The sequence below is a fragment of the Streptomyces sp. NPDC092952 genome, from assembly GCF_044754785.1.
Taxonomy (GTDB): domain Bacteria; phylum Actinomycetota; class Actinomycetes; order Streptomycetales; family Streptomycetaceae; genus Streptomyces.
Genome location: NZ_JBIVPT010000008.1, coordinates 280,306 through 332,230, shown reverse-complemented (window position 1 = coordinate 332,230; position 51,925 = coordinate 280,306). Strand labels below are relative to the sequence as shown.

General features: G+C 72.3%; 43 protein-coding genes and 1 pseudogene (1 of these 44 cut by a window edge). 29 read left to right on the top strand and 15 right to left on the bottom strand.

Annotated features, from left to right (window positions below; genetic code table 11):
- The 3 genes from ilvC to ACIQGQ_RS21865 all read left to right on the top strand — a co-directional run.
- Positions 1–622 (top strand): ketol-acid reductoisomerase (gene ilvC / locus ACIQGQ_RS21875; protein ID WP_402398299.1); only part of this gene is annotated, 622 nt, incomplete at its 5' end.
- A gap of 272 nt (positions 623–894) precedes the next feature.
- Positions 895–2,487, top strand: a complete 1,593-nt coding sequence (gene serA, locus ACIQGQ_RS21870) for a phosphoglycerate dehydrogenase (RefSeq protein WP_402398298.1) — start codon at positions 895–897, stop codon at positions 2,485–2,487.
- 78 nt (positions 2,488–2,565) lie between these two features.
- Entirely contained in the window at positions 2,566–3,195 is a 630-nt protein-coding gene (locus ACIQGQ_RS21865; RefSeq protein WP_402398297.1) for a TetR/AcrR family transcriptional regulator, read from the top strand.
- A gap of 6 nt (positions 3,196–3,201) precedes the next feature.
- Here ACIQGQ_RS21865 and ACIQGQ_RS21860 read toward each other — a convergent pair whose 3' ends face one another.
- Positions 3,202–4,368: a nuclear transport factor 2 family protein gene (locus tag ACIQGQ_RS21860; protein ID WP_402398296.1), complete on the bottom strand. Its 1,167-nt coding sequence runs from the start codon at positions 4,366–4,368 to the stop codon at positions 3,202–3,204.
- 93 nt (positions 4,369–4,461) lie between these two features.
- On the opposite strand from ACIQGQ_RS21860, the gene ACIQGQ_RS21855 reads away from it, so the two are divergent.
- The gene (locus ACIQGQ_RS21855; RefSeq protein WP_402398295.1) at positions 4,462–5,379 is read left to right on the top strand and encodes a LysR family transcriptional regulator; all 918 of its coding nucleotides are present in this window, start codon (positions 4,462–4,464) and stop codon (positions 5,377–5,379) included.
- Here ACIQGQ_RS21855 and ACIQGQ_RS21850 read toward each other — a convergent pair.
- Positions 5,354–6,496: a PucR family transcriptional regulator gene (locus tag ACIQGQ_RS21850; protein ID WP_402398294.1), complete on the bottom strand. Its 1,143-nt coding sequence runs from the start codon at positions 6,494–6,496 to the stop codon at positions 5,354–5,356. The genes ACIQGQ_RS21855 and ACIQGQ_RS21850 overlap by 26 nt on opposite strands.
- 179 nt (positions 6,497–6,675) lie before the next feature.
- On the opposite strand from ACIQGQ_RS21850, the gene ACIQGQ_RS21845 reads away from it, so the two are divergent.
- A complete protein-coding gene (locus ACIQGQ_RS21845) occupies positions 6,676–7,602 on the top strand; it encodes a proline dehydrogenase family protein (protein WP_402398293.1) in 927 nt (308 codons plus the stop codon).
- A gap of 47 nt (positions 7,603–7,649) precedes the next feature.
- The gene (gene pruA, locus ACIQGQ_RS21840; protein ID WP_402398292.1) at positions 7,650–9,281 is read left to right on the top strand and encodes an L-glutamate gamma-semialdehyde dehydrogenase; all 1,632 of its coding nucleotides are present in this window, start codon (positions 7,650–7,652) and stop codon (positions 9,279–9,281) included.
- 110 nt (positions 9,282–9,391) lie between these two features.
- On the opposite strand, the gene ACIQGQ_RS21835 is transcribed toward pruA, so the two are convergent.
- Positions 9,392–10,120: a nitroreductase family protein gene (locus tag ACIQGQ_RS21835; RefSeq protein ID WP_402398291.1), complete on the bottom strand. Its 729-nt coding sequence runs from the start codon at positions 10,118–10,120 to the stop codon at positions 9,392–9,394.
- A gap of 486 nt (positions 10,121–10,606) precedes the next feature.
- Here ACIQGQ_RS21835 and ACIQGQ_RS21830 point away from each other — a divergent pair, with 486 nt between their 5' ends.
- Positions 10,607–10,735 (top strand): hypothetical protein, encoded by a 129-nt coding sequence (locus tag ACIQGQ_RS21830; RefSeq protein WP_352276183.1) that lies wholly within the window; start codon positions 10,607–10,609, stop codon positions 10,733–10,735.
- Positions 10,736–10,747: 12 nt separating this feature from the next.
- Here ACIQGQ_RS21830 and ACIQGQ_RS21825 read toward each other — a convergent pair whose 3' ends face one another.
- Positions 10,748–12,304 carry a purple acid phosphatase family protein gene (locus ACIQGQ_RS21825; protein ID WP_402398290.1) on the bottom strand — a complete coding sequence of 519 codons (1,557 nt, stop codon included), beginning with the start codon at positions 12,302–12,304 and terminating at the stop codon, positions 10,748–10,750.
- 129 nt (positions 12,305–12,433) lie between these two features.
- On the opposite strand from ACIQGQ_RS21825, the gene ACIQGQ_RS21820 reads away from it, so the two are divergent.
- The 8 genes from ACIQGQ_RS21820 to cimA all read left to right on the top strand — a co-directional run bounded on the left by ACIQGQ_RS21820 (position 12,434) and on the right by cimA (position 22,331).
- Positions 12,434–13,474, top strand: a complete 1,041-nt coding sequence (locus ACIQGQ_RS21820) for a 3-isopropylmalate dehydrogenase (RefSeq protein WP_402398289.1) — start codon at positions 12,434–12,436, stop codon at positions 13,472–13,474.
- 242 nt (positions 13,475–13,716) lie between these two features.
- Complete coding sequence (locus ACIQGQ_RS21815; RefSeq protein WP_402398288.1) at positions 13,717–14,805, top strand: branched-chain amino acid aminotransferase; 1,089 nt, start codon at positions 13,717–13,719, stop codon at positions 14,803–14,805.
- A 185-nt stretch (positions 14,806–14,990) separates the two neighbouring features.
- Entirely contained in the window at positions 14,991–15,671 is a 681-nt protein-coding gene (gene ureA, locus ACIQGQ_RS21810) for an urease subunit gamma (protein WP_352276190.1), read from the top strand.
- Positions 15,668–17,356 carry an urease subunit alpha gene (locus tag ACIQGQ_RS21805; RefSeq protein WP_402398287.1) on the top strand — a complete coding sequence of 563 codons (1,689 nt, stop codon included), beginning with the start codon at positions 15,668–15,670 and terminating at the stop codon, positions 17,354–17,356. The genes ureA and ACIQGQ_RS21805 overlap by 4 nt, the downstream gene beginning before the upstream one ends.
- A gap of 31 nt (positions 17,357–17,387) precedes the next feature.
- The gene (locus ACIQGQ_RS21800; protein ID WP_402398286.1) at positions 17,388–18,401 is read left to right on the top strand and encodes an agmatine/peptidylarginine deiminase; all 1,014 of its coding nucleotides are present in this window, start codon (positions 17,388–17,390) and stop codon (positions 18,399–18,401) included.
- Between the two features lie 4 nt (positions 18,402–18,405).
- Positions 18,406–19,011, top strand: coding sequence for a TetR/AcrR family transcriptional regulator (locus ACIQGQ_RS21795; protein WP_402398285.1), 606 nt, complete (start codon positions 18,406–18,408; stop codon positions 19,009–19,011).
- A 109-nt stretch (positions 19,012–19,120) separates the two neighbouring features.
- Positions 19,121–20,443: an MFS transporter gene (locus ACIQGQ_RS21790; protein WP_402398284.1), complete on the top strand. Its 1,323-nt coding sequence runs from the start codon at positions 19,121–19,123 to the stop codon at positions 20,441–20,443.
- A 280-nt stretch (positions 20,444–20,723) separates the two neighbouring features.
- A complete protein-coding gene (gene cimA, locus ACIQGQ_RS21785; RefSeq protein WP_366300304.1) occupies positions 20,724–22,331 on the top strand; it encodes a citramalate synthase in 1,608 nt (535 codons plus the stop codon).
- 52 nt (positions 22,332–22,383) lie between these two features.
- Here cimA and ACIQGQ_RS21780 read toward each other — a convergent pair whose 3' ends face one another.
- Positions 22,384–23,298, bottom strand: coding sequence for a GNAT family N-acetyltransferase (locus ACIQGQ_RS21780; protein ID WP_402398282.1), 915 nt, complete (start codon positions 23,296–23,298; stop codon positions 22,384–22,386).
- 229 nt (positions 23,299–23,527) lie between these two features.
- Here ACIQGQ_RS21780 and ACIQGQ_RS21775 point away from each other — a divergent pair, with 229 nt between their 5' ends.
- The 9 genes from ACIQGQ_RS21775 to ACIQGQ_RS21735 all read left to right on the top strand — a co-directional run bounded on the left by ACIQGQ_RS21775 (position 23,528) and on the right by ACIQGQ_RS21735 (position 35,877).
- Positions 23,528–24,502 carry a LacI family DNA-binding transcriptional regulator gene (locus tag ACIQGQ_RS21775; protein ID WP_402398280.1) on the top strand — a complete coding sequence of 325 codons (975 nt, stop codon included), beginning with the start codon at positions 23,528–23,530 and terminating at the stop codon, positions 24,500–24,502.
- A 103-nt stretch (positions 24,503–24,605) separates the two neighbouring features.
- The gene (locus ACIQGQ_RS21770; protein ID WP_402398278.1) at positions 24,606–26,279 is read left to right on the top strand and encodes an ABC transporter substrate-binding protein; all 1,674 of its coding nucleotides are present in this window, start codon (positions 24,606–24,608) and stop codon (positions 26,277–26,279) included.
- Between the two features lie 23 nt (positions 26,280–26,302).
- The gene (locus tag ACIQGQ_RS21765) at positions 26,303–27,385 is read left to right on the top strand and encodes an ABC transporter ATP-binding protein (protein ID WP_402398276.1); all 1,083 of its coding nucleotides are present in this window, start codon (positions 26,303–26,305) and stop codon (positions 27,383–27,385) included.
- Complete coding sequence (locus ACIQGQ_RS21760) at positions 27,382–28,362, top strand: ABC transporter permease (RefSeq protein WP_402398274.1); 981 nt, start codon at positions 27,382–27,384, stop codon at positions 28,360–28,362. The genes ACIQGQ_RS21765 and ACIQGQ_RS21760 overlap by 4 nt, the downstream gene beginning before the upstream one ends.
- Positions 28,363–28,367: 5 nt before the next feature.
- On the top strand, positions 28,368–29,333 hold the full coding sequence (locus ACIQGQ_RS21755) for an ABC transporter permease (protein WP_402398272.1): 966 nt from the start codon (positions 28,368–28,370) through the stop codon (positions 29,331–29,333).
- Positions 29,330–30,346: an ABC transporter ATP-binding protein gene (locus ACIQGQ_RS21750; RefSeq protein ID WP_402398270.1), complete on the top strand. Its 1,017-nt coding sequence runs from the start codon at positions 29,330–29,332 to the stop codon at positions 30,344–30,346. The genes ACIQGQ_RS21755 and ACIQGQ_RS21750 overlap by 4 nt, the downstream gene beginning before the upstream one ends.
- Positions 30,347–30,441: 95 nt before the next feature.
- Positions 30,442–31,896 (top strand): GH1 family beta-glucosidase, encoded by a 1,455-nt coding sequence (locus ACIQGQ_RS21745; protein ID WP_402398268.1) that lies wholly within the window; start codon positions 30,442–30,444, stop codon positions 31,894–31,896.
- Positions 31,897–32,121: 225 nt separating this feature from the next.
- Positions 32,122–34,764, top strand: coding sequence for a SpoIIE family protein phosphatase (locus tag ACIQGQ_RS21740; protein WP_402398312.1), 2,643 nt, complete (start codon positions 32,122–32,124; stop codon positions 34,762–34,764).
- Between the two features lie 96 nt (positions 34,765–34,860).
- A complete protein-coding gene (locus ACIQGQ_RS21735; RefSeq protein ID WP_402398266.1) occupies positions 34,861–35,877 on the top strand; it encodes an NAD(P)/FAD-dependent oxidoreductase in 1,017 nt (338 codons plus the stop codon).
- Positions 35,878–35,943: 66 nt separating this feature from the next.
- Here ACIQGQ_RS21735 and ACIQGQ_RS21730 read toward each other — a convergent pair whose 3' ends face one another.
- Positions 35,944–36,558, bottom strand: coding sequence for a YceI family protein (locus ACIQGQ_RS21730; RefSeq protein ID WP_402398264.1), 615 nt, complete (start codon positions 36,556–36,558; stop codon positions 35,944–35,946).
- Positions 36,559–36,842: 284 nt separating this feature from the next.
- Here ACIQGQ_RS21730 and ACIQGQ_RS21725 point away from each other — a divergent pair, with 284 nt between their 5' ends.
- A complete protein-coding gene (locus ACIQGQ_RS21725) occupies positions 36,843–37,367 on the top strand; it encodes a hypothetical protein (protein WP_402398262.1) in 525 nt (174 codons plus the stop codon).
- A gap of 245 nt (positions 37,368–37,612) precedes the next feature.
- Here the strand turns inward: ACIQGQ_RS21725 and ACIQGQ_RS21720 are convergent, their stop codons facing one another.
- Together ACIQGQ_RS21720 and ACIQGQ_RS21715 are read right to left on the bottom strand one after the other, a co-directional pair.
- The gene (locus ACIQGQ_RS21720) at positions 37,613–40,465 is read right to left on the bottom strand and encodes an AfsR/SARP family transcriptional regulator (RefSeq protein ID WP_402398260.1); all 2,853 of its coding nucleotides are present in this window, start codon (positions 40,463–40,465) and stop codon (positions 37,613–37,615) included.
- A 225-nt stretch (positions 40,466–40,690) separates the two neighbouring features.
- Positions 40,691–41,068, bottom strand: coding sequence for a peptidoglycan-binding protein (locus ACIQGQ_RS21715; protein ID WP_402398258.1), 378 nt, complete (start codon positions 41,066–41,068; stop codon positions 40,691–40,693).
- 202 nt (positions 41,069–41,270) lie between these two features.
- Between ACIQGQ_RS21715 and ACIQGQ_RS21710 the strand changes: the two genes are divergently transcribed.
- Genes ACIQGQ_RS21710 through ACIQGQ_RS21700 form a run of 3 tightly spaced genes read left to right on the top strand, consistent with a single transcriptional unit; the run spans position 41,271 to position 43,278 of the window.
- A complete protein-coding gene (locus ACIQGQ_RS21710) occupies positions 41,271–42,044 on the top strand; it encodes a methyltransferase domain-containing protein (RefSeq protein ID WP_402398256.1) in 774 nt (257 codons plus the stop codon).
- Complete coding sequence (locus tag ACIQGQ_RS21705; RefSeq protein ID WP_402398254.1) at positions 42,044–42,724, top strand: hypothetical protein; 681 nt, start codon at positions 42,044–42,046, stop codon at positions 42,722–42,724. Before ACIQGQ_RS21710 ends, ACIQGQ_RS21705 begins: the two co-directional genes overlap by 1 nt.
- Before the next feature lie 47 nt (positions 42,725–42,771).
- Positions 42,772–43,278, top strand: a complete 507-nt coding sequence (locus ACIQGQ_RS21700) for a GNAT family N-acetyltransferase (RefSeq protein WP_402398311.1) — start codon at positions 42,772–42,774, stop codon at positions 43,276–43,278.
- A 47-nt stretch (positions 43,279–43,325) separates the two neighbouring features.
- Here ACIQGQ_RS21700 and ACIQGQ_RS21695 read toward each other — a convergent pair whose 3' ends face one another.
- The 4 genes and pseudogenes from ACIQGQ_RS21695 to ACIQGQ_RS21680 form a co-directional block, all read right to left on the bottom strand.
- The gene (locus ACIQGQ_RS21695; RefSeq protein ID WP_402398252.1) at positions 43,326–43,988 is read right to left on the bottom strand and encodes a DUF4232 domain-containing protein; all 663 of its coding nucleotides are present in this window, start codon (positions 43,986–43,988) and stop codon (positions 43,326–43,328) included.
- Positions 43,989–44,284: 296 nt separating this feature from the next.
- Positions 44,285–44,893 (bottom strand): GDSL-type esterase/lipase family protein, encoded by a 609-nt coding sequence (locus ACIQGQ_RS21690; protein ID WP_402398250.1) that lies wholly within the window; start codon positions 44,891–44,893, stop codon positions 44,285–44,287.
- Positions 44,894–46,422: 1,529 nt separating this feature from the next.
- A pseudogene (locus tag ACIQGQ_RS21685) lies at positions 46,423–47,041 on the bottom strand (DUF4157 domain-containing protein); the annotation flags it as partial.
- A gap of 162 nt (positions 47,042–47,203) precedes the next feature.
- Entirely contained in the window at positions 47,204–48,433 is a 1,230-nt protein-coding gene (locus ACIQGQ_RS21680; RefSeq protein WP_402398248.1) for a glycoside hydrolase family 64 protein, read from the bottom strand.
- 206 nt (positions 48,434–48,639) lie between these two features.
- On the opposite strand from ACIQGQ_RS21680, the gene ACIQGQ_RS21675 reads away from it, so the two are divergent.
- Positions 48,640–49,989, top strand: coding sequence for a protein kinase (locus ACIQGQ_RS21675; protein WP_402398246.1), 1,350 nt, complete (start codon positions 48,640–48,642; stop codon positions 49,987–49,989).
- A gap of 28 nt (positions 49,990–50,017) precedes the next feature.
- Here ACIQGQ_RS21675 and ACIQGQ_RS21670 read toward each other — a convergent pair whose 3' ends face one another.
- The 3 genes from ACIQGQ_RS21670 to ACIQGQ_RS21660 form a co-directional block, all read right to left on the bottom strand.
- A complete protein-coding gene (locus ACIQGQ_RS21670; protein WP_402398310.1) occupies positions 50,018–50,785 on the bottom strand; it encodes a hypothetical protein in 768 nt (255 codons plus the stop codon).
- A gap of 225 nt (positions 50,786–51,010) precedes the next feature.
- The gene (locus ACIQGQ_RS21665; protein WP_402398244.1) at positions 51,011–51,274 is read right to left on the bottom strand and encodes a DUF397 domain-containing protein; all 264 of its coding nucleotides are present in this window, start codon (positions 51,272–51,274) and stop codon (positions 51,011–51,013) included.
- Positions 51,271–51,925, bottom strand: partial view of a Scr1 family TA system antitoxin-like transcriptional regulator gene (locus ACIQGQ_RS21660; protein WP_402398242.1) — the 3' portion only. Its footprint extends 173 nt past the window's final position; only the last 655 of its 828 coding nucleotides appear in the window; the start codon falls outside the window, past its right edge; its stop codon occupies positions 51,271–51,273. Before ACIQGQ_RS21660 ends, ACIQGQ_RS21665 begins: the two co-directional genes overlap by 4 nt.

Here is a 51,925-nt window from a genome sequence, read left to right as displayed (position 1 = left end):
GGTCGCGCCGAAGGGCCCGGGGCACCTGGTGCGCCGTCAGTACGAGGAGGGGCGCGGGGTTCCGTGCATCGTGGCGGTCGAGCAGGACCCCACGGGCAACGGGCTGGCGCTGGCGCTGTCGTACGCGAAGGCGATCGGCGGCACGCGGGCCGGGGTCATCAAGACCACGTTCACCGAGGAGACCGAGACGGACCTGTTCGGTGAGCAGGCGGTGCTGTGCGGTGGCACGGCGGCGCTGGTCAAGGCCGGTTTCGAGACGCTGACCGAGGCGGGCTACCAGCCGGAGATCGCGTACTTCGAGTGCCTCCACGAGCTCAAGCTGATCGTGGACCTCATGTACGAGGGCGGTCTGGAGAAGATGCGCTGGTCGATCTCGGAGACCGCCGAGTGGGGCGACTACGTGACCGGGCCTCGGATCATCACCGACGCGACCAAGGCCGAGATGAAGAAGGTCCTCGCGGAGATCCAGGACGGCACCTTCGCGAAGAACTGGATGGCCGAGTACCACAACGGCCTGCCCAAGTACAACGAGTACAAGAAGGCCGACAGCGACCACCTCCTGGAGACCACCGGCCGCGAGCTGCGCAAGCTCATGAGCTGGGTCAACGACGAGGACGCGTAGCACCCACGCCCCGGGGGCGGGCCCACCCGCCCGCCCCCGGGGCGTTCTCGTTCCCCACCGCTGGAAGTCGCGGCGTCGTACGTGTGTACAAGTCGTCCACCCCCGTGTGGGTGATCCTTCCAACGGGGCGCAATATGCGCCCTGGTGCATGACTACACTGCTCCACACATACACGCGTCAGGCCCACAGTGTCGTGCGTCTTCCACGCGGCAAGCCCCTCCACGCCTGCGGCCGTCGGGACGGCCGTCCGCACTGGACCTGTGAGGACTCACGTGAGCTCGAAACCTGTCGTACTCATCGCTGAAGAGCTGTCGCCCGCCACGGTGGACGCGCTGGGACCCGATTTCGACATCCGGCACTGCAACGGCGCGGACCGCGCCGAGCTCCTCCCCGCGATCGCCGACGTCGACGCCATCCTGGTGCGCTCCGCGACCAAGGTCGACGCCGAGGCCATCGCCGCCGCCAAGAAGCTGAAGGTCGTCGCCCGCGCCGGCGTCGGTCTCGACAACGTCGACGTCTCCGCCGCCACCAAGGCCGGCGTGATGGTCGTGAACGCCCCGACCTCCAACATCGTCACCGCCGCCGAACTGGCCTGCGGTCTGCTGGTCGCCACCGCGCGCAACATCCCGCAGGCCAACACCGCGCTCAAGAACGGCGAGTGGAAGCGGTCCAAGTACACCGGCGTCGAGCTGAGCGAGAAGACCCTCGGTGTCGTCGGCCTCGGCCGCATCGGCGTCCTGGTCGCCCAGCGCATGTCGGCCTTCGGCATGAAGATCGTCGCGTACGACCCCTACGTGCAGCCCGCGCGGGCCGCGCAGATGGGCGTCAAGCTCCTCTCGCTCGACGAGCTGCTCCAGGTCGCCGACTTCATCACCGTGCACCTGCCCAAGACGCCCGAGACGATCGGCCTGATCGGCGACGAGGCGCTGCACAAGGTGAAGCCCTCCGTCCGCATCGTCAACGCCGCGCGCGGCGGCATCGTGGACGAGGCGGCGCTCGCCTCCGCCCTCAAGGAGGGCCGGGTCGCCGGTGCCGGGCTCGACGTGTACGCCAAGGAGCCCTGCACGGACTCCCCGCTCTTCGAGTTCGACCAGGTCGTCTGCACCCCGCACCTCGGCGCCTCCACCGACGAGGCCCAGGAGAAGGCGGGCATCGCCGTCGCCAAGTCCGTGCGGCTGGCCCTCGCCGGTGAGCTGGTGCCGGACGCGGTCAACGTCCAGGGCGGCGTGATCGCCGAGGACGTGCGCCCGGGGCTGCCGCTCGCCGAGAAGCTCGGCCGCATCTTCACCGCCCTCGCGGGCGAGGTCGCGGTCCGCCTCGACGTCGAGGTCTACGGCGAGATCACCCAGCACGACGTCAAGGTGCTCGAACTCTCCGCCCTCAAGGGCGTCTTCGAGGACGTGGTCGACGAGACCGTGTCCTATGTGAACGCCCCGCTCTTCGCGCAGGAGCGCGGTGTCGAGGTCCGCCTCACCACCAGCTCCGAGTCGCCGGAGCACCGCAACGTGGTCACCGTCCGCGGCACGCTCTCGGGCGGCGAGGAGATCTCGGTCTCCGGCACGCTGGCCGGGCCCAAGCACCTCCAGAAGATCGTCGCCGTCGGCGAGTACGACGTGGACCTGGCCCTGGCCGACCACATGGTCGTGCTGCGCTACGAGGACCGCCCCGGTGTCGTCGGCACCGTCGGCCGCATCCTCGGCGAGGCCGGTCTGAACATCGCGGGCATGCAGGTCTCCCGGACCGGCGCGGGCGGCGAGGCGCTGGTCGTCCTCACCGTCGACGACGACGTCCCGGCCTCGGTGCTCGCCGAGATCTCCACGGAGATCGGCGCCGCCTCGGCCCGCACGGTGAACCTCACCGACTGACGGCCTTACCGCTGTCGCGTACCCGGAATCCAGACATACGTCTTACACGTACGTATGGATTCCGGGTACGCTGCTGTCATGGGACACCGTGAGGATCTGCTCGAAGGCGCCAAGCGCTGCCTGCTGGAGAAGGGGTACGCCCGGACGACGGCGCGGGACATCGTGGCCGCCTCCGGCACCAACCTCGCCTCCATCGGCTACCACTACGGCTCCAAGGAGGCGCTGCTCAACCTCGCCTTCCTCAGGGTGACGGAGGAGTGGGGCGACCTCCTCACCTCCCCGGAGGAGGCGGCGGAGGGTGCGGACGGCGGCGGGCCCCCGGCGCCGCTCGACCAGTTCCGCGACACCTGGCAGCGGGTGATCGCCAGCTACCCGGAGACCCGGTCGGTCTGGCAGCTCCAGATGGAGGTCGTCTCCCGGCTGGAGAAGGACCCCGGACTGCGCGAGGCCCTGCTGGGCCCGCAGCGCGAGGGGCGGGACGGGCTCGCCGAGAACATGCTCGGCATCGACCCGGAGAAGGACCCGGAGCGGGCGAGGACGGCCGGGCTGTTCTGCCAGGCGCTGCTCATCGGCGTGATGGTCCAGTGGATGATGGACGAGGAGTCCGCCCCCTCCGCCCAGGACCTGACGGACGGGCTGAAGGCCGTGCTGGAGGGCCGCGAGGACCAGGAACTCGACGGCCCCGGTCCGGGGCGCGAATCGTCGTAGCCGCCGTCAGCGGTGCCGGTGGTACGCCTTGTCGGCGATGCGCCAGTGGCCGTCCGGGCCGTGGACCAGCAGGAGGACATCGGTGAAGGTGTCCGCGCCGTGGTGGAGCGTCATCGTCGCGGTCGCCACGGAGCCGTGGACGTCGACGGTGTCGATACGGCGGGTGCGGGCCGGTTCGTCCGGGGCCGGATGGCCCGGGAAGAGGGCGCCGTACTCGTCCAGGGTCCAGGAGACGAAGGCGCCGTCGCGCATCCCCTCGATACGGGCGGTGGGCAGGAACGCGTCGCGGAAGTGTGCCGGGTCGCCGGTCGCGTGACCCCGGACGTAGGCGTGCAGCGGCCGGAGCGCCGCCTCGTCCGGCGCCCGGACCATGGCGGCGAGGGCGATGTCGGCCTCGGGGGCGGCGGGGGCGGCGGCCAGTCGGTCCGCGCTGCGCAAAGGGGTCCGGGACGCCCCGGCGAGCAGCGTCATGTCCTTGACCAGGGCGCCGAGGGTGAAGTCGGCCCGGATGTCTCCGGCGGCCGGACCGGCGGTGAGGAGGGGCCGTTTGCGGGTCACCAGCCCGCCGAGCCGGCCGAGCTCCAGGACGTCGAGGACCTGGTCGCGGGGGAGCCCGAGGGCGTCCGCCTGCTGGAGCGCCTCGCGCAGCGCGAGGACGGAGCCCGCGAGGCCGTTGTTGGCGATCAGCTTGAGCGCGGCGGAGGTGGCCGGGTCGTCGGCGTACCGCACGGTGCCCAGTGCTTCCAGGACCGGCCGGGCCCGGTCGAGGGTGCCGCGGTCGGCGGCGGCGAGGATCTCCAGGGTGCCGGCGGCGGCCGCCGGCACGGAACCGAGCACGGGGGCGTGGACATAGCCGGGGCCGGTCCGCCGGGCCAGCCGTGAGGCCTCGTCGGGGGAGACGGTGGCGGTGTTCACCACGATCGTGTCGGCGCGCAGCGCGGGGCGCACGTCGTCGATCACCTGCTCGCAGGCCGGGCCGTCGAACAGCGCGAGGAGGACGAGGCCGGCCCCGGCCACCGCCGCGCGGGGATCGGCGGTGGTCCGGTACGCGGTCGGGGTGCGCCCGGACCGCGTCCAGCCGACGACGTCCAGGCCCTGGTCGGCGAGGCGGGTGGCGAAGGCGTCGCCCATGCGCCCCAGGCCGAGTACTGCGATCGAGTGAGGTGTGCTCATGCCCGCCAGACTGGTGCGCACCGCTCCCTGCCACAAGCGCAGATCACGCATAAATGCCATGCGCCGCTCGCATGCCCGGCACATACTGGGCCCATGGATCTGACGGTGTGGCGGACCTTTGTGACGGTGTGTCGGCTCGGTTCGCTCTCGGCGGCGGCCGCCGAACTCCACCACACGCAGTCCGCCGTGTCCCGGCAGATCTCCGGCCTCGAACGCCAGGTCGGCGCGAGCCTGATGGAGCGTCATGCGCGCGGGGTGCGTCCGACGCCGGCCGGTGAGGCGTTCCTGCGCCATGCCCGGGCCACGCTCAACGAGGCCGACCGCGCCGTGCGCGCCGCCCGGGACGCCGGGCACGGATCCGCCGCCCGGCCGCTGACCGTCGGCGCGACCCCGTCACTGGCCGCGGGGGTCGTTCCCGAGGCGGTCCGGGGGCTGCTGGAGTCCGGGGGCCCGCTCGCCTGGAGCCTCCTGCCGGGACTGAGCGCGGACCTCTGCGCCCGCGTGCTCGACGGCGACCTCGACCTCGCCGTCGTCACCGACGCGCCACCGGGGCTCCCCGACGACCGGCGGATCGAGCGACGGCTCCTCGGTGTGGACGACATGGTCGTCGCCCTGCCCGCCGGACACCCGCGGGCCGGGGCGGACCCGGTACCCGTACGGGCGCTGGCCGGGGAGACCTGGGTGGAGGACAACGAGGGGTCGGCGGCGCTGCTGCGGCTCCACGCGGCCCGTGCGGGGACCGACGCCCGCATCGACCTCGCCGCTGCCGATCTCCCCGGAAAGCTGGCCCTGGTCGCCGCCGGCCATGCCATCGCGCTGATCCCCGGGGTGCTGACCCGCGCGCTGCGGGCCGACGTCGCCACCGCCGCCCTGGTCGACCCGCCGACCCGGGGCGTCTACACGGTCACCCCGCGCCACGACCCGCACCCGGCCGCCGCGCCGCTCCTGGACCAGCTCGCCCTCGCCTTCGCGGCGGCCCGCCGGGTCAGGCTCCCAGCCGGGCGCTCTTGAGGGCCATGTGCAGCAGCAGCCGGTCCTCGCCGTCGTTCAGGTCGAGGCCGGTGAGCTGCTGGATGCGGGAGAGGCGGTAGTAGAGGGTCTGGCGGTGGACGCCGAGCGCGGCGGCCGTCCGGGACGCCTGGCCCGCGCAGTCGAGGAACACCTCTGCGGTGCGGGCCAGGTCCTTGTGCGCCGGGGCGAGCAGGGCGCGTACGGCGGGGTCCGCGCCGGTGTGGGCGGGGAGCGTGGTCAGCAGCCGGTACGGTCCGATCGCCGACCACTCGACGACCTCGCCGAACCGGGCCTCGGCCGCGGCCGCGCGGGCCGCCGCCACCGCCTCGTGCCAGGCCGGGGCCAGCTCCGCGAGGCCCCGGCGGGGCACCGCGATGCCGGCGGTGACCGGCCGTCCGGCGACCGCGCGCAGCCGGCCGGCGGCGGCGAACGCCGGGTCGAGCACCCCCGAGGAGCGCAGCCGGACCAGCGCGGCCAGCGCGTGCGGCTGACCCGTCCCGACGACCGGGGCGAGCGCGGCGGCCGACGGCACCGTACGTACCGAGGGCGGCTCCTCGGGCCACGGCGTCACGCACACCACCGTGTGCAGCCCCTGCGCGTCCGGGCCGAGCGCCTCGGCGAGCGCGGCCGCCGCCATGTCGCGCTGCCAGCCCCGCCCGGCGGTCAGCAGCGCGCCGAACTCCCGGGACGGGTCGCTGCCCGCCCGCTCCTCCTCGGCCAGCAGCGCACCGATCCTGGCCGCCACCTCCATCGCCGCGGCCAGCCGCTCGTCGGTCGGCCCGGGGTGCGCGTCCAGCAGCCACACGTAGCCGAGCACCGCCCCCCGGTGGCGCACCGGAAGGCAGATCCGGTCCCGGAAGACCCCGGCCTCAGGGGCGGCGGGGATACGGACGGGGCCGGTGGCGCGGGTGATGCCGAACCCCTCGAACCAGGCGCGGACGGCCGGGGTGGAGCGGCGGGTCAGGATCGAGCGGGTGCGGACCGGGTCCATCGCGCTGTCGTCGTCGCTGTCGTGGGCACCGAAGGCGACCAGGCCGAAATCCCGGTTCTCCAGCGTCGCGGGGGCGCCGAGCAGCCCGGAGATCTCGTCGACCAGCTCCTGGTAATCGCCCTTCACCCGGCCATTCTCGCACCCCTTCAGACATATGTCTGAGAACGGGGTAGCGGATGCGTGACAGCTGTCGATGGCACAGGATCGGAGCGATCCTTAGATTTCACGGTGGTTCTCCGTGCTGTACCGGTCTGTTACCCCGCGACCGATATGGCCTTCTTCCGTACTTTCCGTGGAGGTGCCCCGTGCTGGCTCCCGTGATTCTCGCCGCGTCCCGCAGCGACAAGATGCGCCGGTTCATCTCGGCCGCGCCCGGCACCAAGCAGGTCGTCGACCGGTTCATCGCCGGCGAGACCGTCGACCAGGTCGTGCCCGTCATCGAGGACGCCGCCGCCAAGGGCCTCGAAGTCACCCTCGACGTGGTCGGCGAGGACATCACCACCCCGGAGCAGGCCGCCGCCGCCCGCGACGCCTACCTCGAACTGGTCGAGCGGCTCAAGGAGCTGGACCTGGGCACCCGGGCCGAGATGTCCGTGAAGCTCTCCATGTTCGGTCAGTCCCTGGACGGGGGCCACGAGCTGGCGCTCGCCAACGTCCGCCCGGTCGTCGAGGCCGCCGCCGCGATCGGCACCACGGTCACCCTGGACGCCGAGGACCACACCACCCTCGACTCGATGTTCGCCATCCACGAGGAGCTGCGGAAGGACTTCCCGCAGACCGGCTGCGTGATCCAGGCGTACCTGTTCCGCACCGAGGACGATGCCCGCCGCCTGGCCGCCGCCGGCAGCCGCGTCCGCATCGTGAAGGGCGCCTACAAGGAGCCCGCCTCCGTCGCGTACCAGGACAAGGCCGAGATCGACAAGGCGTACGTCCGGATCCTGCGCATCCTCATGGACGGCGACGGCTACCCGATGATCGGGTCGCACGACCCGCGCCTGATAGCCATCGCCCAGGAGCTGGGCCGCCGCGCCGGGCGCAAGCTGGACGAGTACGAGTTCCAGATGCTCTACGGCATCCGCAGCGAGGAGCACCTGCGGCTCGCCGCCGAGGGCCACCGGATGCGCGTCTACACCGCGTACGGCACCGACTGGTACGGCTACTTCATGCGCCGTCTCGCGGAGAAGCCGGCGAACCTGCTGTTCTTCGGCCGTTCCGTCCTGACCAAGGGCTGAGCCCTCCCCCTCCCCTCCACCTCTCTACCCAAGGAGCAACGGAAACCATGGACGCTGTGACCCAGGTCCCCGCGCCGGTCAACGAGCCGGTCCACTCCTACGCCCCGGGCTCCCCGGAGCGTGCCCGCCTGGAGGAGAAGCTCAAGGAGCTGAGCCAGAACCCGATCGAGCTGCCGATGACCATCGGCGGCGAGAAGCGGATGGGCGGCGGCGAGCGCTTCGACGTCGTGCAGCCGCACAACCACAAGGCCGTCATCGGCACGTACGCCAACGCCACGGAGCAGGACGCCAAGGACGCGGTCGACGCCGCGCTCGCCGCCGCCCCGGCCTGGCGCTCGATGTCCTTCGACGACCGTGCCGCGATCATCCTGCGCGCCGCCGAGCTGCTGTCCGGCCCGTGGCGCGAGACGATGGCCGCCTCCACCATGCTCGGCCAGTCGAAGACCGCCCAGCAGGCCGAGATCGACACCCCCTGCGAGCTCGTCGACTTCTGGCGCTTCAACGTGCACTACGCGCGCCAGATCCTGGCCGAGCAGCCGCCGGCCAACTCGACCGGTGTGTGGAACCGCATGGACCACCGCCCGCTGGAGGGCTTCGTCTACGCGATCACGCCGTTCAACTTCACGGCCATCGCGGGCAACCTGCCCACCGCCCCCGCCCTCATGGGCAACGTCGTGGTGTGGAAGCCGTCCCCGACCCAGACCCACGCCGCGGTGCTGCTGATGCAGCTGCTGGAGGAGGCCGGTCTGCCCAAGGGCGTCATCAACCTGGTGACCGGCGACGGCCTCGCCGTCTCCGAGATCGCGCTGAACCACCCCGACCTGGCCGGGATCCACTTCACCGGCTCGACCCCCACCTTCCAGCACCTGTGGAAGACGGTCGGCAACAACATCGCCAACTACCGCACCTACCCGCGGCTCGTCGGCGAGACCGGTGGCAAGGACTTCGTCGTCGCCCACCCGTCGGCCGACCAGGCCGTCCTGAAGACCGCGCTGACCCGTGGCTCCTTCGAGTTCCAGGGCCAGAAGTGCTCGGCCTCCTCGCGGGCGTACGTCCCGGCCTCCATCTGGAACTCCGGTTTCAAGGAGGCCTTCGCCGCCGAGGTCGACTCGATCACCATGGGCGACGTCACCGACCTGTCGAACTTCATCGGCGCCGTCATCGACGACCGCTCGTTCGCCAAGAACAAGGCCGCGATCGACCGTGCCAAGGCCGACCCGAGCTGCACGATCGTCGCGGGCGGCACGTACGACGACTCGGTGGGCTACTTCGTCCGCCCGACCGTCATCGAGTGCACCGACCCGGAGAACGAGGTCTTCACGACCGAGTACTTCGGCCCGATCCTCGCCGTCCACGTCTACGAGGACGACCAGTACGACGAGATGCTGGAGCAGATGGAGTCGGTCTCCGACTACGCGCTGACCGGCTCGGTCATCTCGAACGACCGCGCCGCCGCCGCGTACACGATGGAGAAGCTGCGGTACGCCGCGGGCAACTTCTACATCAACGACAAGTCGACCGGTGCCGTCGTCGGCCAGCAGCCCTTCGGTGGCGGCCGGGCCTCGGGCACCAACGACAAGGCGGGCGCCCCGCAGAACCTCCAGCGCTGGACCCTGACCCGGGCCATCAAGGAGACCCTGGTCCCGCCGACCGACTACACCTACCCCCACCAGGGCTGACACCCCGCGGGGCGCCCCACCCCGGCGCCCCTCCCGTGAACTCCGCCTCCCGCCCGGTTCCCCTGCCGGCCGGGAGGCGGCTTCCATTTCCGGGTCCGTACGGCCCGGTCTCAGATCTCCACGAGCACCTGGTCGAGCGACTTGCGGACCAGGCCGGGCACCTCGCAGTCCTCGGCCGGGTAGCCGATCGGGATCACCGCGAACGCCTTCTCGTTCTCCGGGCGGCCGAGCACCTCGCGCAGGAAGCGCATCGGGCTCGGGGTGTGGATCAGCGCCGCCAGCCCCGACTGGTGCAGGGCGCTCAGCAGCATGCCGACCGCGATCCCGACCGACTCGTCGACGTAGTAGTGCTTGCGCCGGGTGCCGTCCTCGCCGACCCAGTACCGCTGCTGGAACACCACGAGCAGCGCCGGGGCGTCCGTCATATGGGTCTTGACCGCGTCGGTGCCCAGCGGGCGCAGCGCCGCCAGCCACTCCTCGCCGAGCCGCCCGTCGTAGCTGATCCGCTCCTCGTTCTCGGCCGCCTCCCGGATGCGCCGGCGCACCTCGGGGTCCTTGACCAGGACGAAGGTCCACGGCTGCTGGTGGGCGCCGGACGGCGCGGTCGCGGCGCAGGCTATGGCGTCCCGCACGGCCTGCTCGGGCACGGGGTCGGGGGAGAAGCTGCGTACGGTCCTGCGCTCGTCCATCCGCCGCCGCAGCCGGGCGGCGGTGGCGAGGGACGCGTCGGCCGCCATCCGCTCGGGGCGGTAGGGGACCGGCTCGTAGGGTGCGCCGTGGACGGGCGTCCACTGCGGGGGTGCGGCGGTGGCGGCCGTGGCGGCCGTGGTGTCGGACATGGCGGCAGTGTGGCGGACCACGACTGGTCCGGACCAGGGCGCGACGGACCGGAGGCCGGGCTTCCGGGGGTGCCGCGGTGCCGGGAACGTCACGCGGCGGGCATATTGCCGGGTTCCTGCCGGTCAACTGCCTCCCGCGCGGAGAGCGACCCCGTCACCCCCGCTGAACAGGGACGATGTCGATCCGGCCGGGCGATCGGGCGGCCGGCGGGAGGGGTTCGGGCCGGGTGCCCGTCTCAGATAGTAGGAAGTCCGAGTAACTGTGGAGACAGACCGGCCCGGCTGCCCTAGCTTTGTAGAAGCCGAACGTCACGCTCGATCCAGCGACTGGCGGTCATGAGCGCGCGCCTCGCGCAGGCAACCCCTGCGGCGCGTGTTCCCCGCCCTTCCGGCGCCTCGAAATCCTGATCTCGAAATCAGCTTCACGATCTTCGATCCTCGATCTTCGATCTCGAAATCCCCGTGATCTCAAGGAGTCGATCCATCATGGTCCAGACGACCCTCCGCCGTGTCCGCCGTTCCCACCGCCCGACCGAGTCGGAGCGCCGGAATGCCGCCGCCGCCCTCCAGCGCGCCCTCGACCGCAGGGACAACGGCGGCTCCACCGGTCACTGACGAACGGCCCGGTCAGCCCCGGGCGATCTCGAAGTGGTCGATGCGCTCGCCCGACTCGGCGAGCGCCGTCACCTCCATCCGGGGGTGGCGGCCGGGCTCGACCGCCACGGCCAGGAACGAGAACCCGGTGTAGCGCACCCGGGACCACTCCACGGTCTCGGCCGCCTTCCCGCCTCCCCTGACCGTGTGGAACGTGTCCACGCTCTCCCGCTCGGCGGGGTGGCCCTCGTAGCTGTCCGGGACCGCGAAACGCATCAGCCCCCTTCCCGCGCCGCCCGCGGTGACGTACACGATGCCGTCCCGGGCCGGGTCGACGCGTTCGCCGATCGGCACCCTGCGCCGGACGGCGCCGTTCAGGATCGCGTCGGTACGTTCGTAGACGTGGTTGTGGCCGTTGACGACCAGGTCCACCCGGTGTTTCTCGAAGAGCGGCACCCAGGCGTCGCGCACCCCGCCGTCGGAGGCGTGCACGCTGGACGTCGAGAAGGCGCAGTGGTGGAAGAAGACCACGACGAAGTCGATGTCGTGGTGGGCCCGCAGCTCGCCCAGGCGCCGGTCCAGCCAGCGGGTCTGACGGCCTTCGCTGATCCCGAAGTTGGCCGGGATCTCGTAGGAGACGTCATTGGCGTCCAGCGCGACGACGGCCACGTTCCCGTGGACGAAGGAGTAGGCGCCGGGCAGGTTCACCGGGTCCGGGCCGTTGCCGGGCAGCGACCAGCGGGCGTTCTGGCCGCCGTAGCCGTCCGGCGAGTACCACGCCTCCATGTCGTGGTTGCCGGTGGTGACCATCCACGGCACGGTCCTGGCCACCGTCTCGGTCTGCGCCAGGTACTGGTCCCAGGTGCGGGCGTCGTAGCCGTCGGCGGGGCGCCCCGAACCGAACGGGTCCGCGTAGCAGAGGTCGCCCGCGTGCAGGTGGAAGGCCGGGTTCTGGCCGAGGATCAGCTGGTCGTTGCCGAGCGCGTCGTAGCTGACGCCCTGGTCGCCGAAGGCGGTGAAGGTGAAGGGCTCCGCGCGGGCGGGCGCGGTGGTGAAGGTGCCGAGCGTGCCCAGGTTGCGGGAGTCGGCGGGGTCGAAGCCCTGGTGGCCGACCCCGTAGTAGTACGTGGTGCCCGGCCGCAGCCGCTCCAGGCCCGCGTGCAGATAGAACTGCTCGGCTGCGGCGATCTTCCCGCCGTTCAGCTCCGGGGTGGTCAGATGGCGGACCTCGGCGTCGATCCGGCGGCTCAGCGCCCACGGCTGGAGGCCGATGCGCAGAAAGGGCCGCTCCACCGCGAACGGGACCTGCCAGGCGACCGACATCTGCGTCCTCGGGTCGGCGCCGTACGCCAGATGCCGGCCGAACGGCGCCACCAGTGAACCGTCCACCCGGGTGGAGGCGCGGGGCGCGGTGAGCACGGTGGGGGCGGCCTGGGCGGGCCGGGCGGCGAGTCCGGCGCCGGCGGCGGCCGCCACGCCCGCGCGGAGGGTGCCGCGCCGGGTCAGCCGGGTGCGCAGGTACGCGTGCTGCTCGGCCATGCTCATCCGGGCGGCGAGCTTCTCGGGGATTCCGAAACGGGGGATGTCCATGGAAGAGAACATCCGCCCGTCGGCCGACGATGTCCGGCCGTCCGGGCGAACGGCACGCGTATGGCCCTCCCTGTGTCCGCATGGTGGACGCCGCGTGTCATGGAGTGGGACGAGCAGTAGGGTGCGTCCATGTCTTCCAGCATCAATCTCGCAGTGATCCCCGGTGACGGTATCGGCCAGGAGGTCGTGGCCCAGGGACTCAAGGTTCTCCGCGCCGCCCTCCCGCAGGACGTGAAGCTGGAGACCAAGGAGTACGACCTCGGCGCCCGGCGCTGGCACCGCACCGGTGAGACCCTCCCGGACGCGGAGCTCGAAGCCCTCAAGGGCCACGACGCCATCCTGCTCGGCGCGATCGGCGACCCCTCCGTGCCGTCCGGGGTCCTGGAGCGCGGGCTCCTGCTGAAGCTGCGGTTCGCCTTCGACCACTTCATCAACCTGCGTCCCTCCAAGCTCTTCCCGAACACCGCGACCCCGCTGGCCGGCCGCCCGGACATCGACTTCGTCGTCGTCCGCGAGGGCACCGAGGGCCCGTACACCGGCAACGGCGGCTCGCTGCGCACCGGCACCCCCGCCGAGGTCGCCACCGAGGTCAGCCTGAACACGGCGTACGGCGTCGAGCGGGTCGTCCGCGACGCCTTCGAGCGGGCCGACGCCCGCCCGCGCAAGAAGCTGACGCTGGTCCACAAGAACAACGTCCTGGTCTACGCGGGCCACCTCTGGAAGAACACCTTCGACCGGATCGCGGCCGAGTACCCCGAGGTCACCACCGACTACCTGCACGTCGACGCCGCGACGATCTTCTTCGTCACCCAGCCGGAGCGCTTCGACGTCATCGTCACCGACAACCTCTTCGGCGACATCCTCACCGACCTCGCCGCCGCCGTGACCGGTGGTATCGGCCTGGCCGCCTCCGGCAACATCAACCCGACGGGCGCCTTCCCGTCGATGTTCGAGCCCGTCCACGGCTCCGCGCCCGACATCGCGGGCCAGGGCAAGGCCGACCCGACCGCCACGGTCCTCTCCGTCGCCCTCCTGCTGCGCCACCTCGGCCACGAGTCCGCGGCCGCGCGCATCGAGGACGCCGTCTCCGCCGACCTCGCGGAGCGCGACGGTTCGAACCGCACGACCGAACAGATCGGCGACGCGCTCGCGGTACGCGTAGCGGGCTGACCCGACGACTCCGCTTCGAAGCCGCCGGGCAGCAACCGCACCCGGCGGCTTCACCTGCGCCGTCCCGGGTGTCACCATCGACCACCGGACCGTGTTCGCGTCTTGTTTTCCCGCACGGCCGCCCGGGAGCGATAATCGAACGGGGCCGCGCCTCGAACGAAAGCTCGGGCGTCCTCGTACCCGCCCGGCGGGAGCGGCGTGAACGCGGTCCAGCCCATACAACCGGTGAAGGACACGCACTCATGACGACGCCCACGATCGAGCTCAAGCCCTCCTCGAACCCCCTGTCCGACGCGGAGCGCGAGGCCAGCATGGTCGACCCCGGTTTCGGCCGCCGTTTCACCGACCACATGGTGACGATCCGCTGGACCGAGGGGCGCGGCTGGCACGACGGCCAGCTCATCCCCTACGGCCCGCTCTCGCTCGACCCGGCCACCACCGTCTTCCACTACGCCCAGGAGATCTTCGAGGGCCTCAAGGCGTACCGCCGCCCCGACGGCAGCGTCGCCACCTTCCGCCCCGAGGCCAACGCCAAGCGCTTCCAGGCCTCCGCCCGCCGCCTGGCCATGCCGGAGCTGCCCGTCGAGACCTTCATCGAGGCCTGTGACGCGCTGGTCCAGCAGGACAAGGCGTGGGTGCCCGCGCACGGCGGCGAGGAGTCCCTCTACCTGCGCCCATTCATGATCGCGACCGAGGTCGGCCTCGGGGTGAAGCCCGCCAACGAGTACCTGTTCGCGGTGATCGCCTCGCCCGCGGGCGCCTACTTCCCCGGTGGTGTGAAGCCGGTCTCCATCTGGCTCTCCGAGGACCGGGTGCGCGCCGTCCCCGGCGGCATGGGCGACGCCAAGACCGGCGGCAACTACGCCGCGTCCCTGCTCGCCCAGGCCGAGGCCGCCGAGAAGGGCTGCGACCAGGTCGCCTACCTCGACGCGATCGAGCACAAGTGGGTCGAGGAGCTCGGCGGGATGAACCTGTACTTCGTGTACGGGAACAAGATCGTCACCCCGGCGCTGACCGGCTCGCTGCTCGCCGGTGTCACCCGCGACTCGCTGCTCCAGGTCGCCCGTGACCTCGGCTACGAGTCCGAGGAGGGCCGCGTCTCCATCGACCAGTGGCGCGACGACAGCGCGAACGGCAGCCTCACCGAGGTCTTCGCCTGCGGCACCGCCGCCGTCATCACCCCCGTCGGCACCGTCAAGTGCGCGGGCGCCGAGTGGGTCCAGGGTGACGGCGCGCCCGGCGCGGTCACGATGAAGCTGCGCGAGCGGCTGCTCGACATCCAGCGCGGCACCGTCGAGGACACCCACGGCTGGATGCACCCCCTGGGCTGACCGCCCCGATCCGGGCAGGGGCCCGGTCCGGGCCGTACGTGTGAAAGCCGCGCCAGGCGCTTCGCCGGCGCGGCTTCCGCATGCCCGGGGGAGGGGCGGGCGTCCCGGAGTGGGTCCTCCCACATGTTTAGAGCGGTGCTCTAACCTTGAGTTAGAGTGACGCTCTAACCGAGAGGTGTGGAGACATGAGACTGACTCCGACGGAACGTGACCGGCTGCTGCTGTTCAGCGCCGCCGAGCTGGCCCGTGCCCGCCGCGCCCGCGGGCTCCGGCTCAACGTCCCCGAGGCCACCGCCCTGATCGCGGACACCGTCTGCGAGGCGGCCCGCGACGGGCTCCGGCTCGCCGAGGCGATCGAGGCGGCCCGCTCGGTGCTCGGCCCCGACGATGTGCTGCCGGGCGTCGCCGACGTGGTCACCGAGGTCCATGTGGAGGCCGTCTTCGACGACGGCTCACGGCTCGCCGTGGTGTCCCGGCCGCTCGGCGACGGGCTGGGCGACGAGGCCCCCGGGGCCGTCCTGCCCGGACCGGCCGCGCCCGAGCCGGAGCCCGCGGTACGGCTGACCGTCCGCAACACCGCGGCCGTGCCGGTCTCGGTGACCTCGCACTTCCACTTCTTCGAGGCCAACCCCCGGCTCGACTTCGCCCGCGCCGACGCCTACGGGATGCGGCTCTGCGTCCCCGCCGGGTCCTCCGTGCGGTTCGGGCCGGGCGAGAGCGTCGAGGTCGGGCTCGTACCGATCGGCGGCGAACGGATCGCGATCGGCTTCGCCGGACTGGTGGACGGGCCGCTGGACGCGCCCGGCGCACGCGAGGAGGCCCTGCGGCGCGCGGCCGCCTGTGGATACCTGGGAGCTGAACGATGAGCATCGACCCGTACGAGTACGCCTCCGTCCACGGCCCGCGCGCCGGCGACCGGGTGAGGCTCGGCGACTCCGGGCTGACCGTCCGCGTCGAGTCCGACGCCCAGGCGTACGGCGAGGAGTTCCTCGCGGGGTTCGGCAAGACCGCCCGCGACGGCCTCCACCTCAAGGCCGCCGCGGTCCGCGACACCTGCGACGTCGTCATCAGCAACGTCCTGGTCATCGACGCCGTGCAGGGCATCCGCAAGGTGTCGATCGGCATCCGCGAGGGCCGGATCGCCGCGATCGGCCGGGCCGGGAACCCGGACACCCTGGACGGTGTCGACGTGGTCGTCGGCACCGGCACCACCATCGTCTCCGGCGAGGGCATGATCGCCACGGCGGGCGCCGTCGACACCCATGTCCACCTGCTCTCGCCCCGGATCATGGAGGCGTCGCTCGCCTCCGGCGTCACCACGATCATCGGCCAGGAGTTCGGCCCGGTCTGGGGCGTCGGCGTCAACTCGCCCTGGGCGCTGCGCCACGCCTTCAACGCCTTCGACGCCTGGCCGGTCAACATCGGCTTCCTGGGCCGCGGTTCGTCCTCCCACCAGGCCCCGCTGGTCGAGGCGCTGGCGGAGGGCGGGGCCTGCGGTTTCAAGGTCCACGAGGACATGGGCGCCCACACCCGCGCCCTGGACACCGCGCTCCGGGTCGCCGAGGAGCACGACGTCCAGGTCGCCCTGCACAGCGACGGGCTGAACGAGTGCCTGTCGGTCGAGGACACCCTCCGCGTCCTGGAGGGCCGTACGATCCACGCCTTCCACATCGAGGGCTGCGGCGGCGGGCACGTCCCCAACGTCCTGAAGATGGCGGGCGTGGCCAACGTCATCGGCTCGTCCACCAACCCGACGCTGCCCTTCGGCCGGGACGCGGTCGCCGAGCACTACGGGATGATCGTCTCCGTGCACGACCTCAAGACCGACCTGCCCGGCGACGCCGCGATGGCCCGCGACCGGATCCGCGCCGGGACGATGGGCGCCGAGGACGTCCTGCACGACCTGGGCGCCATCGGCATCACCTCCTCCGACGCGCAGGGCATGGGCCGGGCCGGCGAGACGGTGCGCCGCACCTTCGCGATGGCCGGGAAGATGAAGGCGGAGCTGGGCCCGATGGAGGGCGACGGTCCGGGCGACGACAACGCCCGGGTGCTGCGCTACATCGCCAAGCTGACCATCAACCCCGCCATCGCCCACGGCCTCTCGCACGAGGTCGGCTCCATCGAGACCGGCAAGCTGGCCGACATCGTGCTGTGGCGGCCCGAGTTCTTCGGCGCCAAGCCGCAGCTGGTCCTGAAGGCCGGCTTCCCCGCGTACGGGGTCACCGGTGATCCCAACGCCGCCACCGACACCTGCGAACCCCTGGTCCTCGGACCGCAGTTCGGGGCGCACGGGGCCACCGCCGCCGACCTCTCCGTGGCCTTCGTCTCGCAGGCGGCGGCCCAGCTCGGCGCCGACGAGATGCCCACCCGGCGCCGCCGCGTCGGCGTACGCGGCACCCGGGGCATCGGCCCCGGCGACCTGGTCCACAACTCCCGCACCGGGGAGGTCGCCGTGGACGCCCGCAGCGGCCTGGTCACCCTGGACGGCGACCCGCTGCGCTCCGAGCCGGCCGACTCCGTCTCCCTCAACCGCCTCTACTTCCTCTGACACCCCCTCCGACCTCCCCTCAGGACACCCGATGACCTTCCGCATGCCCCCCGAGTGGGCCCCGCACGAACGCACCTGGATGGCCTGGCCCGGCCCCAACCCCACCTTCGGGACCGAGGCCGAACTGGCCGCCGCCCGGGACGCCTGGGCCACCGTCGCCCGCGCCGTGCGCCGCTTCGAGCCGGTCACCGTGGTCGTCGGCCCCGGCCAGGAGGACGGCGCCCGCGCCCTGCTCGGCCCGGACGTGGAGATCGCCGTACGCCCCCTGGACGACGCCTGGATGCGGGACATCGGCCCCACCTTCGTCACCGACGGGACGAGGCTGGCCGCCGTCGACTGGACGTTCAACGGCTGGGGCGACCAGGGCTGGGCCCGCTGGGAGCACGACCAGCACATCGCCCGCGCCGTCGCCGAACTCGCCGACGTCCCCGTGCACAGCTCCCGCCTGGTCAACGAGGGCGGCGCGATCCACGTGGACGGCGAGGGCACCGTCCTGCTCACCGAGACCGTCCAGCTCGGCAAGGAGCGCAACCCCGACTGGACCCGCGAGCAGGTCGAGTCCGAGGTCCACGCCCGGCTCGGCACCGAGAAGGCGATCTGGCTGCCGCGCGGACTGGCCGGCGACTACGGCGACTACGGCACCCTCGGCCATGTCGACATCGTCGCCGCCTTCGCCCGCCCCGGCACCGTCGTCGTCCACGTCCAGCCCGACCCGGCCCACCCCGACCACGAGATCACCCGGGAGACCGTGCGCATCCTGCGCGGGGCCACCGACGCCCGGGGCCGCTCGCTGGAGGTCGTCGAGGTCAAGGCGCCCACCGTGCTGAAGGCGGACGGGGAGTGGGTCGACTACTCCTACATCAACCACTACCTCTGCAACGGCGGCGTGGTCCTCTGCGCCTTCGACGACCCGCGCGACCAGGAAGCGGCCGCCGTCTTCGGCGAGCTCTTCCCCGACCGCACGGTCACCCTCGTCGACGCGCGTACGATCTTCGCCGGCGGTGGAGGCATCCACTGCATCACCCAGCAGCAGCCGAAGGTCTGACACCGTGCCCCCCGAGCCCCGCCGCCGCAACACCGCCCCGCCCCGCGAGGAACTGCTGGCCGCCGCCATGGCGACCATCGCCGAGCGCGGACTGGACGGCCTCACGATGGCCGGGCTCGGGCGCGAGGTCCAGATGAGCAGCGGGCACCTCCTCTACTACTTCCGGACCAAGGACGAGCTGCTGCTCCAGACCCTGGAGTGGAGCGAGGAGCGGCTCGGGGAACGGCGGCACGCCCTGCTGTCCGGACCGGGCACCGCCCGCGAACAGCTCGACGGGTACATCGGCCTCTACCTCCCCGACGGCCCCGGCGACCCGCACTGGACGCTCTGGCTGGAGGTGTGGAACCGCTCGCGGAACGCGGACGACGACGCCCGCGCCCGGCAGGCCGCCGTCGAGGAGGCCTGGCAGCGCGACCTGGTGGAGCTGCTGGCGCGGGGCACGGCGGCCGGGGAGTTCCGCCCGGTCGACGCCGGACGGTTCGCGGCCCGGCTGCGCGCCCTGCTCGACGGCTTCAGCGTGCATGTCGCGGTCGGCCTCCCCGGCACCGGACGCGACCAGGTCCTCGCCCGGGTCGGGGAGTTCGTCGAGGAGTCGCTGCTCGCCCGGTGAGGCCCGCGACGGCCCCGCACCGCCGTGAACGGAACGTACACAAGTACGCCCGATCGTTGCGGGGTGCGCCCTTGTTCCCCTCCCCGTGGTTCGGGCACGGTGGCGGACCATGGGACGAGAGCAGTGGAAGAAAATCTGGGTCGGCTCGGCCGGGAACATGGTCGAGTGGTTCGACTGGTTCGTGTACGCGACCTTCGCGGTCTACTTCGCGGATTCGTTCTTCCCCGAAGGCAACGAGACCGCCAACCTCATGAACACCATGGGCATCTTCGCCGTGGGCTTCTTCATGCGGCCGGTCGGCGGCTGGCTGCTCGGCCGGATCGGCGACCGCCGGGGCCGGAAGGCGGCGCTCACCCTCACCGTCACCCTCATGTCGGCCTCCGCGATCCTCATCGCCGCCGCCCCGACCTACGACGTCGCCGGGTACGGCGGTGTCGCCGTCCTGCTGGTCGCCCGGCTGCTCCAGGGCCTCTCGGTCGGCGGCGAGTACGCGGCCAGCGCCACCTACCTCACCGAGGCGTCCGCCCCCGACCGGCGCGGCTTCGCCTCCAGCTTCCAGTACGTCTCCATGACCGCCGGACAGCTCGTCGGCCTGGGCCTCCAGATCGTCCTGCAGCGCAACATGTCCGAGGCGGCCCTGCACAGCTGGGGCTGGCGGATCCCGTTCATCATCGGCGCGCTCGGCGCCGCGATCGTCTTCTACCTGCGCCGCAACATGCTGGAGACCGAGGTCTACGCGGAGTCCGGCGCCGCCGGGCAGCAGGACCGGGGCACCCTGAAGGCGCTGTGGCGGCACAGGCGCGAGGCGTTCCTCGTGATGGCGCTGACCATGGGCGGCACCGTCGCGTACTACACGTACACCACGTACCTCACCAAGTTCCTCTCCACGAGCGCGGGCATGGCGAAGTCCACCGCCTCGCTCGTCAGCTTCTGCGCCCTGTTCGTCTTCATGTGCGTCCAGCCGCTCGCCGGGATGCTCTCCGACCGGATCGGCCGCCGCCCGCTGCTCATCACCTTCGCGGTCGGCTCCACCTTCCTGACCGTGCCGATCATGACGATGCTCCAGCACGCGGGCACCTTCTGGCCCGCCTTCGGGCTGGCGCTGCTCGCCCTGCTCGTCGTCACCGGCTACACCTCGATCAACGCCTGCGTGAAGGCGGAGCTCTTCCCGACCGGCATCCGCGCCCTGGGCGTCGCCCTCCCGTACGCCCTGGCCAACGCGCTCTTCGGCGGCACCGCCGAGTACGTGGCGCTCTGGTTCAAGAAGGCGGGCGTCGAGTCGGGCTTCTACTGGTACGTGGCCGGCTGCGCGGCGGTATCCCTGGTCGTCTACCTGACCATGCGGGAGACCCGCGACATCGACCTGGGCCGGATCGGCACCGGGGACACCGGGCGGGGCGCACCGGAACGGACCGTTACGCCCGCATCCTGAGACGGGGCGGGGCACGGCCGCGGCCTTGTGCAAGACTGCGACCGTGCCCTCGTACGCCATGATTATCGGCAGCAGGCGCGCCGGTCCGCAGTGACCGTCCCGCATCACCATGTGCGGCACGGCCATCGTGCCCCAGACCCGCGCGCAGACCTCTCGCACCCGCGAGGGGTTTTTTCGTTTTCCGGCCCTCACCCCGGCCGGGGCGGGACGCGCGCGGGATGATGGGGGCAAGTGGAGCCCGATCTTCCGGATCCGCTCATCCGACAGGAGTCAGACCAGCATGACCACCAAGGCCAACGCCACCGACGACAGCTTCCACGTCTTCGACACCACGCTGCGCGACGGGGCACAGCGTGAGGGCATCAACCTGACGGTCGCGGACAAGCTCACCATCGCCCGCCACCTGGACGACTTCGGCGTGGGCTTCATCGAGGGCGGCTGGCCGGGCGCCAACCCCCGCGACACCGAGTTCTTCGCCCGTGCCCGGCAGGAGATCGAGTTCAAGAACGCCCAGCTGGTCGCCTTCGGCGCCACCCGGCGGGCCGGGGCCAGGGCCGCCGACGACCCGCAGGTCAAGGCGCTGCTGGCGTCCGGTGCCCCGGTGATCACCCTGGTCGCCAAGTCGCACGACCGCCATGTCGAACTCGCGCTGCGCACCACCCTGGAGGAGAACCTGGAGATGGTCGTCGACACCGTCTCCCACCTCCGCGAACAGGGCCGCCGGGTCTTCGTGGACTGCGAGCACTTCTTCGACGGCTACCGCGCCAACCCCGAGTACGCCAAGGCCGTCGTCCGCGCCGCCTCCGAGGCCGGCGCCGACGTCGTCATCCTCTGCGACACCAACGGCGGGATGCTCCCCGCCCAGATCCAGGCCGTCGTCGCCACGGTGCTCGCCGACACCGGTGCCCGGCTCGGCATCCACGCCCAGGACGACACCGGCTGCGCGGTCGCCAACACCCTGGCCGCCGTGGACGCGGGCGCCACCCACGTCCAGTGCACCGCCAACGGCTACGGCGAACGCGTCGGCAACGCCAACCTCTTCCCGGTCGTCGCCGCGCTGGAGCTCAAGTACGGCAGATCCGTGCTCCCCGAGGGCGCCCTCGCCGACATGACCCGCGTCTCGCACGCCATCGCCGAGGTCGTCAACCTGACCCCCTCCACCCACCAGCCCTACGTCGGCGTCTCCGCCTTCGCCCACAAGGCCGGGCTGCACGCCTCCGCGATCAAGGTCGACCCCGACCTCTACCAGCACATCGACCCCGCCCTGGTCGGCAACACCATGCGGATGCTGGTCTCCGACATGGCGGGCCGCGCCTCCATCGAGCTCAAGGGCAAGGAGCTGGGCTTCGACCTCGGCGGCGACCGCGAACTCGTCGGCCGGATCGTCGAGCGGGTCAAGGAGCGCGAACTCAAGGGCTACACCTACGAGGCCGCCGACGCCTCCTTCGAACTGCTGCTGCGCGCCGAGGTCGAGGGCCGGGTGCGCCGCTACTTCCGTACCGAGTCCTGGCGGGCCATCGTCGAGACCCGCCCCGACGGCACGCACGCCAACGAGGCGACCGTGAAGCTCTGGGCCAGGAGCGAGCGGATCGTCGCCACCGCCGAGGGCAACGGACCGGTCAACGCGCTGGACCGGGCGCTGCGGGTCGCCCTGGAGCGGATCTACCCGCAGCTCGCCAAGTTGGAGCTGATCGACTACAAGGTCCGCATCGTCGAGGGCCGCACCGGCACCGAGTCCACCACCCGCGTCCTGATCACCACCGGCGACGGCGAGGGCGAGTGGTCCACGGTCGGCGTCGCGGACAACGTGATCGCCGCCTCCTGGCAGGCGCTGGAGGACGCCTGCACCTACGGTCTGCTGCGGGCCGGGGTCGAGCCCACGGAGTGACCGTCCCCGTACCGGCGGGCCCGTCGCGGGTCCGCCGGTACGGGAGGCGCGGTCAGCCGGCCGGGCGGGGCAGGACCAGGGAGCGGTTCTCCTCGACGACCCGGTACCCGGTGCGCGTGTACAGGTTCATGGCCACCTCGTTGCCGCCCCACACACTGAACATCAGCGTCGACTCGCCGGCCGCGAGCGTCGCCAGCTCGCCCGCCACCATCGCCGCCCGGCCGAAGCCCCTGCCCCGGTGCTCCTCGTCGACGAAGAGCGAGTAGCCGTACGTCACCCCCGGCAGGTAGCCGTGCTTCAGCCAGCCGGTGCCGATGGGCTCGCCCGCCGCCTCCAGCACCAGGAACGTGTTGTCGGGCGTGTCCAGGCCCTCGGGGAGCAGCTGGGCGAAGTCGCGGTCGGACTTGTTCCGGGCCTCCTCGGGGGTCAGGGCCCCGGACCGGGCGATGTCGCCCGCGTACTCGGCCTTCTCGGCGGTGACCCACGCGGGGTACTCGGCCGGGGTCATCGGCCGGGCGGTGAAGCCCTCGACGGGCTCCGGCGGGGAGTCGATCCGCCGCGCCCGGAGCTGGCCGCGTACGCCGTAGCCGTCGAACACGCCGTCGTCCGCCCCGGAGCGCCGTACCCGGATCTGCTCGGCTCCGCGCTCCGCGCACCACGCCTCGGCCCACTCCAGGGCGGCCCGCTCATGGCCCCGGCCGGTGTGGGCCGCGTCGACGTGGAGGTCGCCGATGCGGCTGTCGACCGCGCCGTTCTCCTCCGCCACGACCACGGCGACGTACCCCACCCGCGTCCCGGCGGCCGTGATCCCGGCGACGGTCCATTCGTCGGCCCGGCGGAGCGTCCCGTCGATCATGCCCTCCGTGGCGGGGCCGTCGAGCCCGGCTCCGGTGTACGCGGCACGCAGTCGCCGCTCGAAGTCCTGCCGCCACTGCGCGGTGTCGTCGAGAAGATCGAATTCCGTCATCCGGCCACCCTAACCGGGCTGTTGGGCCGGACCAAGGCTGTTGTGTTCGGGAGTTGAACGCACAACTCCGGCCGCTGGTACGGAATATGGGTCCGGACCAATCTCGACGTGAAGTATTGACGGCACTGTTCCGGCGGGGTTAACTCACGCCGCAACGCCGGTACCGGTTCCGGAACCGGTTGCGGAAATTGGTTCGCGACCCCGCCCCGTCCTGCCCGGAGGCCCCTCGATGCGTGTCACCATCGCCGATGTCGCCCGTGTGGCCGACGTCAGCAAGACGACCGTCTCGCGGGTCCTCAACGGCAAGGGCGAAGTGGGCGGTGTCACGGCGGCCCGCGTTCGTGAAGTGATCGCACGGCTCGGCTACGTACCCAGCTCGGGCGCCGTCGGACTGGCCCGCGGCAGCAGCCGCACGGTCGGCATGCTGGTGCCCTCGCTCGCCTGGCCGTGGATGGGCGAGGTGCTCCAGGGGGTCGTCGACACCGTCGAGGCCGCCGACTACGGGCTGCTGCTCTTCACCTGCAACCGGGGCGCCGAGTCCGTGGAGCGCTTCACCGGCCAGGTGTCGGCGGGCGCCGTCGACGGGCTCCTGGTCGTCGAACCCGAGAACACCCTCGACCGGCTGACCGCGCTGTACCGGGGCGGACTGCCGATCGTGCTCATCGACGACCGCGGCCAGCACCCCGCGTTCCCCTCCGTCGTGACCACCAATCGCGAAGGGGGCGCGTCCGCGGCCCGCCACCTGCTGGCCGCCGGACGCACCCGGCCCCTGGTCGTCACGGGCCCCCCGGCCTTCGGCTGCGTACGCGACCGGCTCGACGGCTTCCGCTCGGTCCTGCCCACCGACCTCGTCGTCCACGGGGACTTCACCGAAGGGTGCGGCCGGCTGGCCGTGGAGCGACTCCTCGCCGCCGGGACGGAGTTCGACGCCGTCTTCGCGCACAACGACATCAGTGCGGCGGGGGCGCTGCGGGCGCTGCGCGCGGCCGGGCGCCCGGTGCCGGACGACATCGCCGTGGTCGGCTTCGACGACATCCCGATGGCCGAGCACACCGAACCCCCGCTGACCACCGTGCGTCAGCCCACCCGGCGGATGGGCGAGACGGCCGCACGGATGCTCCTCGACCGCCTCGGCGGCGCGACCGTGCCCGACGCACCGGTCGTGCTGCCCACCGAACTGGTCGTGCGCCACTCGGCGCCGTAGCGGACCGGCCCCACCGGGCCGCCCGCTCCTCCCGTACGTACGCAACCGAGCCCCGAACCCCCGCACGTACCCGAGCTTTCCGAACCCCCTCCCTGGAGCCGCCATGTCCACCCGACGCCGCACCGTTCTGAGAGCGCTCTCTGCCAGTGCTGCCGCCGTCGCCCTCGCCGCCGGCTGCTCGTCCGCCAACTCCGGTGCCGGTCACGGGGGCGCCGCCTCCGGCGTCCTCACCCTGGGCAAGCCCGACGGACCGCAGACCAACAACAGCAACCCGTTCCTGAGCACCTCGGCCGGCGCCACCCTCGGCTACCGCTTCATGATCTACGAGCCGCTCGCCATGACGAGCCAGATCAAGCCCGCCGACCGGGCCACCCCGTGGCTGGCCACCGACTGGAAGTGGGAGTCCAACTTCACCAGGGTCACCTTCACCCTCGACCCCCGGGCGACCTGGGCCGACGGCAAGCCGCTGACCGCCGAGGACGTCGCGTACACCTTCGAACTCCTCAAGAAGCACCCCGCGCTGAACGGCAACGGCATCCCGTTCGACGGCATCACGGTGCGCGGCAAGGCCGTCGAGCTGACCTTCAAGGAGTCCCAGTACGTCAACCAGAACAAGATCATCCAGCAGTTCGTGGTGCCCAAGCACATCTGGAAGGACGTCGACAACCCCGAGACCTGGCCCAACCGCACCCCGGTCGGCTCCGGCCCGTACAAGCTCAAGACCTTCACCCCGCAGACCACCACGCTGACCGCCACCCCCGCCTACTGGAAGGGCGCCACCAAGGTCAAGGAGCTGCGCTACACCGCGTACAACGACAACAGCGCGGCCACCACGGCGCTGGCGAGCGGCAAGGTCGAGTGGTCCTTCGTCTTCATGCCGAACTACAAGCAGCTGTTCATCGCGAAGGACCCGAAGAACCACAAGCTGTGGTTCCCCTCCGGCCTCGGCATCCACGGACTCTGGCTCAACACCACCCGCAAGCCGCTCGACAACCCGGCACTGCGCAGGGCCATGGCGATGGTCGTCGACCGCAGGGCGATCCACGTCCAGGCCGAGGCCACGCTCTACCCGGAGATCACCAACCCGACCGGTATCCCGCTGCCCGCCGGTGAGTCCTTCCTCGCCCCCGCGTACAAGGGCGCCAGCACCGCGCCCGACGTCGCCGGCGCCAGGAAGCTCCTGACCGGGGCCGGATTCCGGCTGGAGGGCGGCGTGCTCAAGGACCCGGACGGCAAGCCGGTGAAGCTCACCCTCACCGACCCGGCCGGCTGGAACGACTACATCACCGGCCTCGCCATCATCAAGGACAACCTCAAGCAGCTCGGCATCGAGGCCAAGGTCAAGACGCAGACCGCCGAGGCGTGGGGCGCGGACGTGGCCAACGGCGACTTCGACGCCACCCTGCACTGGACCAACAACGGCGCCACCCCGTACGACATGTACCAGAACATCATGGACGGGGCGCTGCTCCAGCCCGTCGGCAAGGCCTCCCAGCTCGGCAACTTCGGCCGCTTCGACCACCCCGGGGCCACCAAGGCGCTCAAGGACTTCGCCACCGCCACCGAGGACGCCACCCGCACCGAGGCCATGAACACCCTCCAGAAGATCATGGTCGAACAGGCGCCGATGATCCCCACGGCCGCCGCCCCCATCGGGGCCGAGTACTCCACGAAGAACTGGACGGGCTGGCCCACCGAGGCCGACCCGTACGCCCCGCCGCAGCACACCCAGCCCACCGCACTGCAGATCGTGCTCAAGCTCGCCCCCGCCAAGTAGCGCCGAGACCACGGGAACCGGCCATGACCGAACACACCGCACACCGCACCGGCGGGGGAACCGGGGACGACGACCACGTCGTGCTCGAAGCCCGCTCGGTCACCAAGCACTTCGCGGTCCGCCGCACCGCGCGCGACCTCCTGACGCGCCGCCGCCGCACCGTCCACGCCGTCGACGACGTCTCGCTGGAGCTGCGGCGCGCGACCGTCACCGCCCTCGTCGGCGAATCCGGCTCCGGCAAGTCCACCGTCGCCCGGCTGCTCGCCCAGCTGTACCCGCTCACCGGCGGGGAGATCCGGCTGGACGGCACACCGGTGAAGGCCGGGCGCGGCAGCTCCTTCCGCCGCTACGTACGCCGGGTCCAGCTCATTTTCCAGGACCCGTTCGCCTCGCTGAACCCGGTGCACACCGTGCGCCACCACCTCACCCGCTCCCTGCGCATCCACGGCCGGGCCGGCGACGACGCGGCGGAGCTGGAGGCCAACCTGGCCGCCCTGCTCGACCGCGTCCAGCTCACCCCGCCCCAGCAGTACCTGGACAAGTTCCCGCACGAACTGTCCGGAGGGCAGCGCCAGCGCGTCGCCATCGCCCGCGCGCTCGGCGCCGGCCCGGAGGTCCTCCTCGCCGACGAACCCGTCTCGATGCTGGACGTGTCGATCCGGCTCGGGGTGCTCAACCTGCTGGCCGACCTCAAGGACCGGCTGCGCCTCGCGGTCCTCTACATCACCCACGACATCGCCTCGGCCCGGTACTTCGCCGACACCACCCTGGTCATGTACGCGGGCCGGATCGTCGAGGGCGGCGACAGCGAGCGCGTCACCCAGCACCCCGCCCACCCCTACACCCAGCTCCTCATCGCCTCCGCTCCCGCCCCCGACCGGGTCGTGGCCGGAGCGGACCAGGAGGAGACCGGCAGCGGCGAACCGCCCTCGCTGCTCTCCCCGCCCCCCGGCTGCCGCTTCCACCCCCGCTGCCCGAAGGCCCTGGCCCGCTGCCGCACCGAACGGCCCCCGCGCTTCGACCTGGCCGACGGCCAGTGGGCGGCCTGCTGGCTCTACGCCGACGGGGCCCCCGGCTCCCCGTCCGGGACGGAGGCCGCGCGGTGAAGTACCTCCTGAAACGACTCGCGTTCTACCTGGTCACCGCCTGGGCCGCGATCACCGTCAACTTCCTGATCCCGCGCCTGCTCCCGGGCGACCCGGTGCAGGCCCTGCTCGCCCGCTTCCAGGGCCAGCTCGACACCGACGCCGTCGACTCCCTCAAGGCGCTCTTCGGCCTCGACAAGCAGCAGTCGCTCTGGCAGCAGTACACCGACTACTGGTCGCACCTGCTCGACGGCGACCTCGGGCTCTCCTTCACCTTCTTCCCGACCCCGGTGAGCGAGGTGATCGCCCAGTCGCTGCCCTGGACCCTCGCGCTCGTCGGCATCACCACCCTGATCAGCTTCCTGCTCGGCACCGGCATCGGCGTCCTCGCGGGCTGGCGGCGCGGCTCCTGGCTGGACGGACTGCTGCCCGTCACCACCTTCATCTCGGCCATCCCGTACTTCTGGCTCGGCCTGATCGCCATCGCGCTCTTCGCCGTCCAGTGGCCGCTCTTCCCGGCCGCCGGGGGCTACGACAACGCGCTCGTCCCCGCCTTCGACTGGCCGTTCGTCTCCAGCGCCCTCTACCACGGGGTGCTGCCCGGCCTCACCATCGTGCTCAGCGCGGTGGCCGGCTGGATCCTCTCCATGCGGAACATGATGGTGACGGTGGCCTCCGAGGACTACGTCATGGTCGCCCAGGCCAAGGGGCTCTCCGAGCGCCGGGTGATGTTCGGCTACGCCGCGCGCAACGCGGTCCTCCCCAACGTCTCCGGCTTCGCGCTCTCCCTGGGCTTCATCGTCGGCGGCACGCTCCTGGTGGAGATGGTCTTCTCCTACCCCGGCATCGGCTACCAGCTCTTCCAGGGCGTCGGCGCCAAGGACTACCCCCTGATGCAGGGCGTCTTCCTGATCATCACGCTCTCCGTCCTCGCGGCGAACCTCCTCGCCGACGTCGTCTACCTGGTCCTCGACCCCCGCACCCGGAAGGAGGCGTAGACGCCGTGACCGTCGACCCCGCCGCCCCCGCCCCCGCGACCGGCGCGCCCCCGGGCCGGCGCGGACCGCGCTTCCCGCGCGGCCGCAAGACCACCGTCGGCCTCGCCATCCTCGCCTTCTTCGCCGTGCTCGCGGTCGTCGGACCGTGGATCGCCCCGTACGACCCCGGGGCCATGGGCGACCAGCTCCTCCAACCGCCCTCCGCCGACCACTGGTTCGGCACCACGCAGACCGGCCAGGACGTGTTCTCGCAGATCCTCGTGGGCACCCGGGGCGTGCTCGTCGTCGGCTTCGTCGCCGGGACCCTCGCGACGGTGCTCTCCGTCCTCGTCGGGGTCAGCGCCGGCTACCTCGGCGGCACCGCCGACGAACTGCTCTCGCTGCTCTCCAACGTCTTCCTGGTCATCCCCGGACTGCCGCTGATCATCATCATCGCCAGCTTCGTCTCCGACGCCGGGAACCTGCTCATCGCCACCGTCATCGCCCTCACCTCCTGGGCCTGGGGGGCCAGGGTGCTGCGCGCCCAGACCCTGTCGCTGCGCCGCCGGGACTACGTCGAGGCGGCCCGCGCCACCGGCGAACCGACCTGGCGGATCATCCTCTTCGAGGTCCTGCCGAACCTCACCGCCGTCATCGCCTCCGGCTTCGTCGGCACGGTCGTCGCCGCGATCCTCTTCGAGATCACGCTCGCCTTCATCGGAGTCGCCGACATCTCCGACTGGAACTGGGGGACCGTCCTCTTCTGGGCCCAGTCCAACCAGGCACTCGCCCAGGGCGCGTGGTGGTGGTTCGTCCCCGCCGGGCTCTGCATCGCCCTGCTCGGCATGGCGCTCGCCCTGATCAACTTCGGCATCGACGAGCTCGTCAACCCGCGCCTGCGCACCCGCTCCGGCCCCGGCAGGAAGGCGCCGGTGCGGATCGGCTTCACCCCCGTGGTGCGCGGCACGGACGCGAAGGAGCACCGCCCATGAGCACCACCGAACCCGTCCTCACCATCCGCGCGCTGAACGTGGACTACGGCACCGGCGACGAGGCCGTGCGCGCCCTGCGCGACGTCGACCTCACCCTGCACCGGGGCGAGGTCCTGGGCCTGGCGGGGGAGTCCGGCTCCGGCAAGTCGACCCTCGCGTACGCCGTCACCCGGCTCCTCCAGCCGCCCGGGGTGATCACCGGCGGCGACGTCCACTACCACCGGCGCGACGGCTCCGCGCTCGATCTGCTGGCCCTGTCGCCCGCCGGGCTGCGCGCCTTCCGCTGGCAGGAGCTGTCGATCGTCTTCCAGGGCGCGATGAACTCGCTCAACCCGGTGCACACCGTACGCAGCCAGCTCACCGACGTCCTGCGGGCCCACCGGCCGGAGATGAAACGGGCCGAACGCACAGCCCGCGCGCAGGAGTTGCTCCAGCTCGTCGGGATCTCCGCCGACCGGCTCCACGCCTACCCGCACCAGCTCTCCGGCGGCATGCGCCAGCGCGTCATGATCGCCATGGCGCTCGCGCTGGACCCCGAGATCGTCGTCATGGACGAGCCGACCACCGCGCTCGACGTCGTCATGCAGCGCCAGATCCTGCGGCGGCTCGTCGCGCTCCGCGAGGAGCTGGGCTTCTCCGTCGTCTTCATCACGCACGACATCTCGCTGCTGGTCGAGTTCTCCGACCGGATCGCGATCATGTACGGCGGCCGGATCGTCGAGGAGGCCGCGGCCCAGGAGATCTACCGCGACCCGCGCCACCCCTACAGCGAGGGCCTGCTGCGCTCCTTCCCCGCGCTGCACGGCCCGCGCCGTGAACTGACCGGCATCGCCGGATCGCCCCCGCACCTCGCCGCGATGCCGGCCGGCTGCGCCTTCCACCCCCGCTGCGGCCGGGCGCTCGACGCCTGCGCCACCCGCGTTCCGGAACTGGCCCCGCCGGACGGCGCCGAGGGGCGCACGGTGGCCTGCTGGCTCCACCGGCCGGCCCCGGTCCCGGCCGCCCGCCCGTAGGGCGTGTCCGGCGGATCACGGCCGGGGCCGCCCTGCCCGCCCCTGATCCGCCGGACACGCGCCAGCCCCCGCACCTCCCACCGCACAGGAGACCCATGAACCCCGACACCCCCCGGCCGTACGCCCGCCACCTCACCCCCCGCGCCGTCCCCGGTCTGCCCGCGGACTTCCGCTGGGGCGTCGCCACCGCCGCCTACCAGATCGAGGGGGCCGCCGCCGAGGACGGCCGCACCCCGTCCATCTGGGACACCTACTGCCGGGTCCCCGGCATGGTCGTCGGCGGCGAGAACGGCGACGTGGCCTGCGACCACTACCACCGGATGCCCGAGGACGTACGGATCATCGAGGAGCTGGGCGTCGGCACGTACCGCTTCTCGCTGGCCTGGCCACGCGTCCAGCCCGGCGGCCGGGGTCCGGCCAACGCCAAGGGCCTGGACTTCTACAAGCGCCTCCTCGACGAGCTGGAGGCCAGGAACATCACCCCCTGGGTCACCCTCTACCACTGGGACCTCCCGCAGGAGCTGGAGGACGCGGGCGGCTGGCCGGCCCGTGACACCGCCCTCCGCTTCGCGGACTACGCCGCCCTCGCCCACGAGGCCCTCGGCGACCGGATCGAGCACTGGACCACGCTGAACGAGCCCTGGTGCTCGGCCATGCTCGGCTATGCGTACGGCGACCAGGCCCCCGGCCGGACGGACTTCCCCGCCGCGATCCGCGCCGTCCACCACCTCCTCCTCGGCCACGGCCTCGCCGCCCGCCGCCTGCGCGGGGCGGCCGCCGCACGCGGCCACGCGCTCGACCTCGGCATCACCCTCAACCTCGGCACCGCCACCCCCGAGACCGACAGCCCCGAGGACGCCGCGGCCTGCCGCCGGGCCGACGGCATGGGGCGCCGCCTCTACCTCGACCCGCTGGTCAGGGGCGCCTACCCGCAGGACGTCGTCGACGATCTCGCCCTGCGGGGCGCCGAGCTTCCGGTGGAGGACGGCGACCTGGACGCCATCGCCACCCCCATCGACGTCCTCGGCGTCAACTTCTACCGGGGCACGCTCTTCTCCGGCGTCACCGAGGACGGCTCCCCGCTGGACGGTGACGGGCTGCCCGTCACCCGGGGGGTGGAACGCGATCTGCCGCGTACCGCGATGGACTGGGAGATCACCCCCACCGCCCTCACCGACCTGCTGGTCGGCCTGGAGACGGAGTACGGCGTCCCGACCGTCGTCACCGAGAACGGCGCCGCGTTCCACGACACCGTCGCCGAGGACGGCCGGATCCACGACGCCGACCGCACCACCTACCTCGCCGACCACATCGACGCCGTGGCCGCGGCCCGCGCCGCGGGCGCCGACGTACGCGGCTACTTCGCCTGGTCGCTGCTGGACAACTTCGAATGGTCCTACGGCTACGACAAGAGGTTCGGCATCGTCCGCGTCGACTACGACACCCAGGCGCGGACGCTCAAGGACAGCGCCCTCTGGTACCGCGACACCATCCGCCTCACCCGGGAGAGCGGAGCCCGGGACACCCGGACCCCGGACACCGAGGGCTGAGCCGCCGCTCCCCGGGGCGGCCCGGCCCGGCCGGTCACCGCCTCTCGGGGAGCCGCGATCCGTGTTAGACCTGACTATATGGCTGTTATCGGCCGATTCCGGGCGCGACTGCGACGTCACTCCCGGCGATCAGATCGGCACGATGAAGGACGCCCGGGCCGCAGTGGCCCCGCGCCGACCGCCCGGGACACACCCCACCGGTCCCCGGGCGGTGGCCTGCGTTCGCTGTTCAGCGTGCGCACCCTGTCCGGCCAGGTCTTCCTCTGCGTCCTGGGTCTCGTGCTGCTGCTCGTCGCGGCGGGGGCGGTCGCGCTGGTGGTGCAGGGCCGCCGCGACAGCATGTCCGACGCCAGGGACCGCACCCTGAGCGTCGCCTCCGCCCTCGCCCACTCGCCGGGCATGGTGCAGGCGCTGGACAGCGCGCACCCCACCGCCCGGCTCCAGCCCCGCACCCAGGCGATCCGCCGCGACACCGACGTGTCGTACGTCGTCGTGACGAGTCCGGTCGGCGTGCGCTACACCCACCCCGACCCCGCGCTGATCGGGCAGCGCATCGAGGACATTCCCCAGCAGGCCCTGACCGGTCCGGGGTACACCTGGACCGTCGCCGCGAGCCACGGCCCGGCGGTCAACTCGCTGGTGCCGGTCCGAAGACCCGACGGCTCGCTGGCGGGCCTCGTCTCCGTGGGCATCACCGTCGAATCGGTGAACAGCCTCGCGGACCGCTCCCTCCTGCTCGCCGCGGCCGCCGCGGCGGGGGCCCTCGCGATCACCACGGGCGGCGCGGCGCTCCTCAGCCGCCGGCTGCGGCGGCAGACCCACGGACTCGGCCCGGCCGAGATGACCCGGATGTACGAACACCACGACGCGGTGCTGCACGCGGTCCGCGAGGGCGTCCTCATCGTCGACGCCGACCGGCGCCTCACCCTCGCCAACGACGAGGCCCGCCGCCTGCTCGACCTGCCCGGGGACGCCGAGGGCCGCCCGGTGGGCACGCTCGGGCTGGACCCGGAGACCGCGGCGCTGCTCGTCTCCGGCCGCACCGTCACCGACGAGGTGCTCCGGGCCGGGAACCGGCTGCTGGCCGTCAACCTCCGCCCGACCGACGCCCGGGGCGGCCCGCCCGGCACGGTGGTCACCCTGCGCGACACCACCGAACTCCGCGCGGTCACCGGCGAGGCCGAGCTCGCCACCGAACGGCTGCTCCTCCTCTACGAGGCCGGGGCCCGCGTCGGCACCACGCTGGACGTCACCCGGACCGCCCAGGAACTGGCGGACGTCGCCACCCCCGGATTCGCCGACGCCACCTCCGTCGACATCGCCGACCCGGTGCGCCGGGGCGACGAACCGGTCACCCCGCACGGCGCCACCCTGGAGATGCGCCGCGCCGTCGTCACCTCCGTGATGGCCGAGAACCCGCTGTACCCGGTCGGCCACGTCGTGGGCTTCGTCCCCACCCGGACCCGCGCCATGCGCGCCCACCGCGAGGACGCCGACCTCTCCGGCGAGTTCGCCCGGCTGGGCCTGCGGAACTGGGACCCCGAGGTGGCCGAGCGGATCAGGGACCAGGGCTTCCACTCGATGCTGTCGGTGCCGCTGCACGCGCGCGGCACCGTGCTGGGCATGGTCAACTTCTGGCGGGCGGGCGATTCGCCGCCCTTCGACGACGCCGATCTGTCCTTCGCGGAGGAGCTGGTCGCCCGCGCCGCCGTCGGGGTGGACAACGCCCGCCGCTACACCCGGGAGCACGCCCTCGCCGTGACGCTCCAGCGCAGCCTGCTGCCGCGCGGGCTGCCCGAGCAGAGCGCCCTGGACGTCGCCTACCGCTATCTGCCGGCCCACGAGGGCGTCGGCGGCGACTGGTTCGACGTGATCCCGCTCTCCGGCGCCCGGGTCGCCCTGGTCGTCGGCGACGTGGTCGGGCACGGACTGCACGCCGCCGCCACCATGGGGCGGCTGCGCACCAGCGTCCACAACTTCTCCTCGCTGGACCCCGCGCCCGACGAGCTGCTCTGGCACCTGGACGAGCTGGTCGCCCGGATCGACCGGGACGAGATCGAGGAGGGCGACGCCGAGATCGCCGGGGCCACCTGCCTGTACGCGATCTACGACGCCGTCACCGGGAACTGCTCGGTGGCCCGGGCCGGCCACCCCGGGCCCGCGCTGGTCCTGCCGGACGGCACCGTGGAGTTCCCCGAGGTCCCCACCGGGCTCCCGCTCGGCATCGGCGGCATGCCCTTCGAGGCCGCCGAGTTCCACGTGCCCGAGGGGAGCCGGCTGGTCCTGTACACGGACGGGCTCGTCGAGCGGCGCGGCCGGGACATCGACGTCGGCATCGACCGGCTGCGCGAGGCGCTCGCCGGACCCGACCGGACACCGGAGGAGACCTGCGACGACGTGCTCGACGCGCTGCTGGGCGACCGGCCGGACGACGACGTCGCGCTGCTCGTGGCCCGGACCCGCACCCTCGACCCCGAACAGGTCGCGCAGTGGGCCGTGGCCACCGACCCGGCGGCCGTCGCCGGGGTCCGCAAGAACGTCGCCCAGTGGCTCACCGAGCGGGGACTGGAGGAGGAGGCGTTCGCCACCGAGCTGATCCTCAGCGAACTGGTCACCAACGCGGTCCGCTACGGCACCGCCCCCATCGCCGTCCGCCTGCTGTACGACCGCAACCTCATCTGCGAGGTCTCCGACAGCAGCAGCACCGCCCCGCACCTGCGGTACGCGGCGAGCACCGACGAAGGCGGCCGGGGCCTCTTCCTGGTCGCCCAGATGGCCGAACGCTGGGGCACCCGCTACACGGAGACCGGCAAGGTCATCTGGTCCGAGCAGACGGTCGGCGAGACGGAGGAGGAGCCCGCTCCCTGAGGCCCGCCCCAGGCCGGGATTTGCCGCTACGGCAACCATTCTTGCTGAAATGGTGCCACGTCATGGACGCTCTCCCGTGAAAGGGAGGTGCTCCTGATGAACGGAACGACCGAGAACGGCGGCCCGCGCGACGGCGGGGCGGAGAGCGGGGCCGGTGCGGACCGGCGCTACGACGTGGTGGTGATCGGCGGCGGCGCCGCCGGGCTGAGCGGGGCGGTGACCCTGGCAAGGGCGCGCCGCTCGGTGCTGGTGCTCGACGCGGGCGAGCCGCGCAACGCCCCGGCCGCGCACATGCACGGCTACCTGGGATACGACGGCCGCCCGCCCGCCCGGCTGCTGTCCGACGGCCGCGAGGAGGTGGCCCGGTACGGGGGCGAGGTGGTCCGGGGCGCGGTGGCCGCCGTGGAACGGCTCCCCGGCGACGAGGGCTTCCGCGTCGCGCGGGAGGACGGGACGGCCGTGGTGGCGCGCGCCCTCCTGGTGGCCACGGGGCTGGTGGACGAGCTGCCCGAGGTGCCGGGCGTGGCCGAGCGCTGGGGGCGCGAGGTGCTGCACTGCCCGTACTGCCACGGCTGGGAGGTCCGCTCCCGGCCGGTCGGCATCCTGTCCACCGGCCCGCTCGCCGTGCACCAGGCGCTGATGTGGCGCCAGTGGACCGAGGACGTCACGCTCTTCCGCCACACCGGTCCGGCCCCCACCGACGAGGAGTACGAACAGCTGGCGGCGCGCGGCATCGCCGTGGTCGACGGCGAGGTCACCGGCCTGGAGGTGGCCGGCGACCGGCTCGCCGGGGTACGGCTGGCCGGTGGCCGGCTGGTGGAGCGCGAGGCGGTCGTGGTGCAGGCGGCCTTCACCGCCCGTACGGAGGGGCTGGCCGGTCTGGGCCTCGCCACGGCCGCGATGGTGGTGGGCGGGGTCCCGGTGGGGAGCCATGTCGCCACCGGCCCGGCCGGGGCGACCGAGGTGCCCCGCGTCCGGGTGGCCGGCAACGCCGCGGACCCGAAGGCCACCGTCGTCGTGGCGGCGGCGGCCGGGGTGCAGGCCGCCGCCGCGCTCAACGCGGACCTGGCCGACGACGACGTACGCCGCGCGGTCGCCGCCCGCCGGGCCTGAGCGGAGCCCGGCGGACGGGGACCGCGCGGTGAGGGGGTGCCGGGCCGGGGCCGGCGGGGGAGGGCCTCAGGCCTGGGGCGCGGCGGCCTTGATCGCGGAGATGTCGAAGTTCAGCTTGACCTTGTCGCTGACCATCACACCGCCGGTCTCCAGCGCCGCGTTCCAGGTCAGGCCCCAGTCGGAGCGCAGGATGGTCGCGCTGCCCTCGAAGCCGACGCGCTCGTTGCCGTAGACGTCGGTGGCGGAGCCGTTGAACTCCAGGTCGATGGAGAGGGGGCGCGTGACGTCCTTGATCGTCAGGTCGCCGGTGACCCGGTAGTCGTCGCCGCCGAGCAGCTCGGCGCCGGTCGAGCGGAACGTCATGAGCGGGAACTTCTCGGCGTCGAAGAAGTCGCCGCTGACCAGGTGGCCGTCGCGGTCGGCGATGCCGGTGTCGACGCTGGCGATCCGGACGTCGATGGACGCGGTGGACTTCGACGGGTCGGAGCCGTCCAGCTTGAGGACGCCCTCGTGGTCGCCGAACGAGCCGCGCACGTTGGTCACCATCGCGTGGCGCACGGTGAAGCCGATGCTGCTGTGGGCCGGGTCGATCGTGTAGTCACCGCTGAGGGCGGCCAGGGCCGGGTCCACGGCGGCGGGGGTGGCGGCAGGGGTGTTGTTCTTGCGGTTGAACAGAGCCATGGCTCCTCCTCGGGGACGTGATGCGACGGGTGGAACATGAGCGGTCCGTCGCGGTTGTTGTTTAACCTTCAACGAGATTGACTGTAGCCGAAGCTAGTTAAAGATTCAACAGATGCTCCCGGCCGTCACCCGAAAGGGCGCACCCGAGGGGGGCGGGGGCCGTGAACGGCGGTCGAACGTCTCGCCAATTGGCCCCTGTTGGAGGCGCCCCCCTCTGGCGGACGCGCGTAGAACTCGGGCAGTATCTCCCTGCCCTTACTTGTCATGAGCAGGAGGATCCCCCCATGTCGTCCGCAATGAGACTGCGTCCCGCCCTGACCGCGCTCGCCCTGGTGCTCGGCGTGCTCTTCGCCCCGGGCTTCGGCGTGATCGGCGGAGCCGCCCCCCAGGCCCACGCCGTCACCAAGCTCACCCACGCCGAGGCCACCGCCCGCTTCAGCTCCTCCGGGGTCACCTGGTCGTCGTCCGGCGGCTGCTCCAACCGCAACGTCGCCACCTGCACGTCCTTCGACCAGCTCAACCTGCCCACCGCCCAGGGAGCCCAGACCCTCAAGAGCGCCACGGGCTGCGCGCTGAACATCACCGGCGGCACCGAGACCGGCCACGCCAGCGGCACGTACTCGCACTGGAACGGCTACAAGCTCGACTTCGCCAAGTCGACCTGCCTCACCAACTACGTCCACAACACGTTCACCTACATCGGCCTCCGCGGCGACGGAGCCCCCCAGTACCAGGCGGGCTCCGGCAACGTCTACGCCGACGAGGGCAACCACTGGGACGTGACGTACTACAACTGCGGCGGCTGCTGACCCCCGCACCGCGCACGGCTCCCCGCGTGCCTCCGCCCCGGCCCCCTCCGGAGCGGAGGCACCGCGCGCGTCGACACGCCATGACCACCACGGCGCCGCCGCCACGGGCACGTTGGCGGCACGTTGCGGCGCCGTTGGCGCACCGCGGGAGTCTCTTCCCGTGGCGGAGATCCCCTCCTGTCGTACGGGGGTGGCACAGGGGACACCGGCACTTCCCGCAGCGGCGGTACGGGGGACACGGCCGCCTACTGCGGGGGCGAGGGCGCGGGCAGGGCCGGCAGGCCGGCCAGGCCCGCGCGACTCGCCTCGATGTGCTGCGCCATGCCGTGGCGCAGCCCCAGCTCCAGACACTGCTCCCAGCACGACCGGGCGTCGTCCCACTCGCCGAAGTGCTGGTACGTACCGGCCATGAAGGCCAGGCAGTCGGCGGTGCCGCCGAGATCGTCCATCCGGCGCCGGATGGCCAGGGCCTCCCGCTGCGCCTCCAGCGCCCCCTCCCGGTCGCCGAGCTGACGCCGTACGTCGCCGAGATTGGTGAGGCTGGTGGCCAGGAAGACGCCGTGCCGCTGCTCGCGCAGCGCCGCCACGACCTTCTCGTAGTTCGCCACGGCGTCCGCGTGCTCGCCGACCATCGCCTGGGCGTCCGCGATCCGGCTCAGGGCCAGCGCCTCGCTGCGCGGGCTGCTGGTGCGGCGGTACAGCTCGTGCGACCGCTCGGCGTGCACCAGCCCCTGCCGGGCGTCCCCGAGCTGGACGTACAGCGACGCCATATTGCCGAGGATCGACGCCTGGGCCAGTACGTCACCGGCGTCGGTGAAGAACGCGAGGGCCAGGGTCAGATGCTCCAGGCACGCCTCGTTGCGGTACGCCATGCCGTGAGCGACGGCGGTCCTGCGGTGCAGCCACGCCTGGCCGAGCCCGTCCCCGTGCGCCACCGCGATCTCCATCGCCTGGCTCAGGCAGGCGTCCCACTCACCGGTCCACCAGTGGGTCGTCGCGTAGCCGAAGAGCCCGGCGGCCAGGCGCCAGGCGAGGTCGGAGCGGCCCGCCTCCCCGGCCCGGGTGAGGGCCTCCCGGATCGCGGGCAGCTCCCGCTTGGTCCACTCGATGGCGTCCGCGTCCTCCGCGAAGACCGGCAGGGCGGGGCCCGCCGGCGCGTCGAGCGGCGGCGGCGACTGCGTCTCGTGGCTGGCCACGGCACAGGCCGTACTGACGGCCCGGGCGTACCAGACGAGCATCCGGACGGTGGCCGCCTCCCGGCCGTCCGCGGGCTCCTCCTCCGCCGCGCGCTGGGCCGCGTACTCGCCCAGCAGGTCGTGGAGCGCGTACCGGCCGGGGGCGGGGCTGTGCACGAGGTTCGCGTCGACCAGCAGTTCCAGGGCGGTCGACGCGTCGTACTCGTCCGTACCCAGCAGGGCCGCGGCGGACTGTGCGGTGAACAGATGCGGCTTCCACAGGCCGAGCAGCCGGAAGGCGCGCGCCGCCTCGCGCTCCGCGGCGTTGCCGCTGTCCCGGATCGCCTGGTAGCTCATGTCGAAGGTGTGCCGTACGGCGACCGCGCCCATCGACAGCGCCTGGAGCCGCCCCCGGTCCGGGGCCAGACGCTCGGCCAGCAGCGCCAGCGGCCACGACGGACGGGAGGAGAGCCGCCCGCCGACGATCCGCAACGCCAGCGGCAGCCCGCCGCAGGCGGCCAGGATGTCGGCCAGGGCCGCCGGTTCGTGCGCGATCCGGTCGGCGCCGCAGAGCCGGGACAGCAGGGTGAGCTGCTCCCCGGGCCCGAGCGGGTGCAGCGCCATCATCTCGACCCCGGGCAGCTCGGCCAGCAGCTGACGGCTGGTGATCAGGGCCGCGCCCGGCCCCTGGGGCGGGAGCAGCGGGGCCACCTGGGCGGCGTCCCGGGCGTTGTCCAGGACCAGCAGGACGCGGCGGTCCGCGACCGCCGACCGGAACAGCGCCGCCCGGTCGTCCGTGTCGTCCGGCAACGACGCCGGGCGCGCGCCGAGATCGTCCAGGAATCGGGCGAGCAGGTCGTGCGCGCTGCGCGGGCCCCCGCCGCTGAACCCCCGCAGATCGGCGTAGAGCGTGCCGTCCGGGAAGTCCTCCTGGACCAGGCGGGCCACCCGGACGGCGAGGGCGGTCTTCCCGATGCCGCCCATCCCCGAGATCACCACCGGCCGCAGCGGCGCCCCGTCGTCGCGCCGCAGCGCCGCCACCGCCGCCGCCGTCTCCTCCTCCCGGCCGGTGAACTCCGGTACGGAGGACGGGAGCTGGTACGGCGGGCGGGGTGCCGGTACCGCGACCGGCGGGGCCGGGGCCTGCTCCCCGTCCAGCAGCTCCTGGTACGACCGGCGGACGGCGGGGCCGGGCTCCGTACCGAGCTCGTCCACCAGCGAACGGCGCAGGGCGTGGAAGACCTCGAACGCCTCGGCCTGGCGCCCGGTGCGGTGCAGGGCGAGCATGAGCTGGCGGTGGAGCTCCTCGCGCAGCGGGTTCTCGGCGGCGAGGACGGCCAGGTCGGTGAGGATCTCGCCGTGGTTCCCGAGGTGGAGTTCGGCGTCGAAGGCCCACTCCCGCACCTGGAGGCGGAGCTGGTCGAGCTGGTGGATCCGCAGGGTCGGGCCCTGCTGGTCGCGGTACGGGACGAGGTCGGCGAGCGGCGCGCCGCGCCACAGGGCCAGCGCCGCCCGGCTCTCCCCGAGGACCTTCGCCCAGTCGCCCGCCTGGTGGGCGAGGCAGGCGGCGCGCACCCGGGTCTCGAACACCTCGACGTCCAGATCGCCGTCGGCCACCAGGAGTTGGTAGCCCGGCGCCACGGTCAGCAGCCGCTCGCCCCCGGCCGGGGCCAGCAGCCTGCGCAGCCGGGTCGCGTGGTTGGCGAAGGACGCCTCGACGCTGGAGGGCAGCTCGTCGCCCCACATGGCTTCCTTCAGCGCGTCCTTGGACACCACCCGGTTCGCCTGGAGCAGCAGCGCCGCCAGCAGCACCCGGACCTTGAGCCCGGACACCGGCCGCAGCGCCGTACCGTCGTGCACCACCAGCGGTCCAAGCAGCCCGAACCTCAGCATGTCGTCCCCCAGGGCGCCAACGGTCGGCATCCGTGCTGCGGAGATGAGGAACGGAGGACCGGCTGGGGAACATCGTAATCCGAACGGGGGACACAAGATCAACAGGTGGCCGGGTGCGGACGGCTCACCGGGCGGGCGGGCGCGGACGGCTGCCCCGCCGTCCGCCCCCGCATCCGGTCCGGCGGCCGCCCCGGTCACCGGTCCGGGGCGCCACCGCCCCGCCCGGCGGTCCTCACCGGCGGGCTCCCGGGCTGCTCAGTGGTTGCTCGGGACGTAGGCGTTGCAGCCGTACCCGTCCTTGGTCGCGATCAGGAGGGCGGCACCGGTGTTGGGACCGACGATGCCGTCCACGGGCAGGTGCTCCCACGACTGGAAGGCCCGGATGGCGCCGTTGGTGTCGGGGCCGAAGGAGCCGTCCACCGCGACGGTGTGGTAGCCGGTCGAGAACGAGAGGTCGTTGACCAGGAGTTGCACACACCTCACGCCGTTGTACGTGTTGGCCTGGCCGTAGCCGATCCACGGGGCCCCGACGGCGGCATGGGCGCCTGCCCCCCACCCGCCGACGGCGAGACAGACGGCGGCGGCGACGGTCGTCCCGGCCTTCGCTCCGACCTTTGCGATACGTGTCTTCATCTCTGCTGAACTCCGGCTCTCTCGGCTGGTGTCACGGTGCCTGACAGCCCTCACCCTGATCGATCCCCGCAATCCCGCCCCAACACGGAACCAACACCCCGGACTCCACCCACCCGGCGAAACGGGAGGTCCCGCGCGGAACGGGCCCGCGAGGCGGAGATGTGCCTGCCGGGGCGGACGGCGGGATGCTTGACTGCCCCGTATGGCATCGACGCTCGGCACGCCCCGACCCGACCAGGCCGCCTACATGCTGCGGGCCGCCGCCGGCGGCGCCGGCCGCGCGTACAAGCGGGAGTTGCTGGACCTGCTGGACATCCGTACCGGCCAGACCGCCCTGGACGTGGGGTGCGGCCCGGGGACGGACCTGCCGGCACTGGCCGAACGCGTCGGGGACGACGGCACGGTGATCGGCGTGGACCGCGACCCGGACATGCTGGCCCGCGCCCGGGAACGTACGAAGGACCTGCGCCGGGTGGAGATCCGCGAGGCCGACGCGCACGCCCTGCCCGTCGAACCGGGCACGGTGGACCGGGCCAAGATCGACCGGGTACTGATGCACGTCGCCGAACCCGCCGACGTGCTCGCGCAGCTCCATCGCGCGACCCGACCCGGCGCCCGGATCGCCCTGGCCGAACCCGACTGGGACACATTGATCGTCGACGCCGAGGACCTGGAGACGAGTCGCGCCTTCACTCGCTGGACCACGACGGAGGTCGTGCGCCACGCGACGATCGGCCGCGGCCTCGCCCGCCTCGCCGAACAGGCGGGCTTCCACGTCGAGACGGTCCTCGCCACCACACCGGTCTTCCGCGACTTCGAGGACGCGGACCACACCCTGGGCCTGGGCCGCAACATGCAGAACGCCATCGACGCCGGTCATGTCGACCGGGACCGGGGCCACCGCTGGTTCGCCGCTCTGTCCCAAGGCCCGTTCTTCGCGTCGTTCACGCTCGTCGGCGTGGTCTGCTCCCGCTGATGTCCTGGGCAGGCCGGGTCGCCCGGGCGCTGGGGATCCTGGTGTTCCTGGCGGGGGCGGTGAGCGCGGCGTCCGCCGTCCTTCCCCAGCGGGCGGGGATGGCGGAGCTCCTGCGCGATGTGCGGTCGGGCCGGACGTCCTCGATCCATCTCGTCGATGTGTCCCTGGGGGAGGGGCGGGCCCGGTGGGGCGACGGGTTCCTGGAGAGCAAGACGTACACGTTCCGGCTCGACGCCCTGCCGGGAGAGGACGACGAGGACGCCTTCGAGCGGATGCTCCGGGAACGGCTCGGGGACGGGGCGCCGAAGGACCTGACGTTCGACAGCAAGGACCCGCTGGCCCCCGTGGGCGGCCTGTCGGCCCTGGTCCCCCTGCTCTACTGGCGCGTCATCGAGGCCGCCTGGCTCAAGTGGGCGTCCCTGGCGGTCTTCGCCGCGAGCGTGACCGCGATGCTCACCCGGGAGATGAGGCGCACCCCCAGCGCCGGGTACTGGCTGATCGCCGCCTTCATCGGTCCGGGCACACCGGCCCACCTCTGGACGGAGCCCCACTCGCTCCGCCGCCCCGACGCTGTCGCGGGGCGCGACTCCCGGATCTCGGGATGGGGCGTCGTCCTCCGCTCGGCCTGCTGTTCCGGGGCGGTGCTGCTGGCGGTGTGGTCGGCGCTGTCGCTGCGGTAGGGGCCGGTTCCGGCGAGTGGGCGGACCGTAGAGTCCTGGGTGTGGATGTGTTGCGTGGTGCTTCCGTGGTTCTCCGGCCCGCCGTACGCCCGGATGCCCCTGCCCTGGCCGCCATCCGGGCCACGCCCGAGGTCCGGATGCGGTGGCGGGGCGGCGAGGACCTGGAGGCCGAGGTCCTGACCGGGCTCGACGACCCCGGCACGCACTGCCTGGCCGTCGAGCACGGGCGGCGGGTCGTCGGAATGATCCAGTGGTACGCGGAGGAGGACGCCGAGTACCGCCACGCGGGCATCGACCTCTACCTCGCCCCCTCGGTGCACGGCCGCGGCCTGGGCACCGACGCCGTACGGACGCTGGCCCGCCACCTCGTCGACGACCACGGCTTCCACCGCCTGGTCATCGACCCGGCGGCCGACAACGCGGCGGCGATCCGCTGCTACACCAAGGTCGGCTTCCGCCCGGTCGGCGTCATGCGCCAGTACGAGCGCGGCGCGGACGGCACCTGGCACGACGGCCTCCTGATGGACCTCCTTGCCGCCGAACTGGTCCGCTGACCAGCTTGGAAGGCCGGAATCCTCTCCCTCCGGGGAGAGGGCGCACGTCACTGCTTGCCGTAGCCGACGGGGTCGACCGTGACGCCCTGACCGGACTCCGAGCCGTCCGTCACCGGGAGGCTGAGGCTGATCCGGAGCGTCTTGGAGTGCGTCTCGTTCGGCGGGGTCACGACGATGGAGACGATCCGGAGGCCGGTGCCGCCGGTGTCGTTGCGCGGGGTGTGGAGCGTGAAGCGGGTGGTCTCGCCGCCGCCGAGGACGACCTCCTGCGGGGTGTTCGCGCTGCGGTCCGCGCTGAAGGTGTCGCCGTCCGACGTATTCAGGTCGACACCGGGGAAGCCCTTGAGCGAGCAGGCGTCGCTGTTGTTCTTCAGGCTGACCAGGACGTCGCCCTCGCCCATGCCGTGGCTGGCGGTGATGGCGAGATTGGCCGTCTTGCAGGGGCCGGTGTTGATCTGGCCGCCGCCGCTCCCCTTGTCACTGCCGCCGCCGGAGTCGCCGCCCTTGCCGCCGTCGTCCGTGGCGGTGCCGCCGTTGCCGCCGGTGCTGTCCGAGGGGGCCGCGGAGTTCTCGGCGGCGGGGGAGGAAGCGGTGTCCTGCGACGGAGCCGCGTCGGTGTCGCCGTCCTGGCAGGCCGTCAGGGTCAGGCCCGCGAGGACGGCCACGGTGGCGAGGGTCAGCTTCTTCGTCAGCTTCGGCTGGACGTGCATCGGGACTTCCTTGCTGTGGTTCGGGACGCTGGTGCGCTGCTGATCATTAAGGCACTGCCTGGGTCTGCCCCGTTCCGTTCCCACGCCGCTGGGACATGTCCCTGACAGACCTGTTACACGCGGGCCCGCCACTCGGACCGCCGCATCCGGCCCGCCGTACGCAACCGCTGGAGCGCCGCGCGGATCCGGGCGACGACGTGCGCGTTGGTGCCTTGCTCGTGTGGCGAGGCCATTGGCTGGGGAAAAGGTCGTGCGGGCACGGTTGCCGCCGAACTGGTCCGCTGGTCCCGGGGCGTTCAGGACGGCTGGGTGAGCCACCGTTGCCACCGGGTGTCGGCCAGGACGAGGTCGGCCAGCCGCCGGTATCCGCCGGCGGCCGGGTGGGCGCCGTCGCCGGACAGGGCCTCGCGGGCCCAGACGGGGTCGGCGGCCAGGTGCCGGGTCGTGGGGACGAAGGGGACGTGCCGTTCCCGGCAGAGCGCCGCCATCCCGTCCGCCAGTTCCGTCGTACGGGCCAGGTGCCCGGCTCCCGCGCCGACGACCGGCGGCGGGCCGACCACCAGCGGGGCGACGGACCGCCGCCGGCTTCCGTCCAGGAGAGTGGCCAGGTTGTCCAGGCAGCGGGCCGGGGCGACGCGCACCGCGCCGTCCTCCTCGACCATGTCGTTGCTGCCGAAGGAGACGACGAGCCGGTTGTCCGCGCCGGGCACGGTGCGCGGCGCGACCTCCTGCCAACAGCGGCGCAGAACGTCCTCGGACGTGTTGCGCCTGATGCCGAGGTTGAAGGCCGTGACGTCCTTGCCGGTGGCCTCCAGCACCCGGCCGACCCACCCCCGGTACCCGGGGTCGCCGATGCCCTGGACGAACGAGTCGCCGATGAAGCAGATACGGATGTCCTCGGTCACCCGGCGACTCTAACGAGGCCCGGGGACAGGCCCGGGGCCAGGTGCTCAGGACGTGAGATTCGGGTCGTAGGCCAGTGCCTGGAGCTTGTTCTGGCTGTCCACCGTGATGCCGGACCTCTTGATCGCGGCGTCGAACTCGACGCGCCCGAAGGCCGACGTCACGGGCTGGCCCTGGATGGCCACCACCAGCTTCATCCCCTCCTCGGCGTTCACCAGGAACCTGCGGATCTCCTTGAAGCCGGGCGACTGCTTCTTCGCGTCACCGTCCACGGTCGCCGCGTTCTTGTTGAGGTGGGACAGCCCGCCCTGCTTGTCCTTCTTCTTGGTGGCCACGGCCAGGAGTTCGGCGTGCATGGCGCTCAGGCTGACCGGGGTGGACAGCAGGTTCGTCACGATGTTGGCGGGAGGCAGCGGTACCGGCACGGTTCCGGCGGGGGTCGTGGTGGCGTGCGGCTGGTCCCGGACGTCCTGGGGCTCGGGCTGGTACATGGCCGCCGAGATCGAGGGCGCTCCGCCGACGGTCAGGAGGCCCGCCGTCGTGACGGCGGCCGTGTCGATGAACCCCGCCAGTGTCCCGGAGTGCTGCCGGACGAGGCTGTTCGTGCCGGGGGTGGCGAGCGGGTACGTGTGCTGCGCGGGGGACGCCACGTCCATGACCGCCTGCTCGGCCGCGGCCTGGCTCGGGAGCAGGTTCCGGTAGTGGGCTCCGTAGGTGAGCATCAGGTTCGGGAGGTTGGCGTTGTTGGGCTCGACGACCTGTCCCTCCCACTTCACGGGAACCCAGCGGCGGAATTCCACGGTCTGCCGCATCAGCTCCTGGGCGAGGGTCAGCGCGGGGTCCAGCGGCGAGGCGATGGTGTTCATCACCGCCACGGCGCCGGGCGCGACGACACCGGCGTTCACCAGGTCCTCCCCCGTCCGGGTGTAGGTGTCCGAGGAGTAGGTGACCGCCACGTTGTAGTAGAAGGCGTGACCGCCGTGCATCAGCTTCTCGGGGACGGCCTCCCAGCCGCGCATCAGCCCCTGGTTGAAGTTCTTGTTCTCCTGCGGCGCGATGTTGCCGTGGACGTCGGCGTCCTGGCCCTCCATGAGGGTGTGCTCGACGAGATGGCCGCCGTCGTACGTGTTCCCCAGCGGCGGCCGGTTGAAGATGGCCCGTTCCATGACGCCGAAGTGCCCGTACGGGCCGATCACGCTGTTGTCCCGGTTGCTGCCGTCCGCCTTGGAGACGGACTGCGGGTCGATCTCCGCCCGCACCGTGCCCGCCCGGTGGAAGCTGCCCGGGTAGTCGTGCGGCGAGACGTTGAGCAGCGGGCCGAACGTGTAGTTCTCCGGCAGTTGCGCGGCCGCGAAGAAGGGGGCGAACACGGCGCTCAGGCTCTTGTGCGGCGGGGGAGCGTTCTGTTCCTTCGGGTTGTTCGCGGTGATGGCCGACTTGCGTTGCACCGTGGCCTCTTTGGCGGCGTGCGCGGTGACTGGCCCGGTGTCATGGGCGTCCTCGGCGTCCCGGCCCCCACCGCCCGAGGACGACGGAGCCCGCATCACCCGGGTGGCATTGGCCTCCGCCTCCCGCTCGAAACGGTCGGACGGGTCGGAGATCCGCAGTCCGCCGCCGTCGTCCGTCCCGGCCACCGGGCCGGTGCGCTGCTGGATGACGTGGGTGAGCTCGTGGGCGAGGGTGTGCTTGTCGGCGCCGCCCGAGCCGATGACGATGTGGTTCCCCGAGGTGTAGGCGCGGGCGCCGACCTCGGTGGCCGACCGTGCGGCGGCGGCGCCGGTGTGCACCCGGACGTCGGAGAAGTCGGCCTCCAGCCGCGCCTCCATCTCGGTCCTGAGCGGCGCGGCGAGGGGCCGCCCGGCACCGCCGAGCACCTCGTGGACGGCGGAGCGCTGCACGGGCGCCGGTCCGTCACCGCTCCGCGTACCGTCGCACCCGGCATCGTGCTCGTGCCCGGCCTCTTCGATCAGCCGGGCCAGGGCCGCGTTCCCGATGCTGCGCTGCAGGGCGGCGAGCGAACCCGGCGGCACCCGGTCCGCGCCGTACGGAGCCGGGGCGGACACGGCGGAGACGGACACGACGGGGACGGACACGGCCTGCCGTGGCTTCGTCGTGGCCGTCGGCCTCGTACCGGTCTCGTGCGCGCGCATGGGACGGACCCCTTCCCGAAGGTCTCGGCTGCGTATCCACCCTGGATACGCAAGCCCGGAACGGGTCGGCAAGAGCCCGAGGGGCAGTGTTCGCGGACGGGCGGGGCAGGCCGCGACGGCCCTGCCGCCCGCCCCGCTCCGGCCCGACCCCGCCCCGCCCGATCAGGCCCCCACGCTCACCGTGAACCGGCGCGGGTTGCCGTCGTTGGCGGCGCCCGACACATCGGGCTGCCCGTCCGGGCGGACGTCGTCGTACGGGAAGGCGTAGCCGATCGGGGTGTTGGCGTGCACGACGCGGGACCAGTGGTTGGTGACCGGGTCCCGGTAGTAGTCGGCGGGGGAGGTGCCGTTGGGCTGGTCGGGGTGGGTGAGCATCAGGGAGCGGTTGAAGCCGGAGGCGAGGCGGGCCAGCAGGGCCTTCTTGTCGTCGGAGTCGGCCGGGTTGTTGGTGAACGGGCCGTGGTTGCAGGTGAAGACGTCCTTCGAGGTCGGCTTGGGGAAGCTGTGCCCGCCGTCGAAGGTCAGCACGTCGCCGGTCACCCGGCCGGTGCGGACGCCGCGCCCGCCCTGGAGGTCGATGCGCAGATCGGTGGAGCGGTACGTGTCCCAGGCCCGGTCGATGTACGAGGTGAACGCATCGCGGAACGGCATCTGGTCCGGCCGGTCGAAGTACGGCGCCATCAGGTTCTGCGGGGAGATCACCCGCAGCACGTTCCCGTCCCCGCCCCGGATCACCAGCTTGTCCCAGGGCTGGCCGTCGGCGGCGGCCTGGGCGGTGAGGCCGTCCGCGATGCGCTGCACCGCGCCGTCCGGGAGCGGGGCCACGGTGTGCGTCGCGTCGCCCTCCAGGGTCAGCCCGATCGGCAGCGCGGTCACCAGGTCCACATAGCTGATGTTCGCGTACAACTGCTGGGGGTTGAACGTGAATTCGCAGAAGGACCAGGTCTTCCCGTAATTGACGTCCGTGGGCGTCGCGAAGGCCGGCTCGACCAGCCCGGGACCCGGGTTCAGATAGAACGTGAGGGTGTCGTCGCGTACGAAGTAGACGCGGGCGCCGTACATCTGGGGCAGTGTCACCACCACCGGCGCGGCGCCCGCCGCGTTCAGCGGGATGGCGCAGTCCACCGGCAGCGGGGTCTGCGGGGCGGGCGGTGAGTCCGGCCGGTACGGGGTCCCGTCGGCCCGCAGCAGGATCCATCGGTCGGTGCCCTGCTCGTGGCCGGTGACGTACGCGTTGACCCTGCCCGGCAACGAACGGTTGGACAGGGCGAGTTCACAGGTTGCAGGGGCGGCCCCGGCGCTCGGGGCGAGGGCGCCGCCCCAGGCCGGGTACGTGAGCGCGGTCGCGGCGGCGGTGGCGCCGCCCTTCAGGAAAAGCCTGCGTGAGATCACGGGGACTCCTGGGTGTGGGGGAGTCTCCACTGTCGTGAGGGCCGATCCCACCGTCAAGACTTATGACTGAGAGCGCTCTCAAGCGGGTGAACTTTTCACGACTCCAACTCATCCGTGGAGCGGTGTGCCTCATTCAACCCGCCCTGTTCGAACGGATGTTGGTGATCCGTACCGTCGGTCCACTCCGACCTGCGAGCATCTGCGGAATGAGAGAGCTGCTGCCCGCCGACCCCCGGAAGGTCGGCCCGTACCGGCTGCTGGCGCGGCTGGGCGCCGGTGGAATGGGCGAGGTGTTCCTCGGGCGCTCGCCCGGTGGGCGGACCGTCGCGGTGAAGGTCGTTCGCCGGCCGCTCGCCGAGGATGTGCACTTCCGGCGGCGGTTCGGCCGCGAGGTGGCGGCCGCCCGCCGCGTGGGGGGCTTCTACACCGCGCAGGTCGTCGATGCGGACACCGAGGCCGACCAGCCGTGGCTGGTCACGTCGTACATCCCCGGCCCGTCGCTCCGCGAGGCGGTCGCCGAGTGCGGTCCCTTCCCGGCGGAGGCGGTCGCGGCGCTCGGCGCGGGTCTCGCCGAGGGGCTGAACGCGATCCACGCCTGCGGAGTGGTCCACCGCGACCTCAAGCCCGGGAACGTGCTCCTCGCCGACGACGGGCCGCGCGTCATCGACTTCGGCATCGCCCGCGCCCTGGACGAGACGTCCGAGCTCACCCGGTCCGGCGCGATCGGCACCCCCGCCTACATGTCGCCCGAGCAGGTCCGGGGCGAGGAGGCCGGTCCGGCGAGCGACGTCTTCTGCCTGGCGGCCGTGCTGGCCTACGCCGCCACCGGGGAGGCCCCGTTCGGGGGCGGCCGCAAGGAGGCGGTGATGTACCGCGTCGTCCACGACGAGCCGGACCTCTCGGCCGTACCGGCGGACCTCCGCCCCCTCGTCGCGGCGGCCCTCGCCAAGGCGCCCGGCGACCGGCCCGGGGTCGGCGAGATCCTCGAAACCTGTGCCGCCCTGGCCGGGCCGGACGGACTCCGCCTCCCGGACGCGGTGGCCGGGATGATCGACGAGCGGACGGTGCGGACGATGCGAGCGGTCCGTACGGCACCGACGCCACGGGCGGACGCGCCCACCACCCGCGAGCCGGCCCCGCCACCCGTCCCCGCACCGGCCCCCGTGCCGGGACCGGCGCCGCGACCCGGCCCGGTGGCCTTCCCGGACCGGGCCGCGCCCCGGCAGGCGCTCCGGGTCCGGGCCACCGCAAGGGAGTCCGCGCGGGGGTACACCTCCGTGGCCCTGCCCCGGCAGCTCTCGATGCCGGGGCCGTCGACGCGGCTGAGGATCGTGCGCTGGCGTACCTGGGTGGGCGGCGAGGTCACGGCGGACGAACCGCTCTTCGACGTCGTCTGGCCCGGGGGAGAGGTCGTGATCACCGCCCCGGTCGGCGGCACGCTCCTCACCATCCACCTGGGCAACGACGCCACGGCCCGGGTCGGAACCGTCGTCGCGGCGATCGGCGAGCGCGGGACGAAGGCCCCACCCGGGGCGTGGAGAGTCGGTCAGCCGTAGAGAAAACGGGTGCGTGAAGCGGGCCCGCCTACCGCACGGCCACGTAGTCCCCGGCCGACGACTTCGCCCCGGAGGTGGAGTTCCCGTAGTACGTCCACCGCCAGGTTCCGGGCACGGTGGCCTTCACCGTGGTCTTGAGCCCACCGGTCCTGCTCGACGTCGACTTCTTCACCGTCGTGTACGAGGAGGCGCCGGCCGCCTTGAACTGGAGGCTGACCGTTCGGCCCGCGTATCCCTGGTAGGTGTGGGTGTCCCAGTTCGCCCGGGTGACCCGCCCGGTCACGGTGATCGTCCTCCCCTTCGCGACCGGCTCCGGCGAGGCGTTGACGGTGACGCGGGTGGCCCGCTTGAGCTGCAAGGGAAGGTTCTTGTCGTCGGCGTCCTGGCCGTTGTGGGGGAGGTAGACGCGAGCGGCGGTCCGCCAGGTACCGGCGTCCTCGTTCCCGAAGTCGATGTACCGGGGGTCGATGTACAGCCACTCCTCGAAGTCGCAGATCCCCTTGGCGCGGTCCACCACCTTGCAGTCGCTGCCGATGACGGCGCTGTGCATGGTGTCCATGTTGCTGAGCGTGCCCCGGTAGGGAAACACCATCGGCCCGGATTTGTACTTCAGCGTGGTCGTCATCCGGAAGGTCGCATGTACCTCGACCTCTTCCTTGACTCCGACCACGATCGGCTTCCCACCGTTCACCGAGACCCGGGAGAAGGCGACCCCGCCCTCCGCCGCTCCGGCGGGCACTGCCGTCACCGAGGTGAACGCGGCCACCGCACCTCCGGCCAGCGCCGCTCTCCACATCGCTCTGCTCAAGGCCCTGCTCATCGTCGAGCCCGCTCCTTCCCCTGGCGCCGGAGGCATGCCCTCGCGGCTGACTAGGAGACGGGGGAGGGGCGTGGGGGGTTGTACGCGGGGCGGCAAGGATCCGATCGCCGGAGCGCGGCCAAGCAGGCGGGTGGCATGCCGAGGGCCTCGGGCCCGTGCAGGGGGCCGAGGCCGCTGGTTCTTCGGGTGGTGCCGGGGTCGTCAGATCGTGGCGTTGAGGAAGGCGGTCCAGGCGGCCGGAGGGACGGTCAGTACGGGGCCTTCGGTGACCTTGGAGTCACGGATGTGGACGGCGGCGGGGTGCGCGGACACCTCCACGCAGTCGCCGCCCTGGGGGCCGCTGTAGCTGGACTTGCGCCAGTCGTAGGCGATCTCCACGCAGTTGCCGCCCTGGCTGCCGCTGTAGCTCGACTTGAACCAGGCAAGGGTGGCGGAGCGGGAGGCCGGGTGTGCTGCGAGGGTCATGTCTCTCCAAGCATTTCGTCCATGAGCCGGGCGCTCGCGTCGACGGAGTGCGCCTGCGAACGCAGCATCCCACACTTCTGGAGGAGCACACTGACCTGATCAGGGTCCTCGTGCAGGTAGCTGGTGAGCTGGCCCTCGACGTAGGCCAGATGGTCGTGCTCGGGGGTCTCCAGCAGCACCATCGGGCCGTCGAGCGCCGCGTGCTTCGGAAGCTCTATCGGCATGATCTGGAGTCCCAGGAAGGGGAGTTCCATGCACTGGCGCAGGTGGCGGATCTGGTTCCGCATCATGGCGGGGTCGCCGAGCCGACTGCGGAGGATGCTCTCCTCCAGGATGAAGTGGAGGATGGGGTGCGGCTTGCGTTCGAGGAGCCGTTGCCGGTCCATCCGGGCCGCCACCCAGCTCTCCCGTTCGTCCTCGTCCAGGGGCGGGTACTGGCACTCGAAGACGAAGCGGGCGTACTCCTCGGTCTGGAGCAGCCCCGGCACCACCTGGTTCTCGTACGAGGTCAGCGTCAGCGCATCCTGCTCGTAGTCCAGGAAGTCGTGGATGAAGACCGGCAACCGGTCCCTGCTCGGCATCGACTGCGCCAGGGTCTGGAACGTCCTCTTCGTTCCGAGGAACTTGTCGAGGAGCACGGCCAGGTCCATC

Excerpts from the sequence above, each read along its gene's own strand:
- ACIQGQ_RS21865 (WP_402398297.1), top strand. The coding sequence starts at position 2,566 with ATGGGACACCGTGAGGATCTGCTCGAAGGCGCCAAGCGCTGCCTGCTG.
- ACIQGQ_RS21860 (WP_402398296.1), bottom strand. The coding sequence starts at position 4,368 with ATGAGCACACCTCACTCGATCGCAGTACTCGGCCTGGGGCGCATGGGC.
- ACIQGQ_RS21855 (WP_402398295.1), top strand. The coding sequence starts at position 4,462 with ATGGATCTGACGGTGTGGCGGACCTTTGTGACGGTGTGTCGGCTCGGT.
- pruA (WP_402398292.1), top strand. The coding sequence starts at position 7,650 with ATGGACGCTGTGACCCAGGTCCCCGCGCCGGTCAACGAGCCGGTCCAC.
- ACIQGQ_RS21835 (WP_402398291.1), bottom strand. The coding sequence starts at position 10,120 with ATGTCCGACACCACGGCCGCCACGGCCGCCACCGCCGCACCCCCGCAG.
- ACIQGQ_RS21830 (WP_352276183.1), top strand. The coding sequence starts at position 10,607 with ATGGTCCAGACGACCCTCCGCCGTGTCCGCCGTTCCCACCGCCCGACC.
- ACIQGQ_RS21825 (WP_402398290.1), bottom strand. The coding sequence starts at position 12,304 with ATGGACATCCCCCGTTTCGGAATCCCCGAGAAGCTCGCCGCCCGGATG.
- ACIQGQ_RS21820 (WP_402398289.1), top strand. The coding sequence starts at position 12,434 with ATGTCTTCCAGCATCAATCTCGCAGTGATCCCCGGTGACGGTATCGGC.
- ACIQGQ_RS21815 (WP_402398288.1), top strand. The coding sequence starts at position 13,717 with ATGACGACGCCCACGATCGAGCTCAAGCCCTCCTCGAACCCCCTGTCC.
- ureA (WP_352276190.1), top strand. The coding sequence starts at position 14,991 with ATGAGACTGACTCCGACGGAACGTGACCGGCTGCTGCTGTTCAGCGCC.
- ACIQGQ_RS21805 (WP_402398287.1), top strand. The coding sequence starts at position 15,668 with ATGAGCATCGACCCGTACGAGTACGCCTCCGTCCACGGCCCGCGCGCC.
- ACIQGQ_RS21800 (WP_402398286.1), top strand. The coding sequence starts at position 17,388 with ATGACCTTCCGCATGCCCCCCGAGTGGGCCCCGCACGAACGCACCTGG.
- ACIQGQ_RS21790 (WP_402398284.1), top strand. The coding sequence starts at position 19,121 with ATGGGACGAGAGCAGTGGAAGAAAATCTGGGTCGGCTCGGCCGGGAAC.
- cimA (WP_366300304.1), top strand. The coding sequence starts at position 20,724 with ATGACCACCAAGGCCAACGCCACCGACGACAGCTTCCACGTCTTCGAC.
- ACIQGQ_RS21780 (WP_402398282.1), bottom strand. The coding sequence starts at position 23,298 with ATGACGGAATTCGATCTTCTCGACGACACCGCGCAGTGGCGGCAGGAC.
- ACIQGQ_RS21775 (WP_402398280.1), top strand. The coding sequence starts at position 23,528 with ATGCGTGTCACCATCGCCGATGTCGCCCGTGTGGCCGACGTCAGCAAG.
- ACIQGQ_RS21770 (WP_402398278.1), top strand. The coding sequence starts at position 24,606 with ATGTCCACCCGACGCCGCACCGTTCTGAGAGCGCTCTCTGCCAGTGCT.
- ACIQGQ_RS21765 (WP_402398276.1), top strand. The coding sequence starts at position 26,303 with ATGACCGAACACACCGCACACCGCACCGGCGGGGGAACCGGGGACGAC.
- ACIQGQ_RS21750 (WP_402398270.1), top strand. The coding sequence starts at position 29,330 with ATGAGCACCACCGAACCCGTCCTCACCATCCGCGCGCTGAACGTGGAC.
- ACIQGQ_RS21745 (WP_402398268.1), top strand. The coding sequence starts at position 30,442 with ATGAACCCCGACACCCCCCGGCCGTACGCCCGCCACCTCACCCCCCGC.
- ACIQGQ_RS21735 (WP_402398266.1), top strand. The coding sequence starts at position 34,861 with ATGAACGGAACGACCGAGAACGGCGGCCCGCGCGACGGCGGGGCGGAG.
- ACIQGQ_RS21730 (WP_402398264.1), bottom strand. The coding sequence starts at position 36,558 with ATGGCTCTGTTCAACCGCAAGAACAACACCCCTGCCGCCACCCCCGCC.
- ACIQGQ_RS21725 (WP_402398262.1), top strand. The coding sequence starts at position 36,843 with ATGTCGTCCGCAATGAGACTGCGTCCCGCCCTGACCGCGCTCGCCCTG.
- ACIQGQ_RS21720 (WP_402398260.1), bottom strand. The coding sequence starts at position 40,465 with ATGCCGACCGTTGGCGCCCTGGGGGACGACATGCTGAGGTTCGGGCTG.
- ACIQGQ_RS21715 (WP_402398258.1), bottom strand. The coding sequence starts at position 41,068 with ATGAAGACACGTATCGCAAAGGTCGGAGCGAAGGCCGGGACGACCGTC.
- ACIQGQ_RS21710 (WP_402398256.1), top strand. The coding sequence starts at position 41,271 with ATGGCATCGACGCTCGGCACGCCCCGACCCGACCAGGCCGCCTACATG.
- ACIQGQ_RS21705 (WP_402398254.1), top strand. The coding sequence starts at position 42,044 with ATGTCCTGGGCAGGCCGGGTCGCCCGGGCGCTGGGGATCCTGGTGTTC.
- ACIQGQ_RS21695 (WP_402398252.1), bottom strand. The coding sequence starts at position 43,988 with ATGCACGTCCAGCCGAAGCTGACGAAGAAGCTGACCCTCGCCACCGTG.
- ACIQGQ_RS21675 (WP_402398246.1), top strand. The coding sequence starts at position 48,640 with ATGAGAGAGCTGCTGCCCGCCGACCCCCGGAAGGTCGGCCCGTACCGG.
- ACIQGQ_RS21670 (WP_402398310.1), bottom strand. The coding sequence starts at position 50,785 with ATGTGGAGAGCGGCGCTGGCCGGAGGTGCGGTGGCCGCGTTCACCTCG.
- ACIQGQ_RS21665 (WP_402398244.1), bottom strand. The coding sequence starts at position 51,274 with ATGACCCTCGCAGCACACCCGGCCTCCCGCTCCGCCACCCTTGCCTGG.